Genomic DNA, 57,671 nt, shown 5'->3' with positions numbered 1-57,671 from the left:
CACGCCGGGCTGTGCCCGGACCTGCGCGAGGACCCGGTGGACCGCTACATCGACGAGTGGAGCGAGTGGGACGCCGACGACGCGGAGGTCCTGACCGTCCGCGACCGGCCCGACGGCATCCACGTGCCGGTCCGCCTCGGCGACGGATCTACTGTGGAACTGCTCATGACCGTCGACGAGGACGCCCAGAGCCTCGAGACCTCCGTCTGCGGCTGGGAGCGGACCGACTGAGGTCGCGGACGCGCCGGCGGGGACGCGGCGACCGCGGGAGCGGGAAGGTCACCGCTTCTCCTCACGTGCAGCGCGATTCGCAGCGGTCGGGCCGGCGGATATCGACAAGGCTTCCGGCATGCGCGGGTTTGCTAGTCTGACTGACGCCAAGGACCTCCGAGCGAAGCAGGACGCACCGTGTCTGAGATACCGCCTACTTCCCACACGTTCCAAGTGGATCTGCGCGGCCTGGTGGACCTGCTGTCGCACCACCTGTACTCCTCGCCTCGGGTGTACGTCCGCGAGCTGCTCCAGAACGCCGTGGACGCGGTAACCGCCCGGCGCGCCTTCGAACCGGACGCGCCCGCCGACGTCCGGATCGAGTCCGACGGCACCCGGCTCACCATCTCCGATCCCGGGGTGGGCCTTACCGTTTCCGAAGTCCACAAACTGCTCGCCACCATCGGCGGATCGTCCAAACGCGACGAAGAGATCGAGGGCGCCCGCCGGGACTTCCTCGGCCAGTTCGGCATCGGCCTGCTCGCCTGTTTCACCGTCGCCTCGGTCATCACGGTGACCTCCCGCTCGGCCAGGGAACCCGACGCGCCCGCGGTGCGCTGGTCGGCTCGCGACGACGGCTCCTACACCGTCGACGAGCTGCCCGCCGCCGACAAGCTCGAGTCCGGCACCACCGTGGAGCTCGTCGCCCGGCCCGGCGAGGAATGGCTGGCCCCGCACAAGGTCGCCGAACTGGCCCGCGAGTACGGATCGCTGCTGCCGGTCGACATCACCGTGCACGGCGCCGACGCGCCGGTCACGGTGACCGACACGCCGCCGCTGTGGGAGCGCCGGTGGCCCACGGCCACGGCCCGCCGCGTCGCGCTCAACGGCTACTGCGAGCAGGTCCTCGGCTTCTCACCGCTCGACGTCATCGACCTGGACGTGCCACTGGCCGGGATCAAGGGCGCCGCGTTCGTGCTGCCGCACGCGACCTCGCCGTCGGCGCGCCCGGCCCACCGCGTCCACCTCAAGCGCATGCTGCTGACCGACACCGCCGACAACCTGGTCCCCGATTGGGCCTTCTTCGTGCGCTGCGCGGTCGACACCGACGCGCTGCGCCCCACCGCCAGCCGCGAGTCGCTCTACGACGACGAGGCGCTCGCCGTCGCCCGGGAGGCGATCGGCGCGCAGATCCGCGACTGGCTCGCCCAGATGGCCTCGACCGACCCCACCCGCCTGGAGGCGTTCCTGGCCGTCCACGAACTCGGCGTCAAAGCCCTGGCCCGCCACGACGCCGAACTGCTGGAAGTCATGCTGCCCTGGCTGCGTTTCGAGACCACCGACGGCGCCTCGAGCCTGGTCGACTTCGCCCGCGCCCACCGGCCGGTCTACCTGGCCGCCACCGTCGACGAGTACCGCCAGGTCGCCCAGATCGCCGCCGCCCAAGGCATCGGCGTGGTCAACGGCGGCTACACCTACGACACCGAGCTCGTCCAGGCCCTGCCGAGACTCGACCCCGAGATCAAGGTCGAGCCGCTCCAGCCGGGCGTCATCTCCGCGAACCTCGACCCGCTGCCGGTGGAGACCGAACTGGCGCTCCAGTCGTTCCTCGCCGCCGCCCGCGCCCGCCTCGACGGCGTCGACACCGACGTGGTCCTGCGCGAGTTCAACCCCGTCTCGGTCCCGGCCCTGCTGCTCGACGACCGCGAGGCCCGCCGCGAGCGCCAGCGCGCCGACGCCGAAGCCGAGGCCGACGACCTGTGGGGCGGCATCCTCGCCTCCATCAAGCAGACCGGCGCGCGCGCCCAGCTCGTGCTGAACTTCCGCAACCCGACCGTGCGCCGCGTCAGCGCCATCGCCGACCCCGAGCTGGCCGGCACCGCCGTCGAGTCGCTCTACGGTCAGTCTCTGCTGATGAGCCACCGGCCCCTGCGCGCGGTCGACACCGCCCTGCTGAATCGTTCGTTCATGAACCTGTTGGAACACCTGACCAGGGAATAAGGGCCCTTCATGCGACCACCGGAGCCTCTCGGGAAGAGAGGCTCCTTCATGAACCTACCGGAACACATCACAAAGGACGAACATGGTCACTCCCGACCCCGACGAGATCTGGCGACTGCTCAACGAGGCCCGCTTCGAAGAGGCGAGCGAGGCGAAGGTCGCGGCGCTCGAACGGGCGGTGGAGGCGGCCGACGCCGTAGGGGAGCCGGAACTGGTCAACTACGCCCTCAACGGCCTGGTCGACGCCTACGAGTTCTCCCGCGACTCCACCCGGATCCTCGTCCCGTTCGCCCGGCTCCTGCGCAATTTCGACTCCCGGCCCGAGCACTTCGACGCCTACCTCACCAGGTCCCTGTACTGGACCTTCAAATGGATCGTCGACCAGATGATCGAGCGGCCCGACGTGCCCCTCGAATCGATCGAGCACTGGCTCTCGGAGATGCGCCGCCGCTACGCCGAGGCCGGATACTCCATGCACGCCGTCCACGCCTACGAAATGGAACTGGCCTTCCGCATCGGCGACTACGACCGCGTCGCCGCCGCCATCGAAGCCCTCGGCGAAGCCGAGGAGGACGAGATGAGCGACTGCACCGCCTGCCAGTACACCTCCCTGGCCACCATCGTCTTCCACGCCGAAGAGGACAGCGCCGAAGTCACCATGGAACTGCTCGAACCCGTCCTGGCCGGCGAGTACGCCTGCGCCCACGAGCCCCACTACGCCCTGGCGCTGTCACTGCTCCCGCTGGTCGAACTCGCCCGCCCCGCCGAAGCGCGGGCCAACCACTTGCGCGGCTACATGATGTGCCGGGGCAAGGAGGACATGGTCCGCATGATCGCCCTCCACGTCCAGTTCTGCGCCCTCACCGGCAACGAGGCCCGCGCCGTCGAGATCCTCGCCGAACACGCCCGCTTCTTCGAACTCGACCTCGCCGTCCGCGAACGCCAGAGCCTGCTCGAAGTCACCGTCCTGGCCTGCAGGCGCCTCACCGCCCTCGGCTTCGCAGACACCGAGATCCGCGGCCCCGGCGACCGCCAGTGGACCGCCGCCGACCTCCACGACTGGGCCGAGACCCAGCGCCGGGACATCGTCGCCGAATTCGACGCCCGCAACGGCAGCGACCACCACTCCAAGCGTTCCCGGGCCGTCGCCGAAGCCATCCCCTACCGCGAACCGGTCCAACTGGGACTCAAAGCGATCCGCAAGAAGGCGCCCGCCGCGCCCCCGGCCGCCGACACCGTCGAGAGCCTCGACCTCGACAAGGCCATCGACGCCGCCTACGCCGCCTACGACAGCTGCTCGGCCGACACCTGGAAGACCTGGCTGCGCGTCGGCGCCATCGCCGACTCCCTCGGCATCGAACTCATCGCCGAGCACCGCGCCGAGATCGCCCACGCCGAAGCCGCCGAAGCCGACGACCCCGACACGATCCTGCGAGGACTCGCCCGCGCCTCCGAACTGTTCAACGTCGCCTCTCAGCCCGGACGCGCCCTCGTCGCCGACGCCTTCGCCCTCATGCACCTGGCCGAACGCGAACCCGACCGGATCCGCGACGGCGCAGCCCGCATCGTCGACACCGCCCACGTCCTCCGCTCCGAACAGCGCATCGACGACCGCAGCTTCAACACCAGCCAGGTGCTCTGTCTCCGAGCCGAGTACATCGCCGCCGGCGACGATCCCGCCCGCATCCCCGCCGACCTCGACGAACGCGCCGCCGACCTCGACGAGCGGCTGAGCCGGCTCCCCGGGGTCCGCTGGGCCGTCATCCGCCGCTGCGACCTCGCCGACCTGCGCGCCCGTCTCACCTGCGAGACCGAGAGCAAGACCGCGCTGCTGCGCGCCGGCCTCGCCCTCGCCAGGACCGCCGAAGCCGACTGGGCCGTCGCCCGCGCCAACGCCGACCTGGCCGACCAGATCGCCCTCACCGGCGAATTCGAGGCCGCCCTCGAGGCCACCCGCGAAGGCATCGCCGCCCTCGGCCCCGAACCCGGCCGCGGCATCGCCGCCAAACTCCACCTCCAGGCCGCCGAGTTCTCCATGCGCCTGGGCGACCACCCCGCCACCTACGAGCACGCCCTCCAAGCCTCGGTGCACTGCGACGCCGCAGGCATGACCGTCCCCGCCGCCATCGCCCGCCACCTCATGGGCGTCGCCCTGGTCGAGCAGGACCGTCGCGCCGAAGCAGTCCCCGTCCTCGAAGCCGCGCTCACCGACCTGCCCGAGTCCGAGGTCTGGCGGGAGTGCAACATCCGGTTCAACCTCGCCGAGTCCTACGACAAGCTCGACGACACCCGGCAGGCCGTCGAACACGGGCTCGCCGCGCTGGCGCTCATGGAAGCCGCCGAGGACGACTACACCGCCCGCCTCTACGCCGACACGCTCTTCCTCACCGGAGAGCTGCTCGAGAAGCTCGGCGAGCACGACCACGCGCTCGAGGTCTACACGCGTGCCGCCGAGGCCGCCGAAGCGCTCGGCGACCTCACCTCCTGGACCCGGGTCAGCCGCGCCCGCGTCTGGCTCCTCCGCTCGGTCTCCGGCGACGCCGCGTTCGGCGAGGGACTGCAGACTATGGCCCAGCTCGCCGCCCGGCTGCAAGCCGTCCGCTCCGACCCCGACGCCCCCGGACCGGTCAAGGAGACCTGCCGGTTCGAACTCGGCGAGACCTTCCGCCAGCACGCCCAGCTCACCTTCCAGTTCCTCGAGAGCCAGGCCGGCGAGGCGGGCCTGCGGCGCGAGGAGGCCGAGCCGGTGCTCGACCTGCAGCGGCGGGCGCTGGCGGTGTTCCGGGACGGGCGGCTGATGCTGGAGCGGGCGAGCTTGACCGCGCACCAGACGATGTGGCTGCTGTCGGAGCTCGGCGACGTGCCCGGAGCGGTGGCGGTGGGAGAGGACGCGCTGTCCTGGCTGGCCGGGCCGGAGCACACCGAGGCCCGCGAGGGGTTCGAGCAGCATCTGGCGGATCTGCGCCAAGGGGGCCGGTAGTCACCTGCCCGTCCCGAGGTAGGCTTGCTCAGCGGTGACCGCAGCGGTTCTTGCCCGTTGCGAACCGGTTTGACCGGTCACCGACATTCGAACAGTATCTGTTCTGAGAACTTTTTCGCAGTCTCACCGACCGCCAGCCGGATCGAGAGGAATCATCGTGTCCCAAGACCGTACCGACGCGCTCATCAGCCTGTCCAAACGCCGCGGCTTCGTCTTCCCCAGCTCGGAGATCTACGGAGGCACCCGCTCGGCTTGGGATTACGGACCGCTCGGCGTGGAGCTCAAGGAGAACATCCGCCGCGAGTGGTGGAACGCGATGGTCCGCAGCCGGGACGACGTGGTCGGACTCGACTCCGCCGTGGTCCTCAACCGCCAGGTCTGGGAGGCCAGCGGCCACGTCAAGGAGTTCACCGACCCGCTCACCGAGTGCCAGTCCTGCCACAAGCGCTTCCGCGCCGACCACCTCATCGAGGCCTACCAGGAAAAGCACGACGGCCGCGAGCCCGAAGGCGGCCTGGCCGACCTCGCCTGCCCGCACTGCGGCGCCCGCGGCTCCTTCACCGAGCCCCGCATGTTCAACGGCCTGATGAAGACCTTCCTGGGCCCGGTCGAGGACTCCGAGAACGAGCACTTCCTGCGCCCGGAGACCGCCCAGGGCATCTTCGTGAACTTCACCAACGTGATGACCTCGGCGCGCAAGAAGCCGCCGTTCGGCATCGCGCAGACCGGCAAGTCGTTCCGCAACGAGATCACGCCGGGGAACTTCATCTTCCGCACCCGCGAGTTCGAGCAGATGGAGATGGAGTTCTTCGTCGAGCCGGGCACCGACGAGGATTGGCACGAGTACTGGCTCCAGGAGCGCTGGAACTGGTACGTCGACCTCGGCCTGTCGGAGACGAACCTGCGGCGCTACGAGCACCCCAAGGACAAGCTCAGCCACTACTCCAAGCGCACCGTCGACATCGAGTACCGCTTCGGTTTCGGCGGCAGCGAGTTCGGCGAGCTCGAGGGCGTCGCCAACCGCACCGACTTCGACCTGTCGACGCACGCCTCCCACTCGGGCGCCGATCTGTCGTACTTCGACCAGGCCAAGGGCGAGCGCTGGACCCCGTACGTCATCGAGCCCGCGGCGGGACTGACCAGGTCGGTGCTCGCCTTCCTGCTCGAGGCCTACGACGTCGACGAGGCCCCGAACACCAAGGGCGGGGTCGACAAGCGCACCGTGATGCGGTTCGACCCGCGCCTGGCTCCCGTCAAGGCCGCGGTGCTGCCGTTGAGCCGCAACGAGAAGCTCTCGCCGAAGGCCAAGGACCTGGCCGCGGTGCTCCGCAAGCGCTGGAACGTCGACTTCGACGACGCCGGCGCCATCGGCCGCCGCTACCGCCGCGCCGACGAGATCGGCACCCCGTACTGCATCACGGTCGACTTCGACACCCTCGAGGACCAAGCCGTGACCATCCGGGACCGCGACTCGATGAAGCAGGAGCGGGTGGCGATCGACCAGGTCGAGCGCTACCTGCTCGAGCGCCTGTAGCGCCTCAGAAGTTCAGCGAGGGGCCGACTTCGATCCGGTCGAGGTCGGCCCCTTCCGGTATGAGCCGCTCGGGGACGTCCGTGTGGTGGACCGAGCGGCCCTCGAGCAGCGGCTGCGTCCACACGCCGTCGCCCGCCAGCGGCCTGAGCGTCGCCGGCATGCCGCCGACTATCTCCCCGTCCGCATCGCGGAACAGAAGCGCCGCGGTCCACGCGGTCTCGCCGGCGAACGCCTCGGTCTCGAACTCGACTCTCGTCCCGGGCGGGCTGAACAGCGGAACGGTGCCGATGAGCTCGACCGCGGGCACCGGCTCGAGATCTCTGAAGAACTCCGGCACCGAGGCGTACGAGCTCGCCTCGGTCATGCGGAGCCGCAGTTCGGGAGGCGGTCGGCTCCCGCTCAACGGGAAGTTCCCCCCCAGGTAGACGTCCTCGCCGGGAGGCAGCAGACCGAGTTGGTAGTCCGCGTGGACGATGACGTTGTTCGAGGAGAGCTCGGAAAGCACCTCGAGCGTGACGTTCGCGGGTTTGTCGCCGGTGTTCCGCAGGATCGCGCCGACCGTGCCGAGCTCCTCGCCGGTCTCGTCGGTGACCGTTCCGAAGCCGGACTCGGCGATCGCGACGTCGGCCTCGACCCACTCCGGCGGTGACTCGTCGGCTCCGCCGAGCCCCGACTGCTCGAGCTCCTCGACCGTGGAGACGCGGTCCTCCGGACCGAAGCGCCCGTAGTCGAACGCCGCCGCCAGCAGCAGCGCCGCCACCGCCAGACCGACCCAGAACGGCATCGGGGCGAGCCGGTTGACGCGCGCCGCGCTCGGCAGTGGCATGAGGGACCTTCATTCAATCGCTAGAATGAGTTGCCACGATAGCAAGCCCGAGCCGAGGAGCTGTTTTGCCCGATCCCCCAGAGCCGGGCCAGATCCGCCTCGACGTAGCGGTCGAAACCGACCGCGAGCCCGAGCCCCGCTTCCGCACGATCCGGGTACCGAACACCGCACTGGCCTTCGCGGCCGCCGTCCTGCTGCTCGCGGCCGGAACCGTCGCGGTGCTCAAATGGCACCCCTGGGGCCGGCCCGCCGCCGAGACCGCGGTCCTCGAGTTCCTGAACGCCGTCCAGAGCGGCGAGGTGGACCGGGCGCTGGAACTGGCCGAACCGGACGGCGCCGACAGGGGCCTGCTCGCCGCCGACGTCTTGGACACCCGATGGAAGATCGTCACGGTCGCGCAGGTCTCCTACCTCGAGGACGACACCGGGAACCGGAGCGCCGAGGTGTACGCCGAGATCGAGGCGTACAACGGCATGCGCGTGGGCCACCGGTACGCCGTGGAGTACGACGGCGACCAGGCCCGACTCCACCACGGCGTCGGCAGGCTCGGCCACTACTCGTCCTCCGGGCCCGGCGTCGAACTCAACGGCGTTCCGATGGACCGACTCGATCCCGCGCTCGACCTCTCGCTGCTGCCCGGACTGTACAGACTCGACCGGCCGCTGCCTGAGCCGTTCGAGGCGACCCCGACCACCGCACTCGTCCTCGGCGACCAAGTCCGGCTGGAGGACTTCCCCGTTCAGACCGACGGTCTGCAGTCGCCGGGGCTGGACGTCTCGGAATCGGGATGGGACACCGTCAACGGCCTGATCGAAGACCGTCTCGACGGCTGCGTCGACGCCCCGGTGGAACACTGCCCGTTCGCGCTGCCCGAGGACGAGCGGATCAGTGCCGCCGGAACGTGGGAGATCGCCTCCTACCCGGTCGCCGCGAAGGACCCCCACCTGTTCGCGTCCGACGGCGTCGGCTTGGTGACCAGAGTCCCCGGTGAGGTCCGCATCGAGGTGACCGTCGCCGGAGCGGACGGCCCGGAGACGATCACGATCGGCTGCGACGTCCACGTGGACGGAGGGACCGTCTCCTTCGGCGCCGAAGGCGATCTCACCCTCCAGTGGCACCCCGAGCGGACCTGCGCCTCGGCGACGGTGATCGACTGACAGTGCGCATCGGCCAAGTCGCCGCTCGGCTCAGAGCCCGTCGAAGTCAGGGCGGCCACGTTCCTCACTAGATCCCGGGACCGATCTGGATCCGGTCGAGGTCGGCGTCGGCCGGGATCATGTGCGCGGCCAGGTCGAAGTGGTGCACCGAGACGCCCTCCGGCGCCCACCGCGAGCCCTGTTCGTAGACGTTGAACGGCTCGCCGTCGACCGGGAGTCCGCCGACTATGCGGCCCTCCTCATCCCGAAACACCAGGTCGACGTTGAGGCCGGTGACGTGGCTGTACTCGGTCGGCTCGACTTCGACCTCGAACACCACGCGATGCCCCTCCGGAACCGCCAACGGGACCACCTCGACGATCCGCACCTCGGGTCGCTCGAAGTCGGCCGGGCCGAAGACCAGTTCCGCGAGCGGGTCGTCCGTATCGAACACCAGGGAGCGCGGATCCTCGAGCGCGAGGCCGAGCCGGTCGAGTTCCACTTGGTCGGGGGAGAGCGACAGGACGTGTCCGAAGTACGCTTCGGCCCCGGCCGCCATCGTGCGAGAGTCGAGGCGAGGGGGATCGGCACGACCCGTACCGGTGACCGTCAGCCGCCCCAGCGCGACCGGACCCTCCGTCGGATTGCGCAAGACCGCCCCCACGCTGATACGTTCGGTCCCTTCGGGGTCGACGATGACACCGAATCCGTACTCGACGATCTCGATCTCGGCCGGGCGCTCGGCCAGCAGCTCGTCGTAGAGGGCGCCGAAGTCCGGCAGCGCCATCTCCGCGACCTCCCGGTTCCGATCGGCCGGGTCCGGCCCGCTCTCGACCGCCGCCGCCAGCAGGACGACGGCGATCGCCAACGCCGCCGCGAACGGCAGGCGCGGCAGGTGCTCGGTCCTGCGATGCACCCGCACCGCCACGTCCCGCACCGCCGATACGGCGGCCGCTGCACGGTGCGTTGGGCGCATGGGCATCCTTCTCGGCTTCGCTAGACTCGATCTTCAAACTAGCAGCCGCACACCCGGGGGTAATGGTGTCCGATCCGCAGACACCGCCGCACGATCCGGAGATCCACATCGATCTCGACGGCGACCCCGACCCGGATCCCGAGCCGAGGCGGCGCCCGCGGATTCCCAACGCCGTCTTGGCGCTCGCCGCGGTGCTCATCACGCTCGCGGCGGGATCGGTCGCCGTATGGAAGTGGCTGCCGGCCAACCCCTCCTCCGCCGAGCACGTCGTCCGAGAATTCCTCGAGTCCGTGCGGGGCGGCGACGTCGACGCCGCGCTCGACATGATCGGCGACGTGCCGGAGGTGGACTACTTCCTCGTTCCCGAGGCCCTCGACGAGCGGTGGGAGATCGCCGAGATCGCCCAGGTCCAGTACGAGCAGAACCCTCGAACCGGGTCCATGGTGGCCAAGGTCTACGTCGAGATCGTCGCCCACGACGGCACCCGCCTGGGCAATCGGCTGACCGTGCTCTTCGAGGACGGCGAGGACGCCGTCATCGTCGGCGGCATCAGCACCGCCGAGTTCTACGCCGAAACGCTCGAATTCATCGACGTGAACGGCGTCGTCGTCGAATCCGACGAGCCGATGACCCTGCGTCTCCTGCCGGGCCTCTACGAGTTCTACCGGTCGGCACCGCCGACGCTGGAAACGGAGGAACCGCAGGTCCTGGCCCTGGGGAACCGGTCGATTCCGCTGGGGTCGCCCATGCCGCGCGAATCGCTCTCCGCGCCCTGGCCCGTGGCCAGCGACCACGGAATCGCGGCCCTCGACGAACGGGTCCGGGAGTACTTCGACGCCTGCGCCGCGGGTTCGGCCTCGGCGGGCTGCCCGTTCGCGTACCCGCCCGGGACGGGCGATGCGGTGTCCATCGCCGACGATGCCGCGTGGACGATCACGGCCTACCCCGAGGCGGCCGTCTTGCAATGGAATCTCAGCGGCGGCCGCGGATACGAGCTGGTGACGGCCCGCCCCGGCAGCGTAGAGGTCGAGGCGACCCTCGCCGAGCCGGGCGGCGGCACCCGCGAGACGACATTGAGCTGCGCCCTCTGGGTCGACGGCATGTACGGCTTCTTCGACCACGACGGCGGGGTGGAGCTGATACCGGGATCGCGGTACGACCAGCGGTGCCGGACGATGGCCGCGGTCGATTGAGGGCGGGCGTCGCTAGTCGGTGCGGACGACGCAGTCGCAGCTGATCAGAGCCGCGTCATCGCATTCGCCGGTGTGGGTGACGGAGTAGTGGACCTTGCTGACCGACGTCCACAGGGATGCTGGACTGGTCGGGATCTGGACGGTAGATGATTCGTCGGCGAGGTCCGATTCGTTCGCCTCGATCGAGGCGGTCTCCGTTTGTTGAGCCATGGGTTTCATTCACTCCTTCGTTCAACGAGCTAAACGCAGAAGATGCTCACACAGTTTCGTGACTGAGAGCAGCATCACAGCACGCTCGCCTGAACAAGGATAGCGTTTCCACTCGGAAGTCGCACGCCGATTCACGAGACGATCTCGGCCCTGACCCCTTGCCTGCCAGCGCGTCCAGCCCATATCCGGCAATCGGTGCCTGTGAGCCATATCGCCTGCTCCACGCCTGCGGCGGCCAGGACCGTCACGGCCGTCGCCCCGCCGGACGGCCGAGTTTGGCGGCGCGGCGCGGCGGGAATTTCCCCGGTTGTCGGAGGGTTGATCCGAGCCCAGGGACCACGAGGAGTGAGATCGCCATGAAACAGGACATCCACCCGGACTACCACTACGTGGTGTTCCGCGACCGGGCCGCCGACTACGCCTTCCTCACCCGTTCGACCCTCGACTCGAACGAGACGGTCGAGTGGGAGGACGGCAACACCTATCCGGTGATCGACGTGCAGATCTCGTCGGCCTCCCACCCGTTCTGGACCGGGAAGAGCCGCGTACTGGCCGAGCAGGGCCGGGTCGCGAAGTTCTACAAGAAGTACGGCCAGACCCCGAAGGAGTTACCGGTCGTTGGCGTGAAAGCCCTGTCGGATGATCGAAAGGGGAGCGCCGCCGCAGGAGGCGGCGAAGTACGACGGGGACCAGAAGTGCCCGTGCATGATCGCCCGATTGATGCGGCCGGTGAACTCGTACCGGAGTCTGCGCGCGGAGACGCCCTTGAGCGAGTTGACCAGCGTGCGCTTGCGCGCAAGGAGCAAGGCTCGAAGAACCGGGCCAAGGCCCGAGCGAAACTCGCTCGGCAGCACGCCAAGGTCGCCGATGCCCGGCGTGACTGGCACCACCAGGTATCGACGCAGATCATCCGCGACAGCCAAGCGGTGTACGTCGAAGACCTCGCGGTGTGCGGTCTCGCCCGGACCGGGCTGGCCAAGAGCGTGCACGATGCCGGATGGTCGGCGTTCGTGCACATGCTCGAATACAAAGCCGCCCTCCACGGACGCGACTTCGCGAAAGTCGACCGGTGGCTCCCGTCGAGCCAGACGTGCTCGGCCTGCGGGATCAAGGACGGACCCAAACCGCTCAGCGTCCGCGAATGGACCTGCTTCGCGTGCGGCACGTGTCATGACAGGGACGTCAACGCCGCGAGGAATATCCTGGCCGCCGGGCGGACGGACAGGTAAAACGCCTGTGGACCGCCGGTAAGACCTGGGCAGCCAGGCGCAGCGGGTCGAAGCAGGAACCCACCGAGACCCGCAGGCTTGCGGGTGGTAGGAATCCCCGGCCCGAAGGCCGGGAGGACGTCAACCGCCGGAGGTGTCGAGTTCGGCGCCCTCGGGAACCGTGCGGTCGTCGCGGTCGTCGAGCCAGCCCTCCGGCAGCGTGACTTTGCCGGGGCTGTTGGTCCGGCCGCGCGGCTTGCCGAGAGTCTGCTCGGGGAACGGCGCGTCGGCGTCGAGCTTCCCCAGCAGGTCGTCCAGCTCGGCGAGGCTGGAGACCATCGACAGGGCCCGGCGCAGCTCGCCGCCCACGGGGAAGCCCTTGAGATACCAGGCCACGTGCTTGCGGAACTCCTTGCAGCCGTGCTCCTCGGCCGAGATGTTGCGCCTCGCCTCGAACGACTCGGCGTTCGCGATCCAGTCGACCAGCAGTGACGCGTGCCTCGCCATGACCGCCGCCACCTCGCCGAGCCTGGGCAGGCGCCGGTCGTCGCGTCCGTCGAAGGCGGCCTCGAGGTCGCCGAACAGCCACGGGCGGCCCAGGCACCCGCGCCCGACCACGACCCCGTCGCATCCGGTCTGCTCGACCATGCGCAGCGCGTCGTCGGCCTCCCAGATGTCGCCGTTGCCGAGCACCGGGACCTCGAGCGCCTCCTTGAGCTTCGCGATGGCCTCCCAGTCGGCGGTGCCGGAGTAGCGTTCGGCGGCGGTGCGCCCATGAAGGGCCACCCAGGCCACGCCCGCGTCCTCGGCGATCTTTCCGGCGTCAAGATAGGTGAGGTGGTCGTCGTCGATGCCCTTGCGCATCTTCACCGTGACCGGGACGCCGGCCGGGGCGGCGGTCCGCACCGCGGCGGTGACGATCTCGCGGAACAGCTGCCGCTTCCACGGCAGCGCCGAGCCTCCGCCGCGGCGGGTCACCTTCGGCACCGGGCACCCGAAGTTGAGGTCGATGTGGTCGGCGAGGTCCTCCTCGACCACCATCTCGACCGCGCGGCGCATGCCGACGGGGTCGACGCCGTACAGCTGCAGGCTCCGGGTCTCCTCGTCGGCGTCGAACTCGATCAGCCGCATCGTCTTGGGGTTGCGCTCGACCAGCGCGGCGGTCGTGATCATCTCGCACACGTAGATTCCCGCGCCCTCTCGGCGACGCTTGCGAGCCGTAACTTGACTCTGCTCGCGGCAGAGCTTGCGGAACGGCAGGTTGGTGATACCGGCCATGGGCGCCAGCACCACCGGCGGGTCGACCGGCGCGCCGGTCGACGAGAAGCGCAGTGCGGGCCTGTCCGCGAACGAGAGCTGCTTGGTCACCGCTCGATTATTCCAGCGGTCCCGCACTACTCCAAGTCCAGCGTGACCGACGCGTCGAACGGATTGCCGGAGACGCCGTAGGAACCGCCGTAGGCGAACCCGTCGCCGCCGACCGAGCCGCCGCCGGCCAAGGTCGCCTCTCCGATGAGGTAGGAGTGCAGCGCCTGCCCGGAATAGTCGCTGACCAGCAGCACCGTGGCATTGGCCGGGTAGTCGGCGACGTCGAGGTTCGGCGTCTCGGAGGCGCACACCGGGTCGGTCAGGCGCGCGTCGCTCAGCTCCCCGGTGACCTGGCCGCCGGAGACCCAGCGGACCGTGGCGTCGCCGCGGCTGGTGACGATGAACTCGCCGCTCTGCGCGCCGAGCTCCAGGCACGTCGGGCCGGCCGCGACCTCCACCGCGTCGGCCTCGGCGAGGTCGGGGGAGTAGGTCCGGATCATGCCGTCGGCGGTGGCCACCGCGAGGGTTTCGCCGTCGGTCGCCACGTCCGCGACCTCGCCGACGTCGAGCACGTCGCCCGCGGTCGCGTCGAAGGCGAACTCGGCGCCCTCGTAGTTGCGGGCGGCGAGACCCGCCAGCGTCGAGGCGAGGTCGACGACGACGACCTGGCCCTCGGCCTGCGAGCCGATGAGGGCGTGGCCGGCGGTGGCGACGGTGTCCTGCTGCGGGGTCTCCTCGATCGTGGCGCGGCCGAGCAAGAGCGAGCCCGAGGAGTTCGACCAGGCGTCTATCGAGGTCGGGGCTGTGAACGGCAGCTCGACGGTGCCGACGGTCTCGGCGGCGCCGAAGTGGCCGGGGTTCGGCAGGCCGGGGTAGGATTCGGTCCAGCTGGACTGGTAGGAGCCGGCCTTGTCGGCCAGCGCCACGACCACGAGCGACCCGGTCTGCGACTCCGGCTGCCAGGTGGTGACCAGTGCCAGCTCGTTGCCGTCGGTGAGCGCGACGTCGGTGGGCACGTGGCCGTCCGGCAGTTGGACGCAGGTGCCGCCCTGCGCGCCGCTGATCCCGGTGGTGGCCAGGACGCCGCTGGAGAAGACGATCGCGGCGTGGGCGTTGACCTCGCCGCTCTGCTCGGGACGGGCGAGGGCGACCGGCGAACCGAGATCGCCGCCGAGGCCGCTGACGCACTCGGCGGTGGAGCCCTCCACCAGCTCGAGCTCGGGCCTGCCGTCCTCTGAGAACCGTCCGCCCGCCCTGGGTGCGAGACCGATCGCGGTGTCGTTGGCCTCCACGGCGGTGACATGGTCGATCCCGGACAGACCCGCTTCGTCGGTCACGTAGGCCAGCTGGCCCTGGACGCTGCGGTCGGCCTCGCCGAACAGGGGCTCGCCGGCCACGGCGTCGCCGCCGACCTGCGGCAGTTCTTCGGTGGCGGCGTTCTCGCCCGGGGTGCCGTAGCGCCATTCGAACCACGTCGCGGTGCCGACCGCACCGGCGAGCTCGGCGTATCGCTCGGCGGTCAGTTCGCCGGTGGCTTCGGCGGACGGTTCGCCGCCTTCGGTCTGAGTGTCCGCGTCGGCGGGCTCGTCGGCGGGCGGGCCGCCGAGCATCACGACGATGGCGATGATGAGGCCGAGGGTGATGATGCCGCCGATGCCGTAGATGGCGTAGCGGACGCCTTCGTGGGTCGGAGGCGGCGTGACGACCTTCTTCTCGGCGGGCGCCGGTTCGGCCTGCGGCGGCGCCGAGGGGGCCTCGGGCTGCGGCGCGGTCGCGCCGGGCGCGGCCCGGCGCTGGTGCGGAAGCGGCTCCGGCGGATACGACTCGCCGGGGAATCCCGGGTCCTGCCGGGCATGGGGCTGCTCGGTCTGCTGCGGAGCGGCCGGGAACGCGGCGGCCTGCTGAGCCTGGAGGCGGTCGGCCTCGTACGGCGCACCGGCGTCGGGGGCCTGCTGGGCGCCTTCCTGACCCTCGGGCGGCCAGGCGGTGTTCTGGGCGCCCCAGCCGCCTGAGCGGGCCTGCTGGGTGATCCAGTCCTGGTTCTCCGGAGGCGGCCACTGGCCGGTCATGTCCGACGGGGCCCACTCGCCCTGGGTCTGCTGCGGGGCCTCGGGTTCTTGCTGCTGCTCTTGCGGGAAGTAGTCCGTGCTCTGCGCGGGTTCGCTCGGCGCGAGGTCGGCGTAGTCGCCCGGCGTCGGCGCGGGCTGCTGCTCGTATCCCCGGAGGTTCGGGTCGGTCTCGCCCGGCGCGCCCTCTTCTTCCGGCGCGGCGGAAGGCAGATGCCCCACCCCGCGCGCTCTGATGCGGGGCGGATTGGTTGGTGTGGCCGCCGGTTCGCTGGCCGGGGGCCAGGCGGGCGGCTGCTCGGGCGATGGGTCCGGCATGATAGGCGACTCTAGCGGATTGCGCCGCCTGACCGTGAGGCGTGGTCGGGAAATGATCGACTGAGGAACATGATAGAGCGGCATACGGTCTGGAATCGCTTCGGCGTCAGGCCGTTGCGACCCGTGATAGACGTTTCTGCGGAACTCGTCTCACTGCCGTGCCGGTCGGGGCCGGCCCGTCGGTCCCGGAAGGCAGAATGGTCGAGGTCTTCGAAGTGAGGTGAGCAGTGGCGGGCCGTATCCGAGACGCCGACATCCAGCTGGTGCGCGAGCGAGTCGACATCGCCGAGGTCATCGGCGAGCGCGTCACGCTGCGCAACGCCGGTGGCGGCAACCTCAAGGGGCTGTGCCCTTTTCACGACGAGCGCTCGCCGAGCTTCAACGTCACCCCGGCTCGTGGCGTCTACCACTGCTTCGGCTGCGGTGTCGGCGGCGACGCGATCACCTTCCTCACCGAGCTGGACGGCCTCACCTTCGTCGAGGCGGTCGAGCGGCTGGCCGCCCGCGCCGGCATTAAACTGACCTATGAGGACGTCGATGGTCGGGTCCAGCGGGGCCCCACCGCGCAGCCGGGCCTCAAGCAGCGACTGCTGGAGGCCCACACCGCCGCCGCCGAGTTCTACACCGGCCGGCTGCTCGCGCCCGACGCCCAGATCGCCCGCCGTTTCCTGACCGAGCGCGGCTTCGACCGCGATGCCGCCGCGACCTTCGGCTGCGGCTACGCCCCCGACGCGTGGGACGCGCTCACCAAGCACCTGCGTTCCAAGGGATTCAACGCCGACGAGCTCACCAACGCCGGGCTCGCCAAACCCTCGCGCTCCGGCAGCCTGATCGACCGCTTCCGCCGCCGCCTGGTATGGCCCGTCCGCGACTCGTCCGGCTCGACCATCGGCTTCGGCGCTCGGAAGCTCTTCGAGGACGACCAGGGCCCCAAGTACCTCAACACCCCCGAGACCCCGCTCTATAAGAAGTCGCAGGTGCTCTACGGGATCGACCTGGCCCGGCGTGAGATCGCCAAGACCGGCCGGGTGGTCGTCGTCGAGGGGTACACCGACGTCATGGCCTGCCACCTCGCCGGGGTGCCGGTCGCCGTCGCCACCTGCGGCACCGCCTTCGGCGCGGAGCACATCCGGATCCTGCGGCGGTTCCTGTTCGACTCCGACGACGCGAACGGCCGCATCGTCTTCACCTTCGACGGCGACGAGGCCGGGCAGCGCGCCGCGCTGAAAGCCTTCGACACCGAGCAGCGGTTCGTCTCCCAGACCTACATCGCCGTCACCCCCGGTGGCCAGGACCCGTGCGAGCTGCGTCAGAACAAGGGCGATGAGGCGGTGCGCGAGCTCATCGAGCGGCACACGCCGCTGGTCCAGTTCGCCCTCGACCACGAGATCGCCAAACACGACCTGAACACCGCCGAAGGCCGCCTGCACGCGACCCGAGCGATCGCCCCGCTGCTGGCCCGCGTGAAGGACCGGGGCCTGGTGGACGAGTACATCGGCGACTACGCCGGGCGGCTCGGCAAGGACAAGGCCGAGCTGCGGCGGGCCGTCGCGGGCGCGCTCGCCGGGCAGGTGCCCGAGCAGGCCGCGCCGGGCCCTAAGCGGGTGCGAGAGGCGGACTCGACGCAGCTGCGCGCCCAGCGCGAGGTGCTCAAGTTGGCGCTGCAGCACCCGCAGATCGCCGGTCCGTACTTCGACGCCGTGGACGCCACGCCGTATACGGACCCGAACTACCGGGCGGTGCGCGAGGCCGTGGAGGCGGCCGGGGGAGCGGCGAGGGCCGCGGCCGGGCCCAACTGGATCGCCGCTGTCGCCGCGGCCTGCACCGAGCTCGCGGCTCAGGCGCTGGTGAACGAGCTGGCGGTCGAAGAACTGCGGCTCGACCATGAGCCGGACGCGGTCTACGTGCGGACGCTCCTGGCGCGCATCCAACGCCCGGTCGTGGAGGCCGAGGTCGCCGATCTCAAGGCGCGGCTGCAGCGGCTCAACCCGAGCACCGACAAAGAGGAGTACATGAGCCAGTTCGGCAAGCTCATGGCCCTCGAACAGCATGTCCGTTCCCTGCGCGACCAGGCCGCCAACGCCGTCGAGTGACCGGGGCGGAGTAACGGCCTCGCCGCGGCGGCCGGAGTACCCGTAGTGGCCGGCATGCCCTTCTCCGCGCCGATGGCGCATAGCGGGTGCGGTGGAGTCCCGGACCAATGTGGGCGGCCGCCCTCCTGTCGATCCAGTGACATGGATCACCATGGCCTTGCGTTGGAGTGCACTCCAGGTCCTAGTGTTCCGACTCAGGGCAAACAAACCATTCTGGAGGATCACATGGAATACCGCTATCTCGGACGCACGGGCATGAAGGTCAGCGAGCTGTGCCTGGGCGCCATGCACTTCGGCGAAGCCACCGATGAGCAGTCCGCCCACCGGATCCTGGACGCCTTCACCGAGGCCGGCGGCACCTTCATCGACACCGCCGACGCCTACGGCCGGGGCGTCTCCGAGTCCATCCTGGGCTCATGGCTGAAGGGCCGGGACCGGGACCAGCTGGTCGTCGCCACCAAGGTGTACGGCCGGATGGACGAGGGCCCCAACGACACCGGGCTCAGCCGCAAGCACATCCTCTCCGCGGTCGAAGCCAGCCTGCGCCGCCTGCAGACCGACTACATCGACGTCTACTACACGCACGTCTTCGACGACGCCGCTCCGCTGGAAGAGGTGCTGTCGGCACTCGACGTCCTGGTGACCTCGGGGAAGGTCCGCTACCTCGGCGCCAGCAACGTCACCGGTTGGCAGCTGCAGAAGGCCGTCGACCTCTCGCAGGCCCATGGCTGGGCCCGCTACGAGGCGCTGCAGCCGCTGTACAACCTCATCGACCGGGAGACCGAGTGGGAGCTGATGGCGGTGTGCCGGAACGAGGGCATCGGCGTCATGCCGTGGAGCCCGCTGAAGGCCGGTTGGCTGTCGGGGCGCATCGCCCGCGGAACGGAGGCCCCGCCCGCCGGCTCCCGAGTCGCGGACGGAGGAAGTTGGGAGGAGATGTCCACCGATGAACGGGTCTTGCGGATCCTTGACGCCGTTCACGCCGTGGCCGCCGAGGCCGGCAAGACGGTGCCGCAGGTGGCGCTCCGCTGGCTGCTCCACTCGGACCCCGTCACCGCGCCGATCATCGGTCCTCGCACCATGGACCACTTGACCGACAACCTCGGTGCCACCGGCTGGGACCTGACCGACGAGCAGCTCACCACCCTCACCGAGGCCAGCGAGAAACCGAAGGTCTACCCCTACGACGTGCTCGACCGGTTCATCCGCCGCGACGCGCACACCGGAGCGCGCTAGCCTCCACCCTTCGCGCGGGGCTGAGGGACACCGCCTGGTCCAAAGCCGTGTCTCACGGCCGGCGGATCCGCCCCAGCACCGGACCGTTGCAATCGTCGACGGTCCGCCGGATCGACAATGACCAGGCCGGTTGGCCCGAACAGTCCCCCCGTGAGCCCGAGACCGCCTACATCAGCCGAGCCCCGAAAGACCCGCAGACCTGAAGACGTGTCCAGCGCCGACGCCACCGCGGTGCCAGCGTGTCTTCACCGGGCTGCCGGCGGTGGGCGGTCTCGGGTTCTTCCGTGACCGGCGCAGTCTCCCCGTATCGGTGCCGTTCGGGCAGGGCATGTCGGTCGGCAGCCCGCTCACGGCATTGAACCACCGCGCTCGCTCGACGCGGTCCGCTTCCCCCGAACTTCGGCAACCGCCATCAAGAAGGTGTGTCGAGGCGGTTTTGCTTCGACATATATCTATTTATACTTTCAGTATTCGCGAACAAGGCGGATACCTGCTGTTCAGCGAGCCCGGACCGACCACGCTGGAGGCCGAGGCGCGGGAGCCGCAGCCCGACACCGCCGAAGTCGAGGTGATCGCCGACGACGTGATCGAAGCCGATTTCGCCCTGACCGGCCGAGGCTGAACCGGACGGAGCGAAGCCGCCCGCGCAGGACGCGGGCGGCTTCTCATGGAACGGCCGAGCCGAACGGCTCCCTCTTCGCGTTGTCGCTCGACCGGGGCGCACGGGTCACTCGTCGGGAGCGAAGTCGCCGACGAGGCCGAGGATCTGCACCGCGGCCTGCCCGTACTGGGCCGCCTCGTTCGTGGCGATCCACTCGCACCAGTCGGTCCGGTTGAGCGTGTCGGTCACCTCCTCGGTCTCCTTCGGCAGGCCCGGCGCGATCTCCCACGACTTGATCGGGTTCCGGAAGCGGTGCCAGGCGTGCTCGGCCTGAGACTCGTCGCCGGTCCGCGCGTAGACGAACGCGTTCGCCCGTGCGTAGGCGTACAGGAACAGGTCCGCGAACCGTCCGCCGTACTCCTCTTCCTGCTCCTGGCGGGTGGCCGTGTAGAAGCGGGAGTACCTCAGCCACTCCTCCTCGAACGCCGGCATGTCGATCTGCTGGATCAGCTCCGCGCAGATCTCGATCCGCCCGAACGCGTTGGCCAGGTTGCTGCGCTCGGTCACCGGCTCCTCGGCGATCGCGAACCGGCCGGTGTCCATGTCGTACAGTGCCGTGCCCTGGGCGAAGCCGTTGGGCTGGGCCGCGATGGTCTCCATCGTGCCCAGCACCTTCTGGCGGCAGAACTCCCAGTCCGGTCCGCGCCGCTCCCACTCGGTCACCCAGGCGGCCACCAGGGCCGACCAGTCGGTGCCGAAACCGATGCTGAGCGCATTCCGGTCCGGGACGTATTCGTCCTCGGGGTCGCGGATCTTCCGGATCGGGTCGAGCACCAGGAAGGTGTCCTCGCTGCTGGAGAGGCCGTGCAACTGGTCCCCGGTCCGCTCGTCGGCGGTCAGGTAGTAGAAGTACCGCCGGTAGTTGGCGTTGGAGATGCGGACCTGTTTGGCCGAGTCGCCCCAGTGCTGGACGCCGTGGCGCGTGCCCAGCCCCGCCCACTCGCCGGCGTGGTACACGTTCACCTCGCCGGTCTTGCGGGTCATGGCCTCGGCGAAGCGGAAGATGTCGGCCCGGTTCGAGTGCAGGTAGGCCTGCCACAGCCACATGTCCGGCGAGATCTCCGAGTTGTCCCAGGCGTAGCCGCCGACGTCGTAGCGCCAGACCCGCCGGGAACCGTCCTGGGAGTGCATCACGTCGCCGTAGTCCCAGAAGCCGTACCAGTGGCGCTGGTCCTGCTGGCTCCGGTAGTAGTCGAAGACGAAGTCGAGCGTGTCCTCCACGTCCGCCTTCACCGGGTGCGAGCGGTCGACCGGCCCGAACAGGCCGCCGAAGGCGCCGGCCGCGGCCATGTGCTCGGTCGAGGCGATGACCTGCGGCTGGGCCCGGACCACGTCGGCCATGCGGCCCAGGCGCTCGCGGGACGGCGTGGCGTCGGTGACCCAGAACTGGAGCTCGGTGGTGCGGGCCGCGCCGTAGGGAGTGCCGAATCCGGGCTCGTAGTCCTCGTAGGTCACGTTCAGCGCGTCGAGCTGCTTCTCGTAGGTGTCCAGGCCCATGCCGTCGTGGTAGAAGCGGGTGTCCATCGGCTGGGCCTCAGGGGACCACATCCAGATCGTCACGGTGGCGTCGTCGGTGTGCGCGTCGCGGATGTCGAGTCCGGTCGGGTGGCGCTGCCAGAAGTCCTTCATGCCGAACCCGAATCCGCCGGAGGGTCCGCCGAGGTAGGCGAAGCCCGAGGCCCTGCGGCCCTGGTCGACCGGCACCCAGCCGTGGCCGCTCCGGGTGCGCTTGCGGATGGCGTAGCCCTCGCTGGTGAACTGGGACAGCGAGTAGTCGCCCCAGGCCGGGATCCACTGCACCCTGCTGCTGACCCGCTCGTCCCACTCGCCGATGTCGGGGACGGCCTCGCCCGCCACTTGCGCCGCGGTCACCTCGTCGCCGGGATTGCGGCGCAGACCTGTCAGTCCCTTGACCGCTTCGGCGAGCTGGCCGTGGCCTTCGCCGACGAAGCGGACGTGCCGGTCGTACAGCTCGTCGGCGAGCGCCACCTTGAACCGGACGCCGAGCCCGGCGATGAAGGCGCTCGACCCGTCCGAGTCGTGGACGAACGTGTGGACCATCCGGAAGGACTCGCCGCCGGCGTAGAAGTAGAGGCGGACGGTGAACGGCAGCCAGGATCGGCCGCGCCCCTTGACCTTGCGGTGGTGGCCGTCCAGCCGCACCACCGCTCGCACGGGCCCGTCCTGTTCGACGACGACGTCCTCGATGTCGCTGGTGTACCGCTCGCGGGTCACCGAGGAGGTCTCGGGGTCGGGCGCCTCGGCCTGGGTGATGTTGACCAGGTGCCCGGCTTTGACGATGGTGCGGTCGCCGCGTTTGATGTGCTGGATGAGGTCGGTCCCGCTCTTCTTGATGCGGGTCTTGATGACACCGGTGTCGACGTCGATGTGGTTGTGCTTCTCGGAGACCGTGACCGGCGTCGAGGGGGCGGCGGGCTCGCCGGCGCTGAGCGTGAAGGACTCCGCGTCGGCGTCCGGGCCGACCGCGTGGCCGGTCCACTTCAGCGACCCGTCGGGCCAGTAGGCGAGCGGCCAGGTCTGGACCGGTACGTCGGCGCCGTCGCCGACGAGCTTGAACTGCTGGTTCTCCTGGAACCTCCCGCGTCCCCAGGGGACGCCCCAGGTGGAACCGGGCGATTCGGCCGGTCGGCCCTCGAGCCAGGCCAGGTCGGCGGAGTCGGGCCCTTGCGGGGCGACCTCGCCGTCATTCTCCAGCGGTTCGGCTCCTGCCGGTGAGCCATGGACGAGCGATGTGGCCGCGGCGACGCCCGCCGCGGTCGCGAGGATGTCGCGGCGGCTCATGCCGCCGGTGGGTTCGTATACGGACGGAACGGGTTCGGGTTCCGGTGAAGGGGCGGACATGGTTCCTCCAAGGGGATTCCGGCGTCTCGCAGGTTAAATCGTTTTAACCCATGAGCGCCTCAATATAGCCACACATTGATGCAGAGTCAACCGCTGCTCGGAAGGCCGCCGCCGCGCATTTCGCCCGCGAACCGGCCGCCCCGCACCTCAATACGGTGAGGTTCAAGGCAGTAATAGATGTTTACGCAGAACAATCCCGCATTGAAATCTATGCTGATCGATGTTTAAATGTGTAGATCAGTGTGTCCCGTCGCGTTCGGGTACGGGTCCACCGGCCGCCCGAGGCGCCGCCGCGCGCGGCGCTCGGGAGCCGAAACGGCATTTGAACGATTCAATTCAACTCGCTCGACCACCAGATTTGGAGCCCAGAAGTGAAAACGTTTACGAGATCGAGGGCCATAGCGGTCCTCGCCACCGCGGCCACGGTCGCGGCCGGGACCGCTTGGGCGCTGGCACCGCTCGGCCACGCCCAGGAAGGACGGCACGAGGCCGAGGCCCCGGCGGCCGTCTGCGACGGCACCGTCGACGCGAACCACTCCGGATACTCGGGAGACGGGTTCTGCAACACCCCGAACACCGCCGGGTCCTTCGCCGAGTTCACCGTGGAGGCCCCGAGCCAGGGCACCGCGACCCTCGAAGTCGGGTACGCCAACGGTTCGGGCGCCGACCGGTCCGCCGACGTCGAAGTCGACGGCGCCACCGCGCGGACCGCCGTCGCGTTTCCGAGCACCGGTGCGTGGAACTCGTGGTCCACCAGCCGCCTCACCGTGCCGGTCGAGGCCGGCGCCAACAGGATCCGCCTGGTCGCCACCACGGCCGCCGGCCTCGCCAACATCGACTACCTCGACTTCGCGATGGGCGGCGTCTCCCAGCCGCCGCAAGGCACCCGTCCGATGGAAGACCTCGACCGCGGCGTCGTGGCGGTGCGCTCGGGCGGCACCGACGTCCTGGTCGGCTGGAGGCTGCTGGGCCTCGATCCGGAGGGCATCGGCTTCAACGTCTACCGCTCGACCGACGGGGGCGGCGAAGTGAAGCTCAACGGCGGCCCGCTGTCCGGCGGCACCAACTACGTCGACTCCACCGCGGACCTGTCCAAGTCCAACCGCTACCGGGTCGCGCCGGTGATCGACGGCGTCGAACAGGCGGCGAGCGACGCGTTCACCCTGCCGGCGAACCACGCCGAGGAACCGGTCGTGCGCGTGCCGCTTCGCGACGGCGGCCAGGTGAAGTTCGTCTGGGCCGGCGACCTCGACGGCGACGGCGACTACGACTACGTGATCGACCGCCAGACCTCCCCGCAGTCGCTGGAGGCCTATACCGGTGAGGGCGACTTCCTATGGGAGGTCGACATGGGCCACAACAGCACCGACCAGAACAACATCGAAGGCGGATCGTCCACCATCGACGTCGGTCACAACGACGGCGTCACCGTCTACGACCTCGACGGCGACGGCCGATCCGAAGTCGCGGTGCGCATCGCGAACGGCGTCACCTTCGGCGACGGCCGGACCTTCGACCACCACAACGACACCGAGCAGTTCATCGCCATCCTCGACGGGCGGACCGGCGCGCTGCGCGACGCGGCCCGAGTGCCGACCGACTACATCGCCGACGGCCCCATGTACGCCCGGTTCGGCGTCGGCCACCTCGACGGGACGACTCCGAGCCTGGTCGCCTACATGAAGAACCGGATCGGCAGCGGCGGCTTCAACCTCATGGTCACCGCCTGGAACTTCGACGGCGGCGACGTCGAGATGGAATGGAAGTTCCTGCGCGGCGGCCAGAACCTGCCCGACGGCCACAACTCCCGCATCATCGACGTCGACGGCGACGGGCGCGACGAGTTCGCCGAGATCGGATTCGTCCTCAACGGCGACGGGACCCTGCGCTACTCGCTCGGCGATCAGGGCCTGGTCCACGGCGACCGCTTCCACATCGCCGACATGGACCCGAACCGGCCGGGCCTGGAAGGCTACGGCGTCCAGCAGAACCACCCCGGCGGCCTGCGCGAGTACTACTACGACGCCGCCACCGGCCAGATGATCTGGCAGCACGTGCTCGGCGGGACCTCCGACGTCGGCCGCGGCATGGCCGGCGACGTCGACCCGCGCTTCCCCGGCATGGAGGTCTGGTCGTTCGACGGCCTCTACAACGCGCCGTCGAATCAGCTGACCGAACCGAACACGGACCTCCAGCCGTGGCCGCAGCTGGGCCTGTGGTGGGACGGGGACGCCACCATGGAGCTGCTCAACGACGGCAAGATCGAGAAGTGGGACCCGGAGAACCCCACTCCGACCAACAGCCTGCCGCGGCTGGAGAGCACCTGGCACTACGGGGCGGTCACCGCCGCCCAGGGCGGGCCGACGCTCGTCGCCGACCTCTTCGGCGACTGGCGCGAAGAGGCCGTCTACACCAACGGCGACTACAACGAGCTCATCGTCTTCACCACCGACCGGCCGACCGACCTCAGGCTCTACACCCTCGCCCACAACCCGGCCTACCGCAACGCCATGACCCTCAAGGGCTACATGCAGTCCCACCACGTCGACTACTTCCTCGGCGCGGGCATGGCGCCACCGCCCAGGCCCGACATCCGCTACTGACCGACCGCCGCGACGGCGCGGCGAGTCCGACCGACTCGCCGCGCCGCGTGCGGCCTACCGCCGGTTGCCGCCCTCAGTGCCGTGTTGGTAGCGTCTCCGCCTGTGACCTCAGCACTGAAAACGTTTAAACCCCTCGAGCCGACCCGCGCCGGCTGGGCCGACGCCGCCGTGGCATTGGCCCGGCCCGCCGTCGAGCTCGCCGTCCGCGGACCGGCCGCGATGCCGGTGACCATGTCGAACCACTCCCACGCCGAGAACTGGTTCGAGCTGCTCACCCGGCCGCTGTGGGGCCTGGTCCCCGTCGGAGCGCGGGTGCCCGACGACCTCTGGACCGGCCTGGCCGAGGCGATCGCCAGGGCGACCGACCCCGACGACGACTGGTACGTCGGGGACCACACCCACGCCAACCAGCGCTGCGTGGAGGCCGCCGGCCTCGGCTGGGCACTGGCCCTGGCGCCCGAACGGCTCTGGGACCCGCTGCGACCGAGTGCCAAGGACCGCCTCGCCGCCTGGCTCGCCTCCGCCTACGCCACGGGCGTGGTCGACAACAACTGGCACTACTTCCCGGTCTTCGCCGGCCACGGCCTCGACCGGATCGGCATCGAACGCGATCCGTCGGTCGCCGAGGCGCACCTGGAGCGCATCGGTGAGTTCCTGCTCGATGGAAGCGTTTTCGAAGACGGCCCCGGCGGCCGCGTCGACTACTACAACCCCTTCGCCTTCCACACCTACGCGCTGCTGCACTACAGGCTCAGCGGCGATGACCGCTACCTGGCCCCGGCGGTCGAGTTCGCGCGCAGGTTCCGGGCCTGGTTCGCCGCCGACGGCGCCGCGGTCCCTTACGGGCGCAGCATGGGCTACCGCTTCGCCCAGGGCTCGCTGTGGGGCGCGCTGGCCGCGGCCGACGTCGAGGCCGTGCCGTGGGGCGAGGCGGCGGGGTTCGCGCGGCGCCATCTCCAGTGGTGGTGGGACAAGCCGATCCTCGACCCCGAAGGGCGCCTGACGGTCGGCTACGCCTATCCCAACAATTCGCTGGTGGAGCAGTACCTGACCGCCGGCTCGCCGTGGTGGGCCATGAAGATCTTCACCGGGCTCCTGGCCGGAGCCGACCACCCATTCTGGACCTCGGAGCCCGTGGCCCCCGAACCTGGTATCGAGCCGCACGGAGCCGCGCGCGCGGTCCACATCCGCGACGGGAGCGGCCATGTGACCAGGCTCAACGGGCAGGCATGGCGGGCGAAGATGCGCGGCGGCAGGCACAGCTACGGCAAGTTCGCGTACTCGAGCCTGGCCGGATTCGCGCACGCCGCCGACGGGGCGGGCCTGGAGTCGGCCGGCGTCGACGGCACGCTGGTGCTCTCGGAGGACGGTCGCCACTGGCGCTGCCGGGAGGACTCCGAGGACGGCGCCGTCGACGCGAACGGCGTGCTCACCGTCGTATGGCGCCCGTGGGACGACGTCACCGTCACGACCTCCCTGGAAGCCTCGGTCGACGGCTGGCACACCCGGCTCCACGTGATCGAGACGAAGCGAAGGCTCTTCACCGGTGAAGGCGGCTGGTGCGTACCCGGCGGCGCGCACGTCGACGACATCGCCGAGGACCGCGCCGTGGTGACGTCCCGAGGAATACGCAGCGAGGTCGTCGACGTCGAAGGGAACCGGCGCGCGGGCGTCATCACGCCGATGCCCGGCACGCACCTCTACTGGCCGACCACGGTGCTTCCGGTGCTCAAGGGCGTTCTCGAACCGGGACGGCACCGCTACCGTGCCCGGATCTTCGTGGGGCCCGAGCGTCCTGATCGTCGCCGAAATGTCGGCGGCGACTCTTGACAGTGCTTGAAAGCGCGTTCTAGTGTCAAAACCGGCGGTTAAAACGATTTAACAATCCCGATACGACAGCCGGCCGGGACCCGACCGAAGCGATCCCGAAGCCCGTGCGAGCGGGACCCCCTCACACCGAAGGAGAAGATCGACGATGATCAGCAACCACCCCCGCGCCAAGCGACGCTCCCTGCTGGCCGGCGCCGCCGGCGCCGCGGTCCTCGGCGCGACCGCCGCCTGCGGCGACGACGGACCGGCCGGCACCGCCGACGACCCGATCGAACTGAGCTTCGAATGGTGGGGCAACGACGAACGCGCCGAAGTCACCAGGCAGGCCCTCGACCTCTTCGAAGAGCGGCACGAGGGCATCACCGTCCGCGCGAACTTCGCCGACTACGCCCCCTACTGGGAGGGCCTGACCACCCGCAGCGCCTCCCAGGACCTGCCCGACGTGTTCCAGATGGACTATCCGAGGCTGCGGCAGTTCGGCGGCAACGGCATGCTCACCCCGCTCGAGGGCCTCGTCGACACCTCCGGCTTCCGCGGAAACCTGCTGGAGACCGGCAAGGTCGACGGCGAACTGTTCGCCGTCCCCGTCGGCGCCAACACGAACGGCCTGGTCTACCGGGCCGACCTGTTCGCCGAGCACGACATCGCGGTCCCCGAGCCCGGATACACCTGGGACGACTACGGCCGGCTCGTCACGACGCTCACCGACGCGCTCGGAGAAGGAAGGTGGGGCGGCGAGGACTGGACCCTGTCGTACATATTCCTGGAGATGTGGCTGCTCCAGCAGGGAGGCGTCTTCTACGCCGAGGACGGCTCCGGCCTTGGCTTCACACGGCAGCAGCTCGTCGAGTGGTGGAACATGACCGTGCCGCTCCTCGAATCGGGCGCCCTGCCATCGCCGAGCACCTCGGCGGAATGGTCCGACGGCATGACCGAGGACGCGATCGCCTCGATGATCCGGTGGGACAACATCCTCACCGGCCTCGCGCCGACGGTGGCCGAGAACGGCGGGACCCTGGCGCTCGCGGCCCCGCCGACCGCGGACCCGGGCAACCTCGGCATCTACCTCAAGCCTTCGATGCAGTTCGTCGTCGCCGCCAACTCCGAGTACCCCGAAGAGTCGGGGATGCTCGTCGACTTCCTGCTCAACGACCCCGAAGCCGCCAAGATCCTCGGCGCCAACCGCGGTATCCCGGCCACCGACGCGGGACTGGAGAACATGGAGGTCGACGAGTACACGCGGCAGATCCTCGACTACGAGGACAGCGTCGCCGAGCACATGATCGACGCCCCACCGCCTCCGCCGGCGGCCGCCGGCGCCGTCGAGGCCAAGTACGCCCAGTACTTCGAGCAGGTGCGGTTCGAGGAGTTGACCCCGGCCGAAGCCGCGGAGCTGTACTTCACCGAGGCCGAGACCCTGTTCGCCGGCGAGCGGTAGGCGCCGGCGCGAGCCGGGGAACGGCCGCCGGCCGCTCCCCGGCTCCCGCCCCGCGTTTGACACCCCCGCAGGGACCGGGAATCATTGTTTCCGTAACCGTTTTTGAGCAGTTTCAACCAGAGCGGCGGATCAGGTGGCGCGGAAGGCGAACAGAACCGACGACGGAGCCCGCAAGTCCACGATCCGCGAAGTCGCGGAGCGAGCCGGAGTCTCGGTCGCGACCGTCTCCCGGATCCTGACCGGCAACTATCCCGCCTCGCCGGCCACCCGCACCAAGGTCATGCGCGCGGTGAAGGAGCTCGACTACGTCGCCAACGTCCACGCGCGCGCCCTCGCCGGCACCTCGCGCGGGAGCATCGCCATCATCGTCAACTCGGTCATATCCCCGCATTACGCCCATGTGGCCCAAGGTGTGCAGACGCAGGCCGCCGAAGCCGGCCGCCTGTGCCAGATCGGCACCACCGGAGGCGACGCCGAGCGCGAGCTCGACATGGTGCAGTTCATGCGCGAGCAGCACGCCGAGGCGGTGATCCTGGTCGGCAACGTGGCTCCCGACGACGCGTACCGGGCCCGCATGAGCAAGTACGCCCACGCGCTGGCGGCCATCGGCTCTCGGCTGGTGCTGTGCGGCCGCCCGCCGCTGGGCCCCGACGCTCCGGCGGTGGTGGTCGAGTGCGACTACACCGGCGGCGCGTTCGCGGCCACCAGTCATCTGCTCTCCGCCGGACACCGGCGGATCCTCTTCCTCGGCCACCGCACCGGATACACCACCGCCGAGGCCAGGATCACCGGCTACCGCAACGCCCTCTCGGCGCACGGGGTGCCCCACGATCCGGCCCTCGAAGTCGAAGGCACCTTCGAGCGGCACGAAGGCTATCGGATGATGAGCGAGCGCCTGGCGGCCGGACCGCCCGACTTCACCGCCCTGTTCGCCTGCAACGATCAGATCGCCGCCGGCGCGCGGCAGGCGCTGCTCGAGCACGGGCTGCGGGTGCCCGAGGACATGTCGATGGTCGGATTCGACGACCTGCCGCCCGCGATGGACATCGACCTGACCACCGTCTCGCAGCCGCACGAAGAACTCGGGCGCACCGCCGTGCGGCTCGCCCTCGAGCACGCGAAGAACGGCGGCCCTCCGCCGCAGACCGTGCTCGGCACCCACTTGGTCATCCGCGGGTCCGTCCGGCCGTTCGTGTCGCCGTAGCCGCACTCGTCCCGCACCGGGCGCGAACGGCAGGAAGCCGCCCGCACCGAGCGGACGGCTTCTCGTGGTCTCATCGAGGCCCTATCGGGCCTTCGCGGCCTCCGGGTTGCGCAGCGGCTCGCCGTGGGCGTGGAGCTCGGTCAGCGCTTCCTTCCACGACTGGATCAGGCCGGTCTCGTGGTACGGGATGCCCTTCTCGGCGCAGAAGTCGCGCACGATCGGCTGGGCCTTCGGCAGGTGCGGCGAGGGCATGCCCGGGAACAGGTGGTGCTCGATCTGGTAGTTCAGGCCGCCGAGCGCGTTGTCCATCAGCCAGCCGCCCCGCACGTTGCGCGAAGTCAGGACCTGCTTGCGCAGGAAGTCCAGCTCGGTCTTGCCGACGAAGGTCGGCATGCCCTTGTGGTTGGGCGCGAAGATCGAGCCCATGTAAACGCCCCAGACCGCCTTGTGGACCAGGATGAACACGACGGCCTTGCCAGGCGAGAGCACGAGGAAGACGGCCCCGACGTAGGCGGCGAAGTGGACCGCCAGCAGCGTCGCCTCCAGGGCCCGGTGCTTGAGACCGGGCTTGAGGACCGACTTGATGCCCGAGACGTGCAGGTTGAAGCCCTCGAGGGTGAGCACGGGGAAGAACAGCTGCGCCTGGTACTTGCCGAAGAACCGGCTGATGCCCTGCGCGATGCGAGCCTGGCGCTTCGACCAGGAGAACAGGCCCGGACTCACGTCGGGGTCCAGGTCCTCGTGGTTCGGGTTGGCGTGGTGCCGGGTGTGCTTGTCGTTCCACCACCCGTAGCCCATGCCGTTGGCCAGGTTGCCGGTGAAGAAGCCGACCCGCTCCGAAGGGGTGCGGGTGCGGAAGACCTGCCGGTGGGCGATGTCGTGGCCCAAGAGCGCGACCTGCGCGCTGACGATGGCCAGCACCACGGCCGTGAACATCTGCAGCCACGTGTCGCCGATGAACGCGAAGCTCGCCCACGTGCCTGCGAAGAGCGCCCCGACGATGCTGAACCTGACGACGTAGTATCCCGGGCGCCGGCGCATGAGCCCCGCCTCGTTGATCCGCGTGGTCAGTTCGGCGAAGTCGCTGCCGGTCTTCTTCTTCGGGGCGGGTCGTTCGATCAATGCGGTCGGCATTGGCATTCCCATCTCGGTCTCGTGCCGATCGCGGAGCAGTTCGCGCGCCGCTCGTAGTGAGACGGCCCACCGCGACCGACCTGGTCTAGATCCAGGGAGATCTGGTCTCGACTACAAGCTTCGTCCGTGAACCGGATCTTGTCTCTACGGCTGACCCGCCAATGCGGGTAGTGCTAGCCCCACCTTTCCGTCGTTCACCGGTTTGAATAACGATTGGCACCCTGTCGGAGCGACGATCTAGGCTCGGCACCATGCCGGAAGATGAGAACCAGATACTGGTGCGCGCAAGCGGCCTCCGCAAACGCTACGGGGAGCACGAGGCGGTCAGGGGCGTCGACTTCGACATCCGGCGGGGCGAGGCATTCGGCTTCCTCGGCGCCAACGGCGCCGGCAAGTCCACCACCATGCGCATGATCGGGTGCGTCTCCGAGCCCAGCGACGGCGAACTGGAGGTCTTCGGCCTGGACCCGCGCACCCAGGGCCCCCGGATCCGGGCCCGCCTCGGCGTCGTGCCCCAGGACAACACGCTCGACAACATGCTCTCGGTGTTCGAGAACCTCACCGTCTACGCCGGCTACTTCGGCATCAAGCGCAAGATCGCCAAGGCCCGGGCCGCCGAACTGCTCGACTTCGTCCAGCTCAGCGCCCGTTCCGGCGACAAGGTCAACGACCTCTCCGGCGGCATGCAGCGCCGCCTGGCCATCGCCAGATCGCTCATCAACGAGCCCGACCTCGTCATCCTCGACGAACCCACCACCGGACTCGACCCGCAGGCCCGCCACCTGGTCTGGGAACGGCTATTCCAGCTCAAGCAGCAGGGCGTGTCGATCCTGCTCACCACCCACTACATGGACGAGGCCGAGCAACTGTGCGACCGCCTCGTGGTCATGGACGAGGGCCGCATCATCGCCGCCGGATCCCCGCGCGAGCTCATCGACACCCACGTCACCAAGGAGGTCGTCGAACTGCGCTTCGCCGGCCTCCACACCACCGACCTGGCCGAGATCTCGCTCGAACTGACCGGCGTCGGCTCCCAGATCGAACCGCTGCCCGACCGCATCCTCGTCTACACCGACGACGGCGACGACGCCGCCGGCGCCCTCGAGGCCCGCAACGTCCGGCCCACCTCCGTGCTCGCCCGCCGCGCCACCCTCGAAGACGTCTTCCTGCGCCTGACCGGCCGCGCCCTGGTGGAGGACGGAGGATGACCACCACTGCCACGGCGCGGCCCGAACTCGCCGGACCGCCCGGCCCCGCCGCCGCGGCCTGGCGCGCCTTCGGCCTCCAGATGGCGCTCTACCGGCACATCTGGCACGGCACCGTCTTCTCCTCGATCCTCCTGCCGATCCTCTACATGGTCAGCATCGGCATCGGCGTCGGCTCCTACATCGACGCCTCGGCCACCGGCGGGATCACCTACGCCGAATTCATCGCCCCCGGCCTGGTCTGCTCGGTCGCGGTCATGATGCTCGGCAACGACATGGTCTACCCGGTCTTCGGCGGTTACGAGGAGTGGGGCGGGGCCTACCTCGCCCAGCGCGCCACCCCGCTGCGCCCGGTCGACATCCTCAACGGCCACCTGCTCTACGCGGTCGTCTTCCGGCCCCTCACCGCCTGCACCGTCGTGGCCTCCGTGCTGGCGCTCTTCGGCGTCTTCGCCTCGGCCTGGGCCGCCCTCGCCGTCGGCGTCTCGGTGTTCGTCTCGGCCGCGATCGCGCCGTGGCTGTTCGCCTGGAGCTCCAGCCTGAAGAACGACGCCATGCTCAACGCGATCTTCCGGTTCGCGATCATGCCGATCACCCTGTTCTCGGGGGTGTTCTTCCCGGCCGAGCAGATGCCCGGCTTCCTGCAGCCGCTGGTGTGGATCTCGCCGCTGTGGCACGGCACCGAGCTGGCCCGCGCCGCGAGCGCCGGCGTCGCCCCCGCGCTGCCGCCCGCCGCCCACCTCGTCTACCTCGTCGCGCTCGGCGTCGCCGGCTGGTTCACGGCCAGACGCGTCGTCGCCCGCCGACTGTCGTTCTAGGAGCGCTCGTGTCCGTCATCTCCTACAGCCTCCTGCGCACCAGCGTCCGCTCCTCGGGAGCCATGCTGTCCCGCAACTGGGTGGCCATGCGCCGCGCCTGGGTCCTCATCGTCTCCGGCGGGGTCGAGTCGCTGCTGTTCCTGTTCGCCTTCGGTTTCGGCGTCGGCTCGCTGGTCGGCGACATCACCCTCGCCGACGGCACCGAGGTCTCGTACACCGCCTTCGTGGCCCCGGCGATCCTCGCCAACGCCGCCATGATGGGCACGCTCATGGAGACCTCCATCAACGTGTTCGCGAAGTTCAAGTGGATGAAGATCTACGACAGCGTTCTGGCCACGCCCATGCGGCCGTGGGACATCGCCCTCGGCGAGGTGTGGTGGGCGCTCATCCGCGGCGGCATCTACGTGGGCATGTTCGTGCTCGCCATGGGCGCGTTCGGCCTGCTCGACTCGTGGTGGTCGATCCTGGCCGTGCCGGCCTGCGTGTTCATCGCGCTGGCGTTCTCCGGCATCGGGCTGACGCTGTCGACGTTCTTCCGGGAGTGGACCGACTTCGACTGGATGATGGCCGTCGTGTTCGCGATGTTCCTGTTCGGCGGCACGTTCACGCCGGTGGAGGCCTATCCGGTCTTCGCGCAGCCGCTGGTGTACGTCATGCCGCTGTACCACGGCATCGAGCTGGTGCGCGGCATCAGCCTCGGCCAGTTCGCCCCGATGATGCTGGTCAACGTCGCCTACCTGTGCGGACTGGCGGCGGTCGGCACCTGGATCGCGCAGCGCCGCCTGGCCAAGGCGCTCTACAGGTGACGGGCCGTTCTGAAGAAATTCTCCAAATGTGACCTTCACAACGAAGGAAAACTCCGATATTGTCCATTTTACGCATGATGGTCACCGTGCCGGCAGATCGCGGCGCGGCGCCCCCAATATCCCTTTAAGGAGGTCCCTCATGCGAACCGATGGACGCCCGCAGAGTCCGGCCCACATCCGGACGCTCACCGGCACGCGAAAGCTCGTCTTCCTCATCGCCGCGCTCACCCTGGCCCTCGCCGGAGCCACGATCCCGGCCACCGCCGCCGGCGCGCAGGACGTGTCGATCCAGGCCGTCAGCCACAAGAGCCCGTTCAACTGCAACAAGACCTTCTACGCCAACAACTGGAGCGGAGGCCACAACCCGAGCAACACCATCGACTGGCAGTCCTACGGCGGCGACGCGATCGGCGGCGAGCCCGTGCGCGCGACCGCCCGAGGCACCGCCTACTTCTACAACGCCGGCAACACCAGCTACGGCAAGTGGATCCAGATCGTCCACCCCGACGGCACCCGGACCCGCTACGCCCACCTGAACACCATGCGCCAGGCCGCCGGCACGTCGATGAAGGTAAGTCAGGGCACCCGCATCGGCACCGTAGGCTCCACCGGGAACTCCTCGGGCCCCCACCTGCACTACGAGCAGCGCAACAGCTCCGGCTCGGTCGTGACCCCCGTCGTCGAAGGCACCCGCGTCGCCTACGGCACCAAGCGCGCCGTCAGGAGCTCCAACGCCTGCGGCGGAGGCGGCAACCCGTACACGCCCAAGGAGGTCTGCGGCGGCGACTTCGTCCAGATCAACTCCCACGCGGTCAACGGAGGCCGCGTCCACCTGATGTACAACAGCTCCACCGGCTACAACTGCGTGGTCACGATCAAGACCACCAAGATCGGCACGCCCAGCCCGGTCTCGGCCAGCCTCCAGAAGCAGGGAGGCACCATGGGCACCGACTCGGGCAACTTCTCCTACTACGCCGGACCGGTCAAACGCCACGCGCCCGGCACCTGCGTCAAGTGGGGCGGATCGGTCGGATCCAGCTCGTGGATGAGCGGCTGGAGCCATTGCGGCTGAGCCTCGCCCGCCATCGAACAAACCGCCACAGCACCCGAAGCCGGGGCCCGATAAGGTGAGCGCGTGAGAACCCTGCTGCGACTCTGCACGGTCGTCATGCTGGCGTGCGCCGCCTGGGCCCCGGCCTCGGCCGCCCACGCCGACGATCGCCCGCGCGTCCTGGCCGTCACCGCCGGCAACGACAACCCCGAAGTCGCCGAGTACGCCCTCGAACGACTCGGCATGGAGGCGCGGCGCTGGCAGTTCGACCTCGTCGAAGGCGAGCCGTCCGACCTCGCCGACCTCGACCGGTTCGACGTGGTCATGCTGCTCAACACCTCCGGCGACATCCTCGACCGGTCGCAGCAGGACGCGCTCGAGACCTTCGTGGAGTCCGGCGGCGGCCTGGTCGGGACCCACTCGGCGGCGGTCACCGAACCGGACTGGGACTGGTGGCAGGAGTCGCTGGGAGCGACCGCGCTCGAACCGCCCACCGAGCCGGCCTCCAAGCAGACCGTCGAGGTCGCCGAGGGCTCGCCGATCACCGACGGCATCGACGAGGAACTGGAGCTGACCGAGCGCTGGTTCTACTTCGACCCCGAACCGACCGACGCCGACACCGAGATCCTCGCGCACCTCGGCTCCGGCGACCCGGTCGCGTGGGCCCACGACGAACGCGACGTCTTCTACACGGTGCCCGGCGGCGACTACGAGACCTGGGGCGACCGCGACTTCCTCCAGCTGATCCGCCAGGCGATCTGGTGGGCCGCGGGGGAGGAGCGCCAGATGGTGCAGTACACCGGCGACGCCGCCCCGACCTGGCCCTACACCTTGACGTTCGTCCTGTTCGTGCTGGCCGTCGCCGGAGGCGGCTCGCTGGCGGTGTGGCGGCTGGACCGCACCGAGGCGGCCGGCGCCGAGAGCGGGGCCGCCGCGGTCTGACCGGTCAGAGCCGACCGGTGACCACCGTGGTCACCTGCGCGACCCCGTTCCGGTACGGCAGGTCCTGATCGGCGGGGTCGTCGTTCGGGCCTCCGGCGCGCCGCTTGACCGAGACCTCGTCCAGCGGCAGTGCCAGCACCGCCGTGGCCGCCTCTTCCTTGGGGTTCGGCTCCCGCGAACGGTCGGCCCGGCCCGGAGCCAGCCTTTCCACCAAGGCCCGCATGGCGATCCAGCGCTCGTGCGGGTCGCCCACCTCGTGCGCCGGCCCGTGGGCGACGACGCTGCGGTAGTTCATCGAGTGGTGCATCCACGACTTGGCGTAGACGATGCCGTCGACCAGTGTGGCCGTCACGCTCACCGCGAAGCCCTCGCCGCCGCCGAGGCCGAGCGACGACCCGGTCGAACCGTGCAGGTAGAGGGTGCCGCCGAGCCGGGCGTGGAAGAACGGCATGACCCGGGGCGCGCCGTCGGCGCCGACGAAGGCCACGTCGCAGTGCAGCGCCTCGTCGAGGATCTCGTAGGCGGCCGCCTTCTCGTAGGAGACGCGCTCGCGAGCCCGCTTGGGAGTGGTGCGGTCGGTCTGGGTGAACTGGGCGCTCATCGGGGGGACTCCCATCCGCAATTTTGTACTGATACAATCTTGTCATTATGTCGGTACATTATCAGATCACCGGTGGCACAGCCAGCGAAATAGCCGCCAGCATCGAAGTGGGCGTACGCGACGGGCACCTCAGGCCCGGCCGCACCCTCCCGGCCGTCCGCAAACTCGCCGCCGACCTCGGCGTCGCCGCCGGCACCGTCGCCGCCGCCTACCGCCGGCTCCGCCAGCGCGGCGTCGTCGAGACCGGCGGCCGAGCCGGCACCTTCGTGCGCGAACGCTCCGCCTTCACCCCGGCCGGCACCCTCGTCGTCCCCCCGGGCCTCACCGACCTCGCCAGCGGCGAACCCGACCCCGAATTCCTGCCCGACCTGGCCACGCTCATGCCCCGCGTGTCCGTCGACCACCCCAACTACCGCGACGGCGGACCCTGCCCGACCCTGCTCGACCTCGCCCGCGACCGCTTCGCCGCCGACGGCGTCGACGGCGAGCTCACCGTCACCTCCGGCGCCCTCGACGCCGTCGAACGCGGCCTCGCCGCCCACCTCGAACCCGGCGACACCGTCGCCATCGAAGACCCCGTCTGGTCCAACCTCAGAGACCTCCTGCTCTCGGCCGGATACCAGATCAAACCCGTCGCCGTCGACGCCGACGGCCCCGACCCGGCCGAACTCGAGCACGCCCTCGCCACCGGAGCCCGCGCCTTCATCGTCACCGGCCGCGGCCAGAACCCCACCGGCGCCGCCGTCGACGCCGCCCGCGCCGCCGCGCTCCGCGACGTCATCGCCGCCCACCGCGGCGTCCTGGTCATCGAAGACGACCACTGGGGCGAGCTCGCACAGACCCCGCTGGCGCTGGTCGCCGACGCCGCCGACCGCTGGCTGTTCGTCCGCTCCGTCTCCAAGGCCCACGGCCCCGACCTGCGCTGCGCCCTCGTCGCCGCCGACGCCGACACCAAGGCCCGGGTCCAGGGCCGCATGACCCTGTCCCACGGCTGGGTCTCGACCATCCTCCAGCACTTCGTCATCGCCGCCTGGGAAGACCCCGCCGTCACCGAGCTGGTCGACCGCGCCGGGCGCGTCTACGCCGAACGCCAGAGCGCTCTGCGCGAGGCCCTGGCCGCACACGGCATCAGCGCCTTCGGCACCACCGGCCTCAACCTCTGGGTGCCCGTCGCCGACGAGACCGCCGCCGTCATCGCCCTGCGCGACGCCGGCTACGCCGTCGCCCCCGGCCGCGCCTACGCCCTCCGCGGCGACCAGGGCATCCGAGTCAGCACCGGACGGCTCGACCCCGACATCGCCCCCGCCGTAGCCGAGATCATCGCCTCGGCCGCCGGACCGGCCGCACCGCCGGTCTGAGAACTCCAGAAAGGAAACCCCCCGGATGGCCACCACCACCGCGTCCCCGGACATAGCCGCACAGCAGCGGCGCACCCTCGGCGTCCTGTTCGGCTCCCAGGTCCTCGGCGGACTCGCCGTCGGCATCGGCGTCGCCGTCGGCGCCCTCCTCATCGAGGACCTCACCGGATCGAGCACCTACGCCGGCCTCGGGCAGAGCCTGTTCGTCGGCGGCTCGGCACTGGTGGTCATCCCCGCCGTCCGCATCACCGAGCGCTTCGGACGACGCGGCGGACTCGTCTTCGGGTACGCCTGCGCCGTCGCCGGCGTCCTCGTCGTCATCGGCGCGATCCACCTGCAGGCCGCCGCAATCGTCGTCACCGGCTACTTCCTGCTCGGCAGCGCCTCCTACGCCGGTCTCCAGTCCCGCTACGCCGCCGCCGACCTCTCCCCGGTCGGCAAACGCGGTTCGCACCTGTCGCTGATCCTGTGGGCCACCACGATCGGCTCGGTCACCGGGCCGATGCTGGCGGCGCTGGCCAACAGCACCTGGCGCGAGTGGTTCGGCGGCCCCGACTACATCGGCACGATGGTCGCCATGGGCGGGCTGTGCCTGCTGACGTCGCTGCTCATCGCGGCGTTCCTGCGGCCCGACCCGCTGCTGACGGCCCGGGAGATCAGCGGCGAGACCCAGGCGCCGAAGCGGTCGGTCGCCGACGGCCTGCGCATGGCCCGCCGCAACCCCGACGTGCGCACCGGCGTCATCTCCGCCGCCCTCGGCCACTTCGTGATGGTCGGCGTCATGGCCATGACCTCGCTGCACATCCGGCACGGCATCGCGAGTCTCGACGAGGCCCTGACGATGGTCGGCATCGTCATCGGGCTGCACATCGGCGCGATGTACGCGCTGTCGCCGGTGTTCGGGCGTCTGGCCGACCGCTTCGGCCCCCGGCCGGTCCTGGTCGGCGGGGTGGCCATACTCGTGGCCGCGTGCGCCGTCGCCGGAACGGCCGGGCACGACCACGTGCGGCTGTCGATCGGGCTCATGCTCCTCGGTCTGGGCTGGTCGGCGATGACCGTCTCGGCGGCGACCCTCGTGACCGGAGCGGTGAGTCCGGCCGAGCGGCCCTCGACGCAGGGCTTCTCCGACATGGTCATGGGCCTGGCGGCGATGGTCGCCGGGGTCGCCTCGGGGCCGATCGTCGAATACCTCGGCTACGGCGTGCTCAACCTGTGCTGCGCGATCGCCGCGCTCGTGGTCGTGCCGTTCATCCTCGGCAAGACGAGCGTGCCTCAGTACCCGTAGGCGGTCGGCGCGTTCTGGCCGGCGTCGACGGGGACGACCGCGCCGTTGATCGCCGCGGACCCGTCCGAGAGCAGGAACGCGATCACCGTGGCCACATCGGACGGGTCCACGAGCTCCCCGGCGGGGAACTCCCGCTGGAACCTGGCGTACCGCTCGGGGTCGTCGCGGCGCATGCGGTCCCAGGCCCGGTCGGGCACCAGCATCGAGCCTGGCGCGACGGCGTTGACCCGCACGCCGTGCACGCCGAGCTCCTGGGCCAGGATCGCGGCGGCGTGGTTCAGCGCGGCCTTCGTCGCCCCGTACGTCAGACCGGGCGCGGGCTTGGTCCCGGAGATCGAGGAGACCAGGACCGCGGAGCCCTTGGTGCGCTTGAGCTGCGGCGTCGACGCTCGCAGGGCCGTCATCGCGCCGACGAGGTTGACGCCCAAGGTGTACTGCCAGTCGAGCGGCGAGGTGTCCTTGAGGTGGGTGCCGCGCGCGCCGCCGACGTTGGCCACGATGCCGCTGAAGTCGCCGAGCCGCTTGCCGGCCTCGGTCACGAACTCGACGAGCGTCTGCTCATCGGCCACGTCGAGCTGCCGAGTGAACACCGGCACCTCGAACTCCTTGCGGAGCCGCTCGGCGACCTCGTTGAGCGGCGCGGCGTTGCGCGCGCACAGTGCCAGGGGAGCGCCGGTGGAGGCGAGCAGGGTGGCCGTCGCCAGGCCGAGGCCGTGGCTCGCGCCGGTGATGAGGACGGGCCTGTCGGAGAAATCGAAATCATAGTTCACCTTCCCATCATGGCCCGCCGTGTCACATCCGAACGGAACGTGCCGCATCGAGTGGGCGTCCCTGCCTCAGCGCCACTCGGCGAGCGGATTCTCCAGTCTCCCCGCGTAGATCAGGCTCTCCTCCTGGTTCTCCAGATCCACCATCTGCTTGTTGTTCTTCAGCTGCAGGCGGTTCAGGCACGACAGCGGGAACTCCTCGGCGAACAGGTCGTACCTCGCGAATCGCTCGGCCAGTTCCGGGTGCTCGGCCTGGTACCGCCGCAGCACGCCCGCCGTCACCGCCCAGAACTCCCGCTCGTCCAACACGCCGTCGGTGTGCAGGATCGCGGCCAGGAACCGCAGGAAGCAGTCCACGACATCGGTCAGGATCGACAGCGACGCCACCTCGTCGGGCACCTGGGCGCGGATCCGCTCGGCCTCCTGCGGCACCGGCGTCGACGCGTTCAGGACCGCGACCTCTTCGCCGATGTCCTTGAGGAACACCCGCTCGACCGCGCCGTCCTTCAGCACCAGGATCACATTCTCACCGTGCGGCATGACCACCAGCCCGTACCGGTACAGGCAGTGCGCCAGCGGCACCAGGTACGCCCGCAGATACCGCTCCAGCCACTCGACCGCGCCCAGACCCGAACGCTCGATGAGCGCCGAGGCGAACGGCCGTCCTGCGGTGTCGACGTGGAGCAGTGAGGCCATCGTGGCCGCGCGCTCGCCTTCGCCCAGCCGCGGCACCGGGCTCTCGCGCCACAGCGCCGCCAGCATCTTCCGGTACGGCGAGCCCTTCGGCGCGCTCGCGGTGTAGGCCGGGTGCCGGTAGCCGACCGCGGCCCGCTCCCGCAGCACCGTCACCCCGGTCTTCTCCAGCACCGGGTCGCCGTGGACGAGACCGGCCACGAACTCGTTGATCGCGGGGGTGACCTCCATGTACTCGGTCGACAGGCCCCGCATGAACCCCATGTTCAGCACCGACAGGGCCGTCTTGACGTAGTCGGACTCGGGCCTTGAGCGGTTGAAGAACGTCCGGATCGACTGCTGCGCCTGGTATTCGTCGTTCGATTCGCCGAGGGGGATCAAGCGCCCCTCGGCCACCTCGGCCGCGAACGTCGTGGAGATCTTGTTGTGCCACTGCCACGGGTGCACCGGGATCAGGTGCACGTCCTCGAATCCGAGGCCGCGTTCGGCCAGCACCGCCGCGAAGCGCTCTCTCGCGTCTCGGTCGAGCTGCGTCTCGATCAGCCAGTCGGCGTCGAGCTCCGGTGCGGCCGTGAACATCGCGTGCCGGCGCGGCGCGGCCAGCCACAGCAGTCGCACTCCTCGTCCCGTCTCGGGCGCATAGGCGAGGTAGTCGGACGAGGTGAATCCCAGCCGCCCGGACCCGGCCACGAAGCAGGGGTGCCCGCCGGTCATGGCCGCCTCGATCGCCTGGAAGTCGGCCTCGACCAGTTCCTCGGCGGTCGGTTGCGGCTCGGCGAGCTGGTAGGCCCCGCGGTTGAGGGTGCTCGCGACCTCCTCGAGGTAGACCGGCAGGATCTCGTCGCTCAGGCCGAGCTCGTCCTTGAACGAGACGAAGAACGCGGCCGCGTCCAGCTCCAGCGGCTCGCCGTCGAGACTCTCGCGGGTCAGCGACGCCGCCTCGACCGCCCAGTGGTCGAGCGCCAGCCGCGCGGCCTTGAACAGGTACCGGTCGCTCTTCCCGGCCAGGACGCACCGGTCGCCGAGTCGCACCGGAGCGAGCAGCCGCTCGTGCGCGAACTCGCCGATGGCCTTGGCCAGCAGGCGCCTGGTCGCCTCGCGCCAGTGCTCGCGCCTGAGGTGGTCGGTCGGTCCGGTCACGGCCTGGCTCCTCTCGCCTCGGAGTGTTCGAAGTCGGTCAAGGCGCAGAAGCTCAGCAGCGCCTGCTTGTCCGGCAGCCGCACCGTCTTGTCGGGGCGGAAGCCGACGTACTCGTTGAGCCGGTGGATCGGGGTGTTCTCGGCATCGGGTTCGACCACGACGCGCCTTGCGCCGAAGCCGTCGAACAGCAGGTGCATGACGGCGGACATGACCCCCCGCGTGAACCCGGGGATCGGCCGGTCGGTCGGGGCGGTGAGGACGTGCATGCCCATGTCGCCCTCCCTGACGTCGTAGACGTCGGCCAGCTCCGAATGCGCCGGGTCGTAGACCTCGGCCAGGAACCGGGCCCGGTACTGGAACAGCCCGACGTAGGCGAAGTGGTGCTCGCTGGCCTCGATCTGCTCGTGCTCGCGCAGCACGTCGGTGACGGTCGCCTCGGACATCATCCAGTAGACGGCCTTCGGATGCGTCACCCACTCGTGCAGCAGCGGCGCGTCGGTCGGCGGGTCGACCAGGCGCATGCCGAAGTCGCCGAGACGGTCGTGCATGAAGTAGAAGGACCCTGGAGCCTTCACGATTCGGTCACCTCCGGTGCGGCGAATTCCTGGAACGCGATGCGGCGTTCGATCGGGTAGACCTCGCGGCCGGTCATGGCCCGGATGATCCACGAGTTGCGGTAGGCGGCCATGCCGAGGTCGGGCGTGACGAAGCCGTGGGTGCCCAGTTCGGCGTTCTGCACGAACACCTCCCCGCGTCCGGCGGCGTCGACGCTGTAGTCCCTGCGGGCCTCCAGACGCCCGGCCGCGTCGAAGCGCAGCCGTTCACGGACGCCGTCGAGGAACGCCGGAACCCGGTAGGCGTAACCGGTGGCCAGCACCAGTCCCTCGGTGCGCAGCTCGAAGTCGCGGTCCTGCTCGTGCTGCCGGATGCCGAGCCGGAACCCCTCGCCCTCGGCGGCCTTCTCGACGGTGCAGTTGGTGAACAGCCGCGTCGGCACCGAGCCGTGCGCGAACCGCTTCTGGTACAGCAGGTCGTAGATCTCGTCGATGAGCTCGGAGTTGATGCCCTTGTACAGTCCCTTGTGGGCCGCGTTGAGCTCGTCGCGCTTCGCGCCCGGCAGCGCGTTGAAGTAGTCGACGTAGTCGGGGCTGGTCATCTCGAGGGTCAGCTTGGTGTACTCCAGCGGGAAGAACCGCGGCGAACGGGTCACCCAGTTCAGCTCGTACCCGCCGGTATCGATGTCCGACAGCAGGTCCCGGTAGACCTCGGCGGCGCTCTGGCCGGAGCCGACGACGGTCACGCTGCCGCATTCGCGCAGCCGCTCCCGGTGCTCCAGGTACGAGGAGGCGTGGCATACCGTCTCGCCGCGCAGTTCCCGGCATGCCGGCGGCACCCACGGCGGGGTGCCGGTGCCGAGCACGAGCCTGCGGCCCCAATGGACCTCCTCGCCGCCCGGCCCGGTGCCGCGAACCGCGTACGCCTCGCGCCCGCCGTCCCATTCGACCGCCGTCACCTCGCACTCGAAGCGGAGGTTGCCGAGTTTCGCGGCCGCCCAGCGCAGGTAGTCCTGGAACTCGCCGCGCAGCGGGAAGAACGACTCGCGGATGTAGAACGGGTAGATCCGCTCGTTCTCCTTGAGGTAGTTCAGGAACGAGTACGGCGAGGTCGGGTCCGCCAGGGTCACCAGGTCGGCCATGAACGGCACCTGCATGGTGGTGCCCTCGATGAGCATGCCGGGATGCCAGTCGACGTTCGGTTTGCGTTCGAGGAAGACCCCGTCGAGCCCGTCGATCGGGTCGGTCAGGCAGGCCAGGCCGAGGTTGAACGGCCCCAGGCCGATGCCGATGAAGTCGTGCGTTCGCCGGTCGCCCATCTATGCCTCCTGGGGCTGCGCGCGGCGGGCCAGCGCGTCGAGGACGGGGACGACGTCGTCGAGGGTCGTCTCGGGGTTGAGCAGCGTCAGCTTGAGGGCCGTGCGTCCCTCCACCCGGGTCGCGGCGACCATGCCCTCCCCGGCGGCGGCGATGGCGGCCCTGGCGCGCCTCTGGGCCTCGTCGTCGCCGCCGCGGAGCCGGAACAGCACCGTGGACAGTTCGGAGGCCGGTGCGGCCGTCTCGAACCGCGGGTCGTTCCGCAGGTGCTCCCAGACTTCGGCGGCGAGGTCGCAGACGCGGTCGAACATGGCGCCGATGGTGTCGGGCCCAAAGGCTCGCAAGGTCATCCACAGCTTCAGCGCGTCGAGGCGCCTGGTGGTCTGGAGGCTCTTGTCGACCTGGTTCGGCAGCGCGGCCCCGGCCGGGTTGAGGTAGTCGGCGTGGTGGGTGACGTGCCGCAGCGACGCCCGGTCGCGCACGAGGACCGCCGAGGAGCTGACCGGCTGGAAGAACGACTTGTGGTAGTCCACGGTGACCGAGTCGGCGCGTTCGACGCCGTCGATGAGGCCGCGCCGTGTCGGGGAGACGAGCAGACCGCAGCCGTAGGCCGCGTCGACGTGGAACCAGACTTCGTGCGCCGCACAGACTTCGGCGATCGGTGCGAGCGGGTCGATGGCGCCGTGGTCGGTGGTGCCCGCGGTGGCGATGACGGCCGCCGGGACGTGGCCGTCGTCGACGCACCGGGTCAGCGCCTCGTCGAGGGCGACCGGGTCCATGCGGAAGCGCCGGTCGGCCGGGACGGTGACGACGGCGTCCTCGCCGAGGCCGAGCAGTCTGGCGGCCTTGACGACGCTGAAGTGCGTGTGGGGGGAGGCGAAGAGCCGCAGGCGGGGGAGCGCCTCGACGTCGCGCAGCGGTTCGGCGCTGTTCTTGACGACCGTCTCGACGGCTTCGTCGCGGGCCAGCAGGAGGGCCTGGAGGTTCGACTGGGTGCCGCCGGAGGTGAAGACGCCGTCTGCGTCGGGGCCGAGGCCGATCCTCGCTGCGGTCCAGGCGATGAGGCGCTGCTCGATGAGGGTGCCGCCGGCGCTCTGGTCCCAGGTGTCCACAGAGGTGTTGACGGCGGCCAGGACCGTTTCGGCGGCGACGGCCGGGAGCGCGACTGGGCAGTTGAGGTGCGCCAGGTAGCGGGGGTGGTGGAACCAGACCGCGTCGCGGAGGTACAGCTCGCCGATCTCGTCGAGGGCGTCGTCGAACCCGCCGAGCGGACGGTCGAGGTCGACCGCGTCGACGGCCGGCCGAAGCGCGTTCGGGGCGATGCCGGTGGTCGGGGAGTCGACCGTGGCGAAGCGTTCGGCGATGCGCTGCGACACGGTCGCGATGAGGCTCCGATAGGCGTCGGCCGAGTCGCGGCCCAATAGGACCGGCGTTCCGAGCGCCTCCGGCGGATCCGTTGGCGGAGAGGCGGGGCGGCCGAAATCGGCGGCGCTGGTCAGCACTGAGTTACGTCCTTTCGTTGCCGGGCCGGTCGCGGACACCGGTGGGAAACGCAGGTTAGCCTAACCTAATTTCAAGATCAAAGAAAGGCGTCCTCCCAGAGCGTGATGTTCTCCACTGGACGGGAGGGAAAGCCGCAAGATCGTTTCCTTGCGCGAAGCGCCCGCCGCTCGTAACGTACGTGGCAACGGTCAATGCTCGCAAACCAGGACCGTCCACCCGTATCGCTCCGCCGCAAGGAGTCCCGTCGTGACCACCGCGCCCCCCGTCCGCTACCGCAACCTCCTGATGGACAGCTCCCGCTGGGACGCCATCGAACTGCGCGAAGGCGACATCGTCGTCTCCACTCCCGCCAAATGCGGCACCACCTGGACGCAGATCATCTGCGCCCTACTGGTGTTCGGCAAACCCGAGCTTCCCGCCCCGCTCGACGACCTCACCGTCTGGCCCGACTCCTACTTCCACCCCCTCGACGACGTCAAGGCCGCATTGGAGGCCCAGACCCATCGGCGGTTCCTCAAGTCCCACACGCCCCTCGACGGCCTGCCCTGGGACGAGCGCGTCACCTACATCAGCATCGGCCGCGACCCCCGCGACGTCGGCATCTCCCTCGACAACCACCTCGCCAACACCGACTGGGAACGCCTGAACGCCCTCCGCGAGGCCGCCATCGGCCCCGACGCGGTCGACGCCACCGAAGCCGCGCCGCCGCCCGCGCCGACCCTCTACGAGCGCCTGTGGAACTGGATCGGCGGCGACGACGACCTCTTCAGCCTCCAGGCCATGCTCGCCCACCTCCAAGGCTTCTGGGAGCGCCGAGACCGGTCCAACGTCGTCCTGCTGCACTACGACGAGCTCAAGACCGACCTCGACGGGCAGATGCGCGCCCTCGCGGCGAGGCTGGGCATCGAGATCGGCGAGCAGGTCTGGCCGGAGCTGGTCCGCGCCGCCACGTTCGACCAGGTGCGCGGCAACGCCGAGACGCTCGCGCCCGAGGGCACGATCTGGAAGGACAAGGCCGAGTTCTTCCACAAAGGCTCCAGCGGCCAGTGGAGGGACCTGTTCGGCCCCGACGACCTCGAACGCTACCGAGCCCGCGTCGCCGAGCTGACCGGCCCGGAACTCGCCGCATGGCTCCACCGGGGACCGCTCTGACCCTCAAGCGCCGATCCAGTCCTCGACGACCTCGGTCGTCGTCTCCGGCGAGACCCGCTGGAGAGTCGGTGGTCAGCGGCGTTCGGCGATGAGTTTCAGCTGGTTTCCCGAAGGATCCCCGGCGGTTCACCGCCGGGAGGAATTCGGGGCGATGCTCGCTCGCCGTCCCGCGAAGCGGGATTGTGAGCAACGAGTGACCGTGATGACGCCGATAGGTCCGGATCGGTGTCGGTGTTCTTGTCGGACCCGACTTCTAATCTGGTGCTTGTGGGCAAGCAGGTCGTGCAGGTGAAGCTGGTGCCGACACCGGAACAGGCGCAGGCGCTGGCGGCGACGCTGCGCGCGATCAACGAGGCCGCGAACTGGGCCTCGGCTGTGGCCTTCGCGCACGGTGTGCCGCGGGAGTACGCGCTGCGCCAGCACACCTACACCGAGCTGAAGGCCCGCGGGCTCGGCTCCCAGATCGCGCAGCTGGTCATCAAGAAGACCTGCCACGCCTACGCCACCATCGCCGGACTGATCAATGCCGGTCGGTTGCACGGCAGACGCGCCCGGAAAGCCCAATCGAAGCCGGTCGCGTTCCGTCCGGATGCCGCCCAAGCCTTCGACGACCGGTGCCTGTCGTGGCAGCACGAGGCCCGCACGGTCTCGATCTGGACACTCGATGGGCGGATGCGGGGCATCGCCTTCACCGGCCACCCCGACCACCTCAAGACACTCGAAGACCACCGCAAAGGTGAATCTGACCTGGTCTACCGAGACGGGAACTGGTACCTGGCCGCGACCGTCGAAGTCGCCGACGCCGAAGCCAATACCGACCCGGCCGATTTTCTTGGTGTGGATATGGGCATCGTCAATATCGCCACCAGCTCCGATGGCGACAACTACGCCGGGGCCGGGCTGCGGCGCTACCGCAGGCGGATGGCGAAAGTCCGCGCCGAGTTGCAGGCCAAGGCGACCAAGTCGGCGAAGAAGAAGCTCAAAGCCCGCGCACGGCGCGAAGCCCGTGCGATCAAGGACAACAACCACAGGATCGCGAAGCAGCTTGTCGCGAAGGCTGAACGCACCGGTCGCGGTATCGGCATCGAAGATCTTGCCGGTATCCGTGACCGGGTACGGCTCCCAGCCGCTCAGCGAGGCGAGTTGAACGCGTGGTCCTTTTATCAGCTCCGGGCCTTCATCGCCTATAAAGCGAAGCGGGCCGGGGTGCCGGTGGTGACCGTCGATGCGAGGAACACCTCGCGGCGGTGCCCGCTGTGCGGGCACACCGCCAAGCACAATCGACCCACACGTGATGATTTTGCCTGTCGGGGGTGCGGACTCGCTGGGCCCGCCGACCAGGTAGCCGCGGTCAACGTCCGTGACCGCGCACGCACGACTTGGGCTGTCGTCAACCAGCCTAATGTTGCCGATACACCGCAGCCGACGGTGGGCACGAGCGACAAGCCACGGACTTCAACCCGTGGCAGTTGACGCTGTCGTCGTAGAGGCGGCGCCGGCGTTCCTCGTCGTAGCTCGCCTCCGAGGTGGCGGCGATCCTGCCGTGCCGCAGGTGTGATCCGGTCGGCACCGCGTCGGCGCCGACGGCCAGGCGTACCAGGTGGCGGGCCGACCGCTTCGGCGTGCTCGCGAACGGCAGCGCGCTGAAGGGGCGGGCGATGGTGTTCCATGCCAGGCGCGCGGCCGAGGGGAAGTCGCGGGCGAGGCCGGTCCCAGGCATGAGGCCGGGGTCGTAGTCATAGGCGCACTCCGCGCGATCGCGGCCGCATGGCCGCATGGCCGCATGGCCGCACCCGAGGGACTACATGCTCACCTTCGTGCGCGTAGTGGCCGAATCCGAGGAACTGCGAGCACGCGAACTCGCCAAGCGCTCCGACATGCGCCGGTACCTCTACAACGCGCTCGCCGCCAAGCGCGGCGACGACTCCGCCGAAGAGCGCCGCCTGTGGTCGGTCCTGGCCGTGACCCTGTTCTTCCTCGCCCTCGACTCCTGGCTCGAGGAAGGCGGCGACTTCACCGGCCACATCGACCGCGTCGTCGCCATGGCCCACAGTGGATTCTCAGTCACCGACCGGTCCCGATTACCGATCGAGGCCCAGATCGCGGCGAGGGTCGCCGACCATCGTCGCGGGGTCGACGATGCGGTCGAAGTCGGCCGCGTCCACCCCCATCGCCACAGCCGCCTCACGCAGCGTCGTGCCCTCGTGATCGGCCTTGTGCGCGATCGCCGAGGCCCTGTCGTAGCCGATGTGCGGACTCAGTGCCGTGACCAGCATCAGCGAACGCCCCACCGAGTCGGCGATCTGGTCGCCGTCGAGCTCGGTGCCCTCGACGCTGAAGACCCGGAGATTCTCAGCGGCGTCGCCGAGAATCCGGGCCGAATGCAGCACGTTGTCGACCACGACCGGGCGCATCGCGTTGAGCTGGAAGTCGCCCTGCGCGCCGGCCGCCGCGACGATCGAGTCCTCGCCCATCACCTGCAGGCACACCATCACCGTCGCCTCCTGCTGCGCCGGATTCACCTTGCCGGGCATGATCGACGACCCCGGCTCATTGGCCGGCAGCCTGAGCTCGTGCAGCCCGGCACGCGGTCCCGATGCCAGCCAGCGCATGTCGTTGGCGACCTTCATCAACGCCACCGCGACGCCGCGAAGCCCGGCGCTGACGGCGACCATGCCGTCGAGCGAGCCCTGAGCGGCGAACTTGTTCGACGCGGTCGCCAGCGGCAGATCGGTCAACTCCGCGAGCTTCGCAGCGATCGCCTCCCCGAAACCGGGCGAGGTGCCCAGGCCCGTGCCGACGGCGGTACCGCCGGCCGCGAGCTCATGGACCGCCTCCAGCGAGCCCTCCAGCCTGCTGCTCGCGTCCCGCAGCTGCGCCGCCCAGCCCGACCACTCCTGGCCGACGGTCAGGGGCGTCGCGTCCTGCAGGTGCGTGCGCCCGATCTTGACGACGTCGACCCACCGCTCGGCGCGCTCGCGGATCGCATCGGCGAGCGCACGAAGCTGCGGCAGCGTCCGGTCCCGGACGGCCAGCAGCGTCGCGATGTGCATGGCGGTCGGGAACGTGTCGTTCGTCGACTGCCCGAGGTTCACGTGGTCGTTGGGGTGCACCGGTTCCTTGCTGCCGAGCTCGCCGCCGAGCAGCTGACTGGCCCGATTGGCGATCACCTCGTTGACGTTCATGTTCGAGTGCGTCCCCGACCCGGTCTGCCACACATAGAGCGGGAACTCCGCGTCGAGGTCCCCGGCGATCACCTCGTCGGCGGCGGCGACGATCGCCTCGGCCAAGACCGCGTCGAGCCGGCCGCCCGCGGTGTTCACGAGCGCCGCCGCCTTCTTCACGAATCCGTAGGCCCGGTAGACCGCCACCGGCATCCGGTCGTCGCCGATCGAGAAATGGCGCAGCGAGCGCTGGGTCTGCGCCCCCCAGTAGTGCTCGGCGGGCACCTCGATGGAGCCCATCGAATCGCGCTCCACGCGTGTGCCGGTCTCGCCGGTGCCGACCGGCAGCGGACGCAGCTTGAACTTCCCGATCTCCATGACGCCACCTTGCCTCGGACGGGCCGCCGGCCATATCGCTTCCCGGACCGCCGAGCCTCCGAACCCGGCGGGATGCTTGGAGGATCGCACAGTTCCCTCCGAAGCGCTCACCGGTCCCGGCCATTCCCGAACCGGCGGTCGCCCGACTCACCGCCGCGAGTACCGCCGATCACCCGTCGGCGCGGTGCTCGGCGGTGACCTCGATCGGGCCGACAATGTGCCGGTTGAACTCCTCGAGGTCCTCGGCCGGCACCCAGAGCTCGAGAATGGTGCTGCCGCCGACCCGCCGGACCGGATAGCGCTCCGCGAAGACCCGCTCGACCTCGAACCGCGTCACGTACCCGACACCGTCGCGAGGCGCATTCCAGTCACGGGCGATCTTCGTCGCGTAGTCCTCGTTCAGGACCGGATAGAAGATCGGCTGCTCCGGCAGGCGAGGGGGCCAGGCGGTCCAACCCGACTCGCGGACGAGATCGAGCTCGGCGGGGCCGCACGGCCTCCAGAGGGACATCGTCTGAGGCTCGACTACCATGGCACGGCTCCGTTCTCGCAGGGGGACCAGCAGAGTTTTTCAGCTTGACCGCGAAAACGAAACCGGATTACGTTGGGATCGTGTCGAATCTGCTGCCTCACGACCTTGAGACCGCGATCGCCGCCGCGAGGGCCGGCAGGAAGCTCAAGTACCTGTACTTCTGGGGCCACACCGGTGGCAAAAGGGTTTGACCGCCGGACGCCAGGCGACGAGGATTCGCGTTCGTGACCACACCGAACCGGCGCATCGTCCAAGCCGCCGCGCGCAACAATGCCGCATGGTGCGCGGCGATGAGCCGATCTCACGGCACGGCGAGCGAATACGCAGCACACTTCTGGGCGGCTCCCACCCGCACACCCCTGTTCTATCCCGACGCTGTGACCCTGGCGCCCGGCGTCGAACCGGCCGCGCCGGCGGCGCTCATCGACACCGACTCGCCCGGCGCCTCGGTCAAGGACAGCTTCGCCGACCTCGACTTGCGCGAGGCCGGATTCGAGGTCCTGTTCGAGGCGCAGTGGATCCACCGCCCCGCGGGCCCGCCCGCGTCGCCGTCGGAGCTCGCACCGGCCGCGGTCGACGATGCGGCGGCCCTGCGCGAGTGGGCACTCGCCTGGGACGACGGCAACGCCGGCCTCTTCCGTCCCGCGCTGCTCGACGAACCGGACGTGTTCGTCATCGCCGGACGGTCCGCCGGTGGCACGGTGGCCGCCGGGGCGGTGGCCGTCCGCAGCGACGGGGTCGTCGGCGTCGCCAACGTGTTCGCACGCGACGGCGGCCCCGACCGGGCGTGGCCGGTCCTGCTCGAGGCGCTGCACCGGCGGTTCCCCGGCCTGCCGGTGGTGGGCTACGAGCACGGCGAGGCGCTCGAGGCCGCCGTCCGGCACGGCTTCGCGCCCGTCGGCCCCCTGCGGGTCTGGTCGCGCCGCTAGCGCCGCACATTTCAGTTCCATCAGGTCAGGAATCGAGAAGCGCGGGACCTGGGATCGGACATAGCGTGACCGGTATGACTTCCATCGAATCCGTAATCCTCGAGGCGGCCGATCCCGCGGCCGCCGCCGATTTCTACTCCGCCGCCTTCGGCCTGAAGAACAATGAGGTGCGCCTGCGCGCCTCGGACGCGCCCACGGCCGGATTCCGCGGGTTCACGCTCGGGATCACGGTCGCCCAGCCCGCCGACGTCAACGCGCTCGTCGACGCCGCGCTCGAGGCCGGCGCGACGTCGCTGAAACCCGCCGAGAAGTCGCTCTGGGGCTACGGCGGCTCGGTCCAGGCCCCCGACGGGGCGATCTGGACGGTGGCGTCCTCGAAGAAGAAGGACTCGGGTCCGGCCACGCGGCGGATCGAATCGATCACGCTTCTGCTCGGCGTCGAGGACGTGGCCGCGAGCAGGAAGTTCTACGTCGAGCACGGCCTGGAGGTCGCCAAGAGCTTCGGGCGCAAATACGTCGAGTTCGACACGCGATCGAGCCCGTTCGGTCTGGCGCTCTACGGGCGCCGTGCGTTGGCCAAGAACGCCGGGGTCGCCCCCGACGGCTCCGGTTCGCACCGGATCGTGGTCGCGAGCGACGCCGGTCCGTTCACCGACCCGGACGGGTTCGTCTGGGAAGGAGTCCAGTCATGACGTTCGCACTCGATCTGATCACCATCGCCGTGCCGGACGTGCGGGCCGCTCATGCGTTCTACACCGCCGCTTTCTCGCCGTCCGACGTCGCCGACCACGGCGGCTGGGTCGACCTCGACCTGCACGGCACCGGGCACATCGGCCTGTACGGGACCGACGACCTCGCCGCCGAGACCGGCGCCGAACCGGCGACCTCGCGCTTCGGCGGCGCCGTGCTCTCGGTCGTCGTCGACCAGCCCAGCGAGGTCGAAGCCCTGGTCGCGTCCGCCGCCGAGCAGGGCGCCGAGATCCTCAAACCCGCGAAGAAGGGCTTCTTCGGCGGCTTCTCGGCGGTGTACCGGGCACCGGACGGAGCGGTCTGGAAACTCGCGGCGCCGACGAAGAAGGACACCGGCCCGGCCGCCTCGCCTCCTGCGCCGACCGAGACCGCGGTGTTCCTCGGCGTCGCCGATCCGCAGACCTCCAAGGCCTTCTACGAGGCGCTCGGCATGACCGTCGACCGCGACTACGGCGACAAGTTCGTCGACTTCACCATCGAGCCCGGCAAGTGCCGTCTGGGCCTGCTGCCGAGCCGGAGCCTGGCGAAGGACGCCGGGCTCGACGAGGAGACCGCCGCGAACCCGGCGGTCGTCTGCAACCGCACCGTCGCCTCCCGCGAGGAGGTCGACGCGGTCATGACGACCGCGGTCGAGGCCGGCGGCCGTGTCGAGATCGAGGCGGGGGAGCGGGACTGGGGCGGCTATTCGGGGCACTTCGCCGACCCCGACGGCTTCCTGTGGAAGATCGCCTGCGCGTGAGACGACGACGGCCTCCGACTCGGGATGTCCCGCGGTCGGAGGCCGTCACTCGCTGTCAGCTCCCCGAGTTGGACTCGAACCAACAACCCTTCGATTAACAGTCGAATGCTCTGCCAATTGAGCTATCGGGGAAGGCAGTCGCCGCGACTGGCGCCGGGGCGAACCGGGTACGAGAGTACAGGAGCCGCACGGTCACGCGCCAGCGGGGTCGGTGTGGTCCTCGTCGTTGCCGAGGGCGGTATGCGAAGTCTTTTCGGTGCCGTTCGGACGTGACACCCCGGGGCCGGTTTCCGTCATGGACTATCGGGGAACCCTTTCATGAGGCAGAATGGCCCCTATAAGCGAAAGCGCTGATTTACGGCTGCTAGCCGGGGGAGGCATCCATGCGCAAATGGTATTTCGTGGCCGGTTTCGGAATCGGCTACGTCCTGGGCGCGAAGGCGGGCCGGGAACGCTACGACCAGATCGTCGGGTGGACCAGGCAGTTCACCGGGAACGACCGGGTCCAGCAGGTCGCGACCTCGGTCCGGGAGCAGGCGGAGAAAGCCGCCGGCGCCGCACAGGACAAGTTCAAGGACACCAGGTTCGGCGACATCGTGAAGGGCATGTCCGCCGGTGACGAACCCCCCAAGGCGGAGCCGTGGGACTCCGCGGGAGTCACCACACCGGCCCGCAGCGAGCGAGAACTGAGGGAAGAAGCCCCGCCCGGGTTCTAGTCCGTACGAGTGAGTCGGCGGGCGAGGTCCCAGACCTCGCCCGCCGATTCCTACGCCCGCTTCAAAGGCGCCGACAGCCGCAGGTCGCCGACCGACCGGCCCGCCCGCACCGTCCAAGTCCCCGGCACGGTCCGCCAGCCGGAAGCCGCCTCGTCCCAGAACTGGAGCGAACGCTCCTCCAGCTCGATCGCGACCTCCACCGTCTCCCCGGCCTCGGCCTCGATCGCCTGGAACCCGGCCAGCCGGTGCGCCTCGACGCCGCCGGGCACCTCCGCGCCCGCCTCCGGCGCCACATAGACCTGCACCACTTCCCGGCCGGTCCGCTCGCCGCTGTTGCGCACCCGGACCCGCACCGTGCCCCCGTCGACCGCCAGGTCCTCGTACGTCCACTCGGTGTACGACAGGCCGTGCCCGAACCAGAACGCCGGCTCCGGCGCGCCGCGCCGCTCCCACGCCCGGTAACCGATGAACACGCCCTCCTCGTACCGCAGCCGGCCCTCGCCGTCGGGCACCACATTGGTCACCGGCGCGTCGGCCAGCGTCTTCGGCCACGTCGTCGGGAGCCTGCCGCCCGGTTCGGCGCCCAGCAGGACCTCCGCCAGCGCGTTCCCGCCCTCTTGGCCGGGGAACCACGTCAGCAGGATCGCGGCCACCTCCTCGCGCCACGGCATCTCTACCGGCGAACCGGAGTTGACGACCACGACCGTGTTCGGGTTCACCTCGGCGACGGCCGTGACCAGCTCGTCCTGCCGGCCCGGCAGCCGCAGGTCAGACCGGTCCCAGCCCTCCGACTCGGTCAGCTCCGTGGTCGAGACGACCACCACCGCGACCTCCGAGCGGCGGGCCGCCTCCACCGCGTCGGCCAGCAGCGCGTCCTCATCGGGGCGCGGCGCCGCGTGCATGAGTCCGAACAGGACCGAAGGAGGGAACGCCGGCGGATATTCCAGCGGCCGGTACCGCACCAGCACCTCGACCGTCTGCCCCTCCTCCAGATACACCGTCCCGCGCTCGACCCCCGGCGCGAAGAACGCCTCCAGCGGGTCGCCCGTCTCCTCGGCGTTGACGCCCTCGAACACCGTCCTGCCGTCGACCACCAGCTCGATGTGCCCAGAGCCGCGTGTCCCGAACAGGTGCTCGCCGGTCTCGGTCGCCGTGTACGTGCCGTCGAGGACCGCGTGGTCGAACTCTTCGCTCGACATCCCGCCGGGCACGTACCCCATCCACTTGACGTCGCCGCCCGCCAGCGGCTCGCGCGCCCCTTCCGTGCCGTCCGAGGCGACCGGCCGCACCCACAGGTCGAAGCCCTCGGCGGCCGGCAGGATCTGCTCGAACAGGTCCACGCCCGGGAAATACGCGACCCGGTCGCCCAGGGCCGCACGCAGACCCTCCAGCGGCGACACCACGCGCTCGGGGAAGACCGTCGCCGAACCGCCGCCCAGCACCCGCGCCTTCGCGCCGGCCGGGCCGATGAGCGCCAGGCTCGAGACCACCCCGGCCGCCAGCGGCAGCAGCGGCGCCTCGTCCCCGTCGGGGACGTCGTTCTTCGCCAGCACGAACGAGCGCCGCGCGATCCGCCGGCACCACTCGACCGGATCCGCCGGGCCGGCAGGAGGATCGGTCACCGCCGCCTCGACTCCTTCGAGCGCGCCCACCCGCGCGGCCAGCGTCAGCAGCCGCCGCACCGCCGCGTCCACATCGTCCTCACTGGCGCGCCCGTCGCGGACCGCGGCCGCCAACTCGGGCCCGTACGGCGTGAACGGACCCGGCATCGCCAGATCCAGCCCCGCCTCGACGTCCCCGACCGTGTGCCGCGCCGCGCTCCAATCCGAGACGTTGAAACCGTCGAACCCGAACTCCTCGCGCAGCACCCGCATCAACTGCCGGTGCGCGGTCATCGTGTGGCCGTTCACCGAGTTGTACGCCGTCATCACCCCCCACGGCCGCGAGGACTCCGTGATCATCTCGAACGGCCGCAGGTACAGCTCCCTGAGCGCCCGCTCGCCGATGACGTTGTCGACGGTGAACCGGTCGGTCTCGGCGTCGTTGCCGACGTAATGCTTCATCGTCGTGCCGACCCCGCCCTCCTGGACCCCGGCCACATAGGCCGCCCCGATCCGCCCCGACAGGAACGGGTCCTCTGAGAACGCCTCGAAATGCCTGCCGCCCAACGGCGAACGATGCAGGTTCACCGTCGGCGCCAACAGCACGTGCACGTCCTTGCGGCGCGCCTCGGCCGCCAGCAGCAGCCCGATCCCGCGCACGAACTCCGGATCCCACGACGCCGCCTGCGCCGTCGGACTCGGCAGTGCCAGCGACGGGTCCGCGGCCGTCCAGAACCGGCCCCGAACCCCGATCGGACCGTCCGACAGCGTCATCGAACGCAGCCCCGCCTCGGGGACCGCCACCGTCCTCCACATGTCCAAGCCGGCCAGCAGCCGCGCCTTCGTATCCAGATCCAGCCGGCCGAGCGCGGACTCGACCGCCTCGCCGTAGCCGGGACGGTCACCCGGAATCACCAGTGGGGCGTCGCTCATCGAAAAACCTCTCTCAAAATCGGTGCGAGCACGCGTTGCAGACGAGTGCCCGTCCCAGCCTGCCACCGCGACCGGCGACTCGGGGACGACTAAGCTGTGCCCAATGATCTTCCCAGCGCTCGGCGCACTCGCCTGCCCCAACTGCGCCGAACCGCTCGAACAGACCGAACGCCGCCTCCACTGCCCGGCCGGACACTCCTTCGACCTCGCCAAAGGCCCCTACGCGCCCCTGCTCGCGCCCGGCTCCAACGCCACCACCGGCGACACCGCCGACCAAGTGGCCGCCCGCGAAGCCTTCCTCGACGCCGGACGCTACGACCCCCTCATCGACGCCGTCGCCGCCGCGGCCGCCACCGACGCCCCCGGCGTCATCGTCGAACCCGGCTGCGGCACCGGCCACTACCTCGCCGCCGCCCTCGACGCCCACCCCGGACGCGACGGCATCGGCCTCGACACCTCCAAATACGCCCTCAGACGCGCCGCCAAACGCCCACTGCGGCACACCGACCGGAGCCCGCGCCTCGCCGCCGTCCTCGCCGACGCCTGGACGCGCCTGCCCGTACGCGACAACGCCGCCGCCGCCGTCCTCAACGTCTTCGCCCCCCGGGGCGCCGACCAGATCGCCCGCATCCTCCACCCCGCAGGCGTCCTGGTCGTCCTCACCCCCCGCGAAGACCACCTGCGCGAGCTGGTCGACGCCCTCGAACTGCTCAACATCGACCCGCGCAAGCCCGAACGCACCGCCGACCAACTCGCCGCCGACTTCACTCCCGAACCCGCCGAACGCATCGACTACACCGTCGAACTCGACCGCGACGACGCCCTCCGCCTGGTCTCCATGGGCCCGAGCGCCCGCCACCGCGACCCGGCGACCCTGGCCGAAGCCGTCGACCGGCTCCCCACCCCGGTCCGCGCCACCGTCTCGGCGACCATCACCCGCTGGCGGCCCCGCGACCGCTGAATCGGCCGAACTCCGCCTCTTGTCCTCATTTGTCGCACCCAGTACCGTACTGAGAACAGTGGAACGCACCTGGAGATGAGTTCAGTGTTCAAGCAGCAACGGGCCGTGGCCGTCAGCGCCGCCGCGCTGGTCGCCCTCGTCGGATGCGGCACCGGCGACGCCGACGCCGACGTATCCACCGCCGAAGTCGACCCCGAAGCGGTCGAACGGCTCACCGTCGAAATCCTCGACAGCTTCGACCACGACCCCCAGGCGTTCACCCAAGGCCTCGAACTGCGCGACGGCGTCCTCTACGAGAGCACCGGGCTCTACGGCTCCTCCGACGTCCGCACCGTCGACCCCGCCACCGGCGAGGTCATCGCCTCCCAGACCCTGCCGGCCGAGCACTTCGCCGAGGGCCTCACCCTCACCGACGACGCGCTCTGGCAGATCACCTGGCAGAGCGGCGTCGCCTACCGCCGCGACATGCAGACCCTCGACGTGGTCGGCACCGTCGAATACGAAGGCGAAGGCTGGGGCCTGTGCCATGACGGACGGCGACTGGTCATGAGCGACGGAACGTCCACACTCACTTTCCGTGACCCCGCCACCTTCGAAACGACCGGCACCGTCGACGTCACTTTCGACGGCGCCCCCATATCGCAGATCAACGAACTCGAATGCGTCGACGGCGACGTGTGGGCCAACGTCTGGCAGACCGACGAGATCATCCGCATCGACCCCGAAACCGGCGAAGTCGGCGCGGTCGT

46 protein-coding genes, 1 tRNA gene and 2 pseudogenes (2 of these 49 only partly in view) are annotated in these 57,671 nt (G+C 69.9%); 30 read left to right on the top strand and 19 right to left on the bottom strand.

Features of this window, described 5'->3' with window-relative positions; genetic code table 11:
• The 4 genes from ACYVL2_RS12690 to ACYVL2_RS12675 all read left to right on the top strand — a co-directional run.
• A protein-coding gene (locus ACYVL2_RS12690; RefSeq protein WP_460543795.1) for a hypothetical protein crosses the window boundary here: on the top strand, window positions 1-231 show its 3' end. It extends 579 nt beyond the left edge of the window; only the last 231 of its 810 coding nucleotides appear in the window; its start codon lies off the left edge, out of view; it ends in the stop codon at window positions 229-231.
• 177 nt (window positions 232-408) lie between these two features.
• Window positions 409-2,211, top strand: a complete 1,803-nt coding sequence (locus tag ACYVL2_RS12685; protein ID WP_460543793.1) for an HSP90 family protein — start codon at window positions 409-411, stop codon at window positions 2,209-2,211.
• An 82-nt stretch (window positions 2,212-2,293) separates the two neighbouring features.
• The gene (locus tag ACYVL2_RS12680; protein ID WP_460543791.1) at window positions 2,294-5,191 is read left to right on the top strand and encodes a tetratricopeptide repeat protein; all 2,898 of its coding nucleotides are present in this window, start codon (window positions 2,294-2,296) and stop codon (window positions 5,189-5,191) included.
• A 157-nt stretch (window positions 5,192-5,348) separates the two neighbouring features.
• The gene (locus ACYVL2_RS12675) at window positions 5,349-6,725 is read left to right on the top strand and encodes a glycine--tRNA ligase (protein ID WP_460543789.1); all 1,377 of its coding nucleotides are present in this window, start codon (window positions 5,349-5,351) and stop codon (window positions 6,723-6,725) included.
• A gap of 4 nt (window positions 6,726-6,729) precedes the next feature.
• Here ACYVL2_RS12675 and ACYVL2_RS12670 read toward each other — a convergent pair whose 3' ends face one another.
• Window positions 6,730-7,551: a hypothetical protein gene (locus ACYVL2_RS12670; RefSeq protein WP_460543787.1), complete on the bottom strand. Its 822-nt coding sequence runs from the start codon at window positions 7,549-7,551 to the stop codon at window positions 6,730-6,732.
• Between the two features lie 65 nt (window positions 7,552-7,616).
• On the opposite strand from ACYVL2_RS12670, the gene ACYVL2_RS12665 reads away from it, so the two are divergent.
• Window positions 7,617-8,708, top strand: a complete 1,092-nt coding sequence (locus ACYVL2_RS12665; protein ID WP_460543785.1) for a hypothetical protein — start codon at window positions 7,617-7,619, stop codon at window positions 8,706-8,708.
• Between the two features lie 67 nt (window positions 8,709-8,775).
• On the opposite strand, the gene ACYVL2_RS12660 is transcribed toward ACYVL2_RS12665, so the two are convergent.
• Complete coding sequence (locus ACYVL2_RS12660; RefSeq protein WP_460543783.1) at window positions 8,776-9,663, bottom strand: hypothetical protein; 888 nt, start codon at window positions 9,661-9,663, stop codon at window positions 8,776-8,778.
• 65 nt (window positions 9,664-9,728) lie between these two features.
• Here ACYVL2_RS12660 and ACYVL2_RS12655 point away from each other — a divergent pair, with 65 nt between their 5' ends.
• Complete coding sequence (locus tag ACYVL2_RS12655; protein WP_460543781.1) at window positions 9,729-10,856, top strand: hypothetical protein; 1,128 nt, start codon at window positions 9,729-9,731, stop codon at window positions 10,854-10,856.
• A gap of 12 nt (window positions 10,857-10,868) precedes the next feature.
• Here ACYVL2_RS12655 and ACYVL2_RS12650 read toward each other — a convergent pair whose 3' ends face one another.
• Window positions 10,869-11,066, bottom strand: a complete 198-nt coding sequence (locus ACYVL2_RS12650) for a hypothetical protein (protein ID WP_460543779.1) — start codon at window positions 11,064-11,066, stop codon at window positions 10,869-10,871.
• A gap of 356 nt (window positions 11,067-11,422) precedes the next feature.
• Between ACYVL2_RS12650 and ACYVL2_RS12645 the strand changes: the two are divergent.
• A pseudogene (locus tag ACYVL2_RS12645) lies at window positions 11,423-11,650 on the top strand (type B 50S ribosomal protein L31); the annotation flags it as partial.
• A 24-nt stretch (window positions 11,651-11,674) separates the two neighbouring features.
• Here the strand turns inward: ACYVL2_RS12645 and ACYVL2_RS12640 are convergent.
• Window positions 11,675-11,848, bottom strand: a pseudogene (locus ACYVL2_RS12640) (transposase); the annotation flags it as partial.
• Between ACYVL2_RS12640 and ACYVL2_RS12635 the strand changes: the two are divergent.
• The gene (locus tag ACYVL2_RS12635) at window positions 11,768-12,295 is read left to right on the top strand and encodes an RNA-guided endonuclease InsQ/TnpB family protein (RefSeq protein ID WP_460543818.1); all 528 of its coding nucleotides are present in this window, start codon (window positions 11,768-11,770) and stop codon (window positions 12,293-12,295) included. The pseudogene ACYVL2_RS12640 and the gene ACYVL2_RS12635 overlap by 81 nt on opposite strands.
• Before the next feature lie 120 nt (window positions 12,296-12,415).
• Here the strand turns inward: ACYVL2_RS12635 and dusB are convergent, their stop codons facing one another.
• Window positions 12,416-13,606 carry a tRNA dihydrouridine synthase DusB gene (gene dusB, locus ACYVL2_RS12630; protein ID WP_460543817.1) on the bottom strand — a complete coding sequence of 397 codons (1,191 nt, stop codon included), beginning with the start codon at window positions 13,604-13,606 and terminating at the stop codon, window positions 12,416-12,418.
• Window positions 13,607-13,668: 62 nt separating this feature from the next.
• Window positions 13,669-15,966: a hypothetical protein gene (locus tag ACYVL2_RS12625; protein WP_460543777.1), complete on the bottom strand. Its 2,298-nt coding sequence runs from the start codon at window positions 15,964-15,966 to the stop codon at window positions 13,669-13,671.
• 227 nt (window positions 15,967-16,193) lie between these two features.
• Here ACYVL2_RS12625 and dnaG point away from each other — a divergent pair, with 227 nt between their 5' ends.
• The 3 genes from dnaG (at window position 16,194) to ACYVL2_RS12610 (ending at window position 19,917) form a co-directional block, all read left to right on the top strand.
• Window positions 16,194-18,059: a DNA primase gene (dnaG, locus tag ACYVL2_RS12620; RefSeq protein WP_460543775.1), complete on the top strand. Its 1,866-nt coding sequence runs from the start codon at window positions 16,194-16,196 to the stop codon at window positions 18,057-18,059.
• A gap of 225 nt (window positions 18,060-18,284) precedes the next feature.
• The gene (locus tag ACYVL2_RS12615) at window positions 18,285-19,295 is read left to right on the top strand and encodes an aldo/keto reductase (protein ID WP_460543773.1); all 1,011 of its coding nucleotides are present in this window, start codon (window positions 18,285-18,287) and stop codon (window positions 19,293-19,295) included.
• Between the two features lie 310 nt (window positions 19,296-19,605).
• Window positions 19,606-19,917, top strand: coding sequence for a hypothetical protein (locus ACYVL2_RS12610; RefSeq protein ID WP_460543771.1), 312 nt, complete (start codon window positions 19,606-19,608; stop codon window positions 19,915-19,917).
• A 105-nt stretch (window positions 19,918-20,022) separates the two neighbouring features.
• Here the strand turns inward: ACYVL2_RS12610 and ACYVL2_RS12605 are convergent, their stop codons facing one another.
• Window positions 20,023-22,758, bottom strand: coding sequence for an exo-rhamnogalacturonan lyase family protein (locus ACYVL2_RS12605; protein ID WP_460543816.1), 2,736 nt, complete (start codon window positions 22,756-22,758; stop codon window positions 20,023-20,025).
• 431 nt (window positions 22,759-23,189) lie between these two features.
• On the opposite strand from ACYVL2_RS12605, the gene ACYVL2_RS12600 reads away from it, so the two are divergent.
• The 4 genes from ACYVL2_RS12600 to ACYVL2_RS12585 all read left to right on the top strand — a co-directional run bounded on the left by ACYVL2_RS12600 (window position 23,190) and on the right by ACYVL2_RS12585 (window position 29,893).
• A complete protein-coding gene (locus ACYVL2_RS12600; protein ID WP_460543769.1) occupies window positions 23,190-25,421 on the top strand; it encodes a rhamnogalacturonan lyase family protein in 2,232 nt (743 codons plus the stop codon).
• A 102-nt stretch (window positions 25,422-25,523) separates the two neighbouring features.
• Window positions 25,524-27,251, top strand: a complete 1,728-nt coding sequence (locus tag ACYVL2_RS12595; RefSeq protein ID WP_460543767.1) for a DUF2264 domain-containing protein — start codon at window positions 25,524-25,526, stop codon at window positions 27,249-27,251.
• Between the two features lie 145 nt (window positions 27,252-27,396).
• A complete protein-coding gene (locus ACYVL2_RS12590) occupies window positions 27,397-28,689 on the top strand; it encodes an ABC transporter substrate-binding protein (RefSeq protein WP_460543764.1) in 1,293 nt (430 codons plus the stop codon).
• Between the two features lie 133 nt (window positions 28,690-28,822).
• Complete coding sequence (locus tag ACYVL2_RS12585; RefSeq protein WP_460543762.1) at window positions 28,823-29,893, top strand: LacI family DNA-binding transcriptional regulator; 1,071 nt, start codon at window positions 28,823-28,825, stop codon at window positions 29,891-29,893.
• Between the two features lie 81 nt (window positions 29,894-29,974).
• On the opposite strand, the gene ACYVL2_RS12580 is transcribed toward ACYVL2_RS12585, so the two are convergent.
• Window positions 29,975-31,027: a fatty acid desaturase family protein gene (locus ACYVL2_RS12580; protein WP_460543760.1), complete on the bottom strand. Its 1,053-nt coding sequence runs from the start codon at window positions 31,025-31,027 to the stop codon at window positions 29,975-29,977.
• 251 nt (window positions 31,028-31,278) lie between these two features.
• Here ACYVL2_RS12580 and ACYVL2_RS12575 point away from each other — a divergent pair, with 251 nt between their 5' ends.
• The 5 genes from ACYVL2_RS12575 to ACYVL2_RS12555 all read left to right on the top strand — a co-directional run bounded on the left by ACYVL2_RS12575 (window position 31,279) and on the right by ACYVL2_RS12555 (window position 35,849).
• Window positions 31,279-32,235 (top strand): ABC transporter ATP-binding protein, encoded by a 957-nt coding sequence (locus tag ACYVL2_RS12575; RefSeq protein WP_460543758.1) that lies wholly within the window; start codon window positions 31,279-31,281, stop codon window positions 32,233-32,235.
• Window positions 32,232-33,050, top strand: coding sequence for an ABC transporter permease (locus tag ACYVL2_RS12570; RefSeq protein ID WP_460543756.1), 819 nt, complete (start codon window positions 32,232-32,234; stop codon window positions 33,048-33,050). Before ACYVL2_RS12575 ends, ACYVL2_RS12570 begins: the two co-directional genes overlap by 4 nt.
• Before the next feature lie 8 nt (window positions 33,051-33,058).
• Window positions 33,059-33,856, top strand: coding sequence for an ABC transporter permease (locus ACYVL2_RS12565; protein WP_460543754.1), 798 nt, complete (start codon window positions 33,059-33,061; stop codon window positions 33,854-33,856).
• A gap of 139 nt (window positions 33,857-33,995) precedes the next feature.
• Entirely contained in the window at window positions 33,996-34,928 is a 933-nt protein-coding gene (locus ACYVL2_RS12560; RefSeq protein WP_460543752.1) for a M23 family metallopeptidase, read from the top strand.
• Between the two features lie 63 nt (window positions 34,929-34,991).
• Window positions 34,992-35,849 carry a ThuA domain-containing protein gene (locus ACYVL2_RS12555; protein ID WP_460543750.1) on the top strand — a complete coding sequence of 286 codons (858 nt, stop codon included), beginning with the start codon at window positions 34,992-34,994 and terminating at the stop codon, window positions 35,847-35,849.
• A 4-nt stretch (window positions 35,850-35,853) separates the two neighbouring features.
• Here ACYVL2_RS12555 and ACYVL2_RS12550 read toward each other — a convergent pair whose 3' ends face one another.
• Window positions 35,854-36,450, bottom strand: a complete 597-nt coding sequence (locus ACYVL2_RS12550; protein ID WP_460543748.1) for a pyridoxamine 5'-phosphate oxidase family protein — start codon at window positions 36,448-36,450, stop codon at window positions 35,854-35,856.
• Window positions 36,451-36,497: 47 nt separating this feature from the next.
• On the opposite strand from ACYVL2_RS12550, the gene ACYVL2_RS12545 reads away from it, so the two are divergent.
• Complete coding sequence (locus ACYVL2_RS12545; protein ID WP_460543746.1) at window positions 36,498-37,808, top strand: transcriptional regulator domain-containing protein; 1,311 nt, start codon at window positions 36,498-36,500, stop codon at window positions 37,806-37,808.
• A gap of 25 nt (window positions 37,809-37,833) precedes the next feature.
• A complete protein-coding gene (locus ACYVL2_RS12540; RefSeq protein WP_460543744.1) occupies window positions 37,834-39,093 on the top strand; it encodes an MFS transporter in 1,260 nt (419 codons plus the stop codon).
• Here ACYVL2_RS12540 and ACYVL2_RS12535 read toward each other — a convergent pair.
• The 5 genes from ACYVL2_RS12535 to ACYVL2_RS12515 form a co-directional block, all read right to left on the bottom strand.
• Complete coding sequence (locus ACYVL2_RS12535; protein WP_460543742.1) at window positions 39,081-39,863, bottom strand: SDR family NAD(P)-dependent oxidoreductase; 783 nt, start codon at window positions 39,861-39,863, stop codon at window positions 39,081-39,083. The genes ACYVL2_RS12540 and ACYVL2_RS12535 overlap by 13 nt on opposite strands.
• A 66-nt stretch (window positions 39,864-39,929) precedes the next feature.
• Window positions 39,930-41,693, bottom strand: a complete 1,764-nt coding sequence (locus ACYVL2_RS12530) for an IucA/IucC family protein (protein WP_460543740.1) — start codon at window positions 41,691-41,693, stop codon at window positions 39,930-39,932.
• Window positions 41,690-42,268, bottom strand: a complete 579-nt coding sequence (locus ACYVL2_RS12525) for a GNAT family N-acetyltransferase (RefSeq protein ID WP_460543738.1) — start codon at window positions 42,266-42,268, stop codon at window positions 41,690-41,692. Before ACYVL2_RS12525 ends, ACYVL2_RS12530 begins: the two co-directional genes overlap by 4 nt.
• Complete coding sequence (locus tag ACYVL2_RS12520) at window positions 42,265-43,566, bottom strand: lysine N(6)-hydroxylase/L-ornithine N(5)-oxygenase family protein (protein ID WP_460543736.1); 1,302 nt, start codon at window positions 43,564-43,566, stop codon at window positions 42,265-42,267. Before ACYVL2_RS12520 ends, ACYVL2_RS12525 begins: the two co-directional genes overlap by 4 nt.
• Window positions 43,567-45,066 carry a pyridoxal phosphate-dependent decarboxylase family protein gene (locus tag ACYVL2_RS12515; RefSeq protein WP_460543734.1) on the bottom strand — a complete coding sequence of 500 codons (1,500 nt, stop codon included), beginning with the start codon at window positions 45,064-45,066 and terminating at the stop codon, window positions 43,567-43,569.
• A gap of 247 nt (window positions 45,067-45,313) precedes the next feature.
• Here ACYVL2_RS12515 and ACYVL2_RS12510 point away from each other — a divergent pair, with 247 nt between their 5' ends.
• Window positions 45,314-46,219, top strand: coding sequence for a sulfotransferase family protein (locus ACYVL2_RS12510; RefSeq protein WP_460543732.1), 906 nt, complete (start codon window positions 45,314-45,316; stop codon window positions 46,217-46,219).
• Between the two features lie 267 nt (window positions 46,220-46,486).
• Entirely contained in the window at window positions 46,487-47,692 is a 1,206-nt protein-coding gene (locus ACYVL2_RS12505) for an RNA-guided endonuclease InsQ/TnpB family protein (RefSeq protein WP_460543730.1), read from the top strand.
• Here the strand turns inward: ACYVL2_RS12505 and ACYVL2_RS12500 are convergent.
• The 3 genes from ACYVL2_RS12500 to ACYVL2_RS12490 form a co-directional block, all read right to left on the bottom strand.
• Window positions 47,619-47,939: a hypothetical protein gene (locus ACYVL2_RS12500; RefSeq protein WP_460543728.1), complete on the bottom strand. Its 321-nt coding sequence runs from the start codon at window positions 47,937-47,939 to the stop codon at window positions 47,619-47,621. The two genes, ACYVL2_RS12505 and ACYVL2_RS12500, sit on opposite strands and share 74 nt — an antisense overlap.
• 361 nt (window positions 47,940-48,300) lie before the next feature.
• On the bottom strand, window positions 48,301-49,761 hold the full coding sequence (locus tag ACYVL2_RS12495; RefSeq protein ID WP_460543726.1) for a class II fumarate hydratase: 1,461 nt from the start codon (window positions 49,759-49,761) through the stop codon (window positions 48,301-48,303).
• 169 nt (window positions 49,762-49,930) lie between these two features.
• On the bottom strand, window positions 49,931-50,272 hold the full coding sequence (locus ACYVL2_RS12490; RefSeq protein ID WP_460543724.1) for a hypothetical protein: 342 nt from the start codon (window positions 50,270-50,272) through the stop codon (window positions 49,931-49,933).
• A 245-nt stretch (window positions 50,273-50,517) separates the two neighbouring features.
• Between ACYVL2_RS12490 and ACYVL2_RS12485 the strand changes: the two genes are divergently transcribed.
• The 3 genes from ACYVL2_RS12485 (at window position 50,518) to ACYVL2_RS12475 (ending at window position 52,711) form a co-directional block, all read left to right on the top strand.
• Window positions 50,518-51,222: a hypothetical protein gene (locus ACYVL2_RS12485; protein ID WP_460543722.1), complete on the top strand. Its 705-nt coding sequence runs from the start codon at window positions 50,518-50,520 to the stop codon at window positions 51,220-51,222.
• A gap of 74 nt (window positions 51,223-51,296) precedes the next feature.
• Window positions 51,297-51,914 carry a glyoxalase gene (locus ACYVL2_RS12480; protein WP_460543720.1) on the top strand — a complete coding sequence of 206 codons (618 nt, stop codon included), beginning with the start codon at window positions 51,297-51,299 and terminating at the stop codon, window positions 51,912-51,914.
• Complete coding sequence (locus tag ACYVL2_RS12475) at window positions 51,911-52,711, top strand: VOC family protein (RefSeq protein ID WP_460543718.1); 801 nt, start codon at window positions 51,911-51,913, stop codon at window positions 52,709-52,711. The genes ACYVL2_RS12480 and ACYVL2_RS12475 overlap by 4 nt, the downstream gene beginning before the upstream one ends.
• Before the next feature lie 59 nt (window positions 52,712-52,770).
• Here ACYVL2_RS12475 and ACYVL2_RS12470 read toward each other — a convergent pair.
• Window positions 52,771-52,843: transfer RNA gene (locus tag ACYVL2_RS12470), tRNA-Asn, on the bottom strand.
• Between the two features lie 251 nt (window positions 52,844-53,094).
• On the opposite strand from ACYVL2_RS12470, the gene ACYVL2_RS12465 reads away from it, so the two are divergent.
• Window positions 53,095-53,427, top strand: coding sequence for a YtxH domain-containing protein (locus tag ACYVL2_RS12465; RefSeq protein ID WP_460543716.1), 333 nt, complete (start codon window positions 53,095-53,097; stop codon window positions 53,425-53,427).
• Window positions 53,428-53,477: 50 nt separating this feature from the next.
• Here the strand turns inward: ACYVL2_RS12465 and ACYVL2_RS12460 are convergent, their stop codons facing one another.
• Window positions 53,478-55,961, bottom strand: a complete 2,484-nt coding sequence (locus ACYVL2_RS12460; RefSeq protein WP_460543714.1) for a glycoside hydrolase family 3 protein — start codon at window positions 55,959-55,961, stop codon at window positions 53,478-53,480.
• A gap of 103 nt (window positions 55,962-56,064) precedes the next feature.
• Here ACYVL2_RS12460 and ACYVL2_RS12455 point away from each other — a divergent pair, with 103 nt between their 5' ends.
• Window positions 56,065-56,922, top strand: coding sequence for a class I SAM-dependent methyltransferase (locus ACYVL2_RS12455; RefSeq protein WP_460543712.1), 858 nt, complete (start codon window positions 56,065-56,067; stop codon window positions 56,920-56,922).
• A gap of 75 nt (window positions 56,923-56,997) precedes the next feature.
• On the top strand, window positions 56,998-57,671 hold the 5' portion of the coding sequence (locus tag ACYVL2_RS12450; protein ID WP_460543710.1) for a glutaminyl-peptide cyclotransferase. Its footprint extends 139 nt past the window's final position; only the first 674 of its 813 coding nucleotides appear in the window; it begins with the start codon at window positions 56,998-57,000; the stop codon falls past the right edge of the window.

It is taken from the genome of Glycomyces halotolerans, from assembly GCF_054779575.1.
The sequence above is the reverse complement of the archived record's forward strand: the minus strand, read 5'-3'. Positions and strand labels throughout refer to the sequence as shown.

What these genes read in the sequence shown, in the direction of transcription:
- ACYVL2_RS12650 (WP_460543779.1), bottom strand. Translation starts at nt 11,066, where the DNA reads ATGGCTCAACAAACGGAGACCGCCTCGATCGAGGCGAACGAATCGGAC.
- ACYVL2_RS12580 (WP_460543760.1), bottom strand. Translation starts at nt 31,027, where the DNA reads ATGCCGACCGCATTGATCGAACGACCCGCCCCGAAGAAGAAGACCGGC.
- ACYVL2_RS12615 (WP_460543773.1), top strand. Translation starts at nt 18,285, where the DNA reads ATGGAATACCGCTATCTCGGACGCACGGGCATGAAGGTCAGCGAGCTG.
- ACYVL2_RS12460 (WP_460543714.1), bottom strand. Translation starts at nt 55,961, where the DNA reads ATGAGCGACGCCCCACTGGTGATTCCGGGTGACCGTCCCGGCTACGGC.
- ACYVL2_RS12465 (WP_460543716.1), top strand. Translation starts at nt 53,095, where the DNA reads ATGCGCAAATGGTATTTCGTGGCCGGTTTCGGAATCGGCTACGTCCTG.
- ACYVL2_RS12590 (WP_460543764.1), top strand. Translation starts at nt 27,397, where the DNA reads ATGATCAGCAACCACCCCCGCGCCAAGCGACGCTCCCTGCTGGCCGGC.
- ACYVL2_RS12670 (WP_460543787.1), bottom strand. Translation starts at nt 7,551, where the DNA reads ATGCCACTGCCGAGCGCGGCGCGCGTCAACCGGCTCGCCCCGATGCCG.
- ACYVL2_RS12490 (WP_460543724.1), bottom strand. Translation starts at nt 50,272, where the DNA reads ATGTCCCTCTGGAGGCCGTGCGGCCCCGCCGAGCTCGATCTCGTCCGC.
- ACYVL2_RS12560 (WP_460543752.1), top strand. Translation starts at nt 33,996, where the DNA reads ATGCGAACCGATGGACGCCCGCAGAGTCCGGCCCACATCCGGACGCTC.
- ACYVL2_RS12455 (WP_460543712.1), top strand. Translation starts at nt 56,065, where the DNA reads ATGATCTTCCCAGCGCTCGGCGCACTCGCCTGCCCCAACTGCGCCGAA.
- ACYVL2_RS12570 (WP_460543756.1), top strand. Translation starts at nt 32,232, where the DNA reads ATGACCACCACTGCCACGGCGCGGCCCGAACTCGCCGGACCGCCCGGC.
- ACYVL2_RS12545 (WP_460543746.1), top strand. Translation starts at nt 36,498, where the DNA reads ATGTCGGTACATTATCAGATCACCGGTGGCACAGCCAGCGAAATAGCC.
- ACYVL2_RS12625 (WP_460543777.1), bottom strand. Translation starts at nt 15,966, where the DNA reads ATGCCGGACCCATCGCCCGAGCAGCCGCCCGCCTGGCCCCCGGCCAGC.
- ACYVL2_RS12480 (WP_460543720.1), top strand. Translation starts at nt 51,297, where the DNA reads ATGACTTCCATCGAATCCGTAATCCTCGAGGCGGCCGATCCCGCGGCC.
- ACYVL2_RS12605 (WP_460543816.1), bottom strand. Translation starts at nt 22,758, where the DNA reads ATGAGCCGCCGCGACATCCTCGCGACCGCGGCGGGCGTCGCCGCGGCC.
- ACYVL2_RS12500 (WP_460543728.1), bottom strand. Translation starts at nt 47,939, where the DNA reads ATGCCTGGGACCGGCCTCGCCCGCGACTTCCCCTCGGCCGCGCGCCTG.
- ACYVL2_RS12475 (WP_460543718.1), top strand. Translation starts at nt 51,911, where the DNA reads ATGACGTTCGCACTCGATCTGATCACCATCGCCGTGCCGGACGTGCGG.
- ACYVL2_RS12550 (WP_460543748.1), bottom strand. Translation starts at nt 36,450, where the DNA reads ATGAGCGCCCAGTTCACCCAGACCGACCGCACCACTCCCAAGCGGGCT.
- ACYVL2_RS12495 (WP_460543726.1), bottom strand. Translation starts at nt 49,761, where the DNA reads ATGGAGATCGGGAAGTTCAAGCTGCGTCCGCTGCCGGTCGGCACCGGC.
- ACYVL2_RS12575 (WP_460543758.1), top strand. Translation starts at nt 31,279, where the DNA reads ATGCCGGAAGATGAGAACCAGATACTGGTGCGCGCAAGCGGCCTCCGC.
- ACYVL2_RS12520 (WP_460543736.1), bottom strand. Translation starts at nt 43,566, where the DNA reads ATGGGCGACCGGCGAACGCACGACTTCATCGGCATCGGCCTGGGGCCG.
- ACYVL2_RS12660 (WP_460543783.1), bottom strand. Translation starts at nt 9,663, where the DNA reads ATGCGCCCAACGCACCGTGCAGCGGCCGCCGTATCGGCGGTGCGGGAC.
- ACYVL2_RS12540 (WP_460543744.1), top strand. Translation starts at nt 37,834, where the DNA reads ATGGCCACCACCACCGCGTCCCCGGACATAGCCGCACAGCAGCGGCGC.
- ACYVL2_RS12680 (WP_460543791.1), top strand. Translation starts at nt 2,294, where the DNA reads ATGGTCACTCCCGACCCCGACGAGATCTGGCGACTGCTCAACGAGGCC.